This window comes from Marinobacter qingdaonensis (assembly GCF_034555935.1).
Lineage (GTDB): Bacteria > Pseudomonadota > Gammaproteobacteria > Pseudomonadales > Oleiphilaceae > Marinobacter > Marinobacter qingdaonensis.
The window spans coordinates 398813-456483 of the sequence record NZ_JAYDCJ010000003.1 but is presented as its reverse complement, the minus strand read 5'-3'; the positions used below and the strand labels follow the sequence as shown (position 1 = coordinate 456483).

Here is a 57671-nt window from a genome sequence, read left to right as displayed (position 1 = left end):
CGACGAGAGCTGGTTGCCGGCGGCGGAGGTCATTGCCGCCCTGGACCGCTTCCAGGTCGATCACGCCTACCCCAGCTGGCCGGTGAATCGCTGGATGGGTGCCATGGTGCGCTGCTTCCGACCGCAGATCGAAGCCCTGTTGCTGCACCGGGATCGGGTGGTGGCGCAGAGTGGTAGGCCGCTGGCGGAGGTGCTGGAGGATCGCAGTCTGGAGGTCACCGGCAGCGTCCCGGTGGACGTGGAAGCCTGGGCCGGGACTCTGGAGCGGGAGCAGCGGCGGCGGGCCCTGACCCGGTTGCCGGCGCCAGAACGGCCGCTGGCGGGTTAGCCCGGGTCGTCCGACGGCGGGCCGCCCCGGCGGCTCTTCAGGGCCTCGGTGACCCGCTGGTTGATGCGGTCGAGCACCGCGTCGTCCACCCGGGCGGACGAGTGGCCCCGCATCAGTTCGGTGCTGGCCCGCAGGTTGCCGATGAACGATCGGCAGTGCCGGCACATCATCAGGTGCATCTTGATCGACAGATTCTTGCCGGCGTTCAGTTCGCCGTCGATGTAGTCGCTGGCGATCCCCGCCAACTCACGGCACATTAGCATTCGCCGGTCTCCTGGAACGTTTCCACCATCAGAAAGATCTTCTGGCGTGCCCGATGCAGCATCACGCGCAGGTTAGAGGCACTGACGTCGAGAATGTTACAGACGTCCTCCGATTTATGCTGGTGCGCCTCGTACAGGATCAGCGCCGAGCGCTGGGCTTCCGGCAGGTGGCCCAAGTGTTTGTCCAGGCAGTCGCTGAGGGCCCCGTTTTCCAGCAGGGCGTCGGCGGACTCATCAAACCGCAGTTTCGGCGGCGTGGCCCAGCGCCCGGCGGCGTTGAACCGGCTGTCCAGTTCCGGGTCCAGCCGCTCGGAGAAGTCGGTGGGGATTTCCCGGTGGCTCCCCCGCAGCTTGTTCTTGCAGCGGTTGGCCACGATGCGGTGCAACCAGGTCTTCAGGCCGGACCGGCCTTCGAACCGGCCGATGGCATCAATCACCGTCACCCAGCAGTCCTGCACCACCTCTTCGGCGGTGCTGGTGTCGACATAGAAGCGTGCGACCGCCAACATGCCGGCGGTGTAGGTGGACACCGCCTGGGTGTAGGCGGCCTGGTCGCCACGCTTCAGGGCGTCGACCAGGGTGTGTTCGTCTGCGACCGGTTGCGGAATCACGGGTGCCTGCCCTGTCAGTGAATGAGTGTCAGCCGTTGGTCAGCAAGAACGGCCCGGGGTTCCCCAGACCTTGGTCGAGGGCCAATGTGTCTTCAAGCTTAGATCAGGATGCGGGATTTTGAGGGGATTGTTATCAATTTGTGACCTCTCGCGGGGCCAAGTCACGTACTCTGTCAGTATTCCGATTCGGGTCGTTGAGGAACTTTTTTCCGGGATAACTGTAACAACCGCTCACCCGACGGGTCGGTGACCTATCCAAGACAGAACAAGGACTGATTCGATGAACCTGAAAAAGTGGCTGACGATCCTGGCAATCCTGGTGGTGGTGATCGCCTTCTGGAGCAGCGGCGCCCAGGAGTACCTGACCCTGGAAGCGCTCAAGACCCACCAGCAGGGGCTAAATGCCTGGATCATGGACAACGTCTGGCTGGCGGTCGGTGGCTACATGCTGATCTACATTGCCGTGACCGCCTTGTCGCTGCCCGGCGCCGCCATCATGACCCTGGCCGGGGGCGCCTTCTTTGGCAACGTCTACGGCCTGGCGGCGGTGTCCATCGCGTCCACCATCGGCGCCTCCATCGCCTTCCTGGTGGCCCGCTTCCTGGCCCGGGACACCCTGCAGAAGAAGTACGCCAGCACCGTGGCCCGCATGGACCGGGGCATTGAGAAGGACGGTGCCTTTTACCTGGCGACCCTGCGCCTGGTGCCGGTGTTCCCGTTCTTCCTGATCAACATCGCCATGGGCCTGACCGGCATGAAGCTGCGTACCTACGCGCTGGTGAGCTGGGCCGCCATGCTGCCGGGCACCTTCGTGTATGTGAACGCCGGCACCCAACTGGCCCAGATCCAGTCCACCGGTGACATCGTCTCCGCCGACCTGTTGCTGTCGTTCGCCCTGCTCGGCCTGTTCCCACTCATTGCCAAGTTCGTGGTTGGGTTCATTCGCCGACGCCGGGTCTATGCCGGCTGGCAGAAGCCGGAGTCGTTTGACTACAACCTGCTGGTCATCGGTGGCGGCTCGGCCGGTCTGGTGTCGGCCTACATTGCTGCGGCGGTCAAGGCCAAGGTGGCGCTGATCGAGCGGGACAAGATGGGCGGCGACTGCCTGAACACCGGCTGTGTGCCGTCCAAGGCCCTGATCCGCAGCGCCAAGGCCGCCGACACCCTGCGTCACGCCAATCGCTATGGCCTGGAGTCGGTGCCGGTGAAAGGCTCGTTCAAGACCATCATGGACCGGGTCCAGCGCGTCGTCGCCCAGGTGGAGCCCCACGATTCGCCGGAACGCTATCGAAAATTGGGGGTCGACTGCATCGCTGGCGAAGCCCGGTTCGTATCCCCCTGGGAACTGGAAGTGACCCACAGCGACGGCCGCACCGAGCGCCTGACTGCCCGTAGCATCGTGGTGGCCACCGGTGGCAAACCGGCGATGCCGCCGATCCCGGGGCTGGCCGACATGGCGCCGCTGAATTCCGACAACCTCTGGTCCCTGGAGACCCAGCCCGAACGTTTGCTGGTGTTGGGTGGCGGGCCGATCGGCTCGGAACTGGCGCACGCCTTTGCCCGTCTGGGCAGCAAGGTGACCCAGGTCGAGATGGCGGACCGGCTGCTGATGAAGGAGGACCCGGACGTGTCCGAGCTGATCCTGCGTCAGTTCGAGCAGGACGGCATCGACGTCCGGCTCGGGCATGCGGCCAAGGAGTTCGCCATCGAAGACGGCGAGAAGGTGGTCTACTGCGAGCATCAGGGCGAGCGGGTGCGAATCCCGTTTGATCAGGTGCTGGTGGCGGTTGGGCGCGCGGCCAACACCCGCAACCTGGGCCTGGACCAGATCGGGGTCGAGACCCTGCCCAACGGCACCGTGCCGGTGGAGGAGGACATGAGCCTGCGCTACCCCAACGTGTTTGCCTGCGGGGATGTGGCCGGACCTTACCAGTTCACCCACGCGGCCGCACACCAGGCCTGGTACGCCGCGGTCAACGGGCTGTTTGGCCAGTTCAAGCGCTTCAAGGTCGATTACCGGGTCATGCCCTGGGTCACCTTCACCTCGCCGGAAGTGGCCCGGGTCGGGCTGAGTGAGACCGAGGCGAACGAGCAGGGCGTGGCCTATGAGGTCACCCGCTACGGTCTGGACGACCTGGACCGGGCCATCGCCGAAAGCGCCGATCACGGCTTTATCAAGGTGCTGACCCCGCCCGGCAAGGACAAGATCCTGGGCGCGGTGGTGGTCGGCACCCACGCGGGCGAGATCCTCGCGGAATTTACCCTGGCCATGAAGCATGGCCTGGGTCTGAACAAGATTCTCGGCACCATCCATCCCTACCCGACCTGGAACGAGTCGGCCAAGTACGCCGCCGGGGAATGGAAGCGGGCGCACGCGCCCCAGGGTGTGCTGAATCTGCTGGAAAAACTGCACGGCTGGCGCCGTGGCAAAAACACCAAGGAAACCAGGAGCGTCTATGCCCCTCACTGAAGCACGGCCGGCCCGGAAGCGCATTCCGGCGGTTGAGATCATCGAGCCGCGAGCGCGGGACAGCTGGACCCACACCCGCAATGGCGACCCGCGCGGCTACATCGACGCCGACCGCCTGAAAGAGCTGTGGATCCACACCGGCACCGCCTGCAACTTGGCCTGCCCGTTCTGCCTGGAAGGCTCGCACCCGGGCGACGGCCGCATCCCGGGCATGAAGCTCAGTGACGTCAAGCCGTTCATCCACGAGGCCCTGGACATGGGCGTGGAGCAGTTCTCGTTCACCGGCGGCGAGCCGTTCGTGATCCGGGACTTCGTCAATATCCTCAATTACGCCAGCCAGCACCGGCCCTGTTTCGTGCTGACCAACGCCACCGAGCCCCTGCTCAAGCGCCGGCACCAGGTGCTGCCGTTGCTGGACAACCCCTACCCGATCCATTTCCGGGTCAGTCTGGATTTCCCGGACCGGGCCCGGCACGACAAGGACCGGGGCGACGGCAGTTTCGAACAGGCCTTGGAAGGCATCTGCTGGCTGCTGGCCCAGGGCTTCAAGGTGTCGATCGCGCGCCAGACCGATCCAGACGAAATTCCGGCCCAGGTGGAGGAGGCCTTCCGCGCCATTTTCCGGGACTGGGACATTCCCGAGAACCTGGCTTTCACCGCGTTTCCGGACCTGGGCACACCCGGCTCGGAAGACGGCAGCCCGGAGATCACCGAGACCTGCATGGACAAGTATCCGACCAAGGAAAGCCGGGCGCACTTCATGTGCACCTACACCCGGATGCTGGTGAAGAAGGGCGATCAGGTGCGGGTCTATGCCTGCACCCTGGTGGACGATGACCCGCAGTACGACCTGGGCGGCACCCTGGCCGAGAGCATGGATGAGCGGATCATGTTGCGGCATCACCGGTGTTTTTCCTGCTACCGGTTTGGGGCGAGTTGTTCGGCTCCTGGCTGATTGAGAGTTGGGCCGTCTGGGAGTGGCGGCCTGCGCGGCGGGGCCTGCTCTCCTTGGGAAAAGAACTCGCTGCGCTCGGACACCTTTTCCTGGCGGAGAACAGGCCCCGCCCCACAGACCGCGCCGAGTTTGGTGCGGTCATCCAAATAAAAGAGTGGAATTGAGAGATGACGACATTTGAGGGTGCCCTGTTTTGGGGGTTTTTGGTGGTGTACGGCATTGTCATGTACGTGCTGTCACCGAAGAGCAAGAACGCCAATTCGTTCTACAAAGGCGCCGATGACCAGGGCAATCCGGTCAGTCAGTGGTCGCTGACCGCCAGTATTTTCATCAGCTGGATTTTCGCCAAGTCGGTGACCAACGCCGCCAACTTGGGGGCGGCTTACGGCGTGACCGGGGGGCTGGCGTACGCCAGTTACTGGCTGTCGATTCCGGTGGCCGGGTACATCATTTACCTGATCCGGACCCAGACCGGGGCCAGGTCGCTGCAGGATTTCCTGACGTCGCGCTTCGGCCGGCTGGCGGCGCTGGCGTTTGCCGCCGCGATCCTGATCCGGCTGTACAACGAGGTCTGGAGCAACACCGCGGTGGTGGGCGGTTACTTCGGCCTGCCCGGGCAGTGGGAATACTACGTTTCCGCCATGCTGTTTACCCTGTTTACCCTGGCCTACAGCCTCAAGGGTGGGCTGCGGTCGTCGATCTTTACTGACGTGATCCAGGCGGTGGTGTTCGTGTTCTTCGTCGGTGCGGTGCTGTTCCTGATCGTGCCCGCCAACGACACCAGTGCCCTGCTCAGCAACGGCGAGTTCCGGCTGGAGGCCGGTTTTGACCTGCTGCTGGTGGCGCTGCTGCAGCTGTTCAGCTACCCGTTCCACGATCCGGTGCTGACCGATCGGGGCTTTGTGAACAAGGAAAAGACCATGCTCAAGAGCTTCGTGGTCGCCGGTCTGCTCGGTTTTGTCGCGGTCTTTATCTTCAGTCTGGTCGGCGTGCACGCCCGGATCAACGGCATCGAGGCCATGGGCAATGCGCCCGCGGCAGTCGGACAGTCCCTGGGGCTGGCGGCATTGTTCTTCATGAGTGTGGTGATGATGACCTCGGCCGGCTCGACCCTGGATTCCACCTTCACCTCCCTGGCCAAATCCCTGGCGGTGGATCTACCGCGGCTGGCGCGCCGGACCAGGGATCGGATGCCGAGTATACGGGTTGGCGCGGTGGTGATGGTGATCTTTGCCTTCGCCGGTAACCTGCCGATGTTCGCCGGCACCGACATCCTCAAGGCCACCACCATTTCCGGCACCATGGTCATGGGCCTGGCGCCGGTGTTCCTGTTCTACGGCTTCACCCGCTGGTCGCCCTGGAGTTTCCACCTCAGCTTCTGGACTGGGCTGGCCCTGGGCGTGTTGCTGGCGGCGGGCCTGATTCCGGCCAGTTGGGCCATCGGTGAGGGCAAGTACGCCATGCTGCTGGGGGTCAACGCCTACGGCATTCTGATCTGCTCCGCCGGATTCTTCCTGCCCCTGCTGCTGCGTCGCCTGGCCGGGTGGTCGCTGGCGGCGGGCGAGGCCTGAGGCAACTATGACCGAAGGCCGCAGTTGTCCCCTGGCGTACCGGTATCGGCCCCAGGATCTGTGCGCGCAGCCAGAGGCGGTGGCCGAGGAGGTGGTCTACGTCATCGGTGGCCTCTATGGCAATCCGCTGGCGCTGACCGAAATCGAACGCATGGCCGCGGCGGAGCAGGCGGCCGGACGTCGGGTCCGGCTGGTGTTCAACGGCGATTTCAACTGGTTCAACGCCAGCGATGAGCTGTTCCGCGACATCAATCAGCGGGTGCTCCGGCACACCGTCAGTCTGGGTAACGTCGAATACGAGCTGGCCAACCCGAGCCCGGGCGCCGGCTGCGGCTGCGCCTACCCGGAGTTTGTCGACCAGGCCGTGGTGGCCCGCTCGAACCGGATCATGACCCGGCTCCAGGCGCTGGCATCGGGGCATCCGGATTTGCAGGCGCGTCTCGCCGCTCAGCCCCGGTATCGGTGCTTTATCTTTGGAGGACTAAAGATTCTCGTGGTGCACGGCGACCCGCAATCCCTGGCGGGCTGGGGCCTGGCGTACGAGGCCTTCGAGGCCGGCAACGACGCCGAGCTGGCAGGCTGGTTCGCCGCCACCGGGGCCGACGTCATCGCCAGCACCCACACCTGTCTGCCGGTGCTCTGGTCCGGTGCGGTCGCCGGCCGCGAACGCATCGTGGTCAACAACGGCTCGGCCGGGATGGGGAACCTGGTCGCGGATGGCCGGGGCCTGATTACCCGTATCGCCGGTACGGCTCCCGCCAGCGGCGCGATTGCCGGCCATCACCTGGCCGGCGTGGAGGTGTCGCTGGTGCCGGTGGCGTTCGACCTTGAGGCCTGGCTGGGCCAGTTCGACACGCTCTGGCCGGCTGGATCGCCCGCCGCCGAGTCCTACCGGCAGCGGATCCGGGAGGGCACCCAGCTGGCGGCCGGAGGCCTTCGTTTCGAGGCCGCTGCCTAACCATTTTGTCACTGGCGAATCCGGGGATCCGGTCTATCCTGAAAGGGTGAGTCACAGCCCTGCGGCCGGTGCCAGGTGGCGTCGACTTGAAATATATTTTGTGGTCTATATAATTCTGCACTAACTTTTTGAGGCGAATTGATCACGTTATGACATCTGAAGGATCGAATACCACCGCCATCAGCCTCCGGACCCCGGTCAAGGATGATGGCTACAGGCTCCACCAGCTGGTGGCCGAATGCCCCCCGCTGGATCCCAACTCGATTTACTGCAATCTCTTGCAGTGCAGCCACTTTGCCGAAACCGGCGTGGCCGCGGAGAAGGAAGGCGATCTGGTCGGCTTTATCTCCGGATACATCCCTCCCCAACAGCCCGAAACCGTGTTTGTCTGGCAGGTGGCCGTTCACGAGAAAGGTCGTGGACAGGGTCTGGCCAAGCGGATGCTGAAGGAAATCGTGAGCCGTAACGCGTGCAAGGACGTAACGCATATGGAAACGACGATCACCGCAGACAACGAGGCTTCCTGGGCGCTGTTCCGTTCTTTCGCCCGTGATTTGGGAGCCGAGCTCACTTACCACGAGCACTTCGAGAAAGAGACCCATTTCGGTGGGCAGCACGATTCCGAGTTCCTGCTGCGCATCGGGCCTTTCACGAAGCCCGTCTGAGAGCCCCGGTCAACGCCGGCCCCCGCCGGCGCAGACTGACTGTGAGACTGTGTATTGGATTAGCCGGCAGACCACTGAGGTAGGTCTGCCACCAGGCTTCAACCAGCGCACGGCGGGCTTATCGCGACCGACCCCGAACCCCCGATAGGTCCCCGCGCATCTACCTCGAACCTGACATGCTAAGAGGCAAGACAATGGAAATTTTCAAGTCAACCGAATCCGAAGTACGGGTCTATAGCCGTGCGTTCCCCGTCGTTTTCAACCGTGCCAAGAACGCCCACCTGTACACCGAAGACGGCAAGGAATACCTGGATTTTCTCGCCGGTGCTGGTTCCCTGAACTACGGCCACAACAACGACACCCTGAAGAAAGCGCTGATCGAGTACATCGAAGCCGATGGCGTCAGCCAGGGCCTGGACATGTTCACCACGGCCAAGCACGACTTTATGGAAGCCTACAAGACCCACATCCTGGATCCCCGTGGCCTGGACTACAAGATGCAGTTCACCGGCCCGACCGGCACCAACTGTGTCGAGGCGGCGCTGAAGCTGGCGCGTAAGGTCAAGGGTCGCAACGGCATCATCTCCTTCACCAACGGTTTCCACGGCGTCACCATGGGTGCGGTGGCCACCACCGGTAACAAGCACCACCGTGGTGGTGTTGGCACGCCCCTGGGCAACGTCGACTTCATGTTCTACGACGGCTACCTGGGCGACGACGTCGACACCCTGGCGATCATGGACAAGCTGCTGTCCGACGGCTCCTCCGGCTTCGAACTGCCGGCGGCGGTCATCGTCGAGGCGGTCCAGGGCGAAGGTGGCCTGAACGCCTGTCGCGCCGAGTGGCTCAAAGGCCTGTCCGAGCTGTGTCAGAAGCACGACATCCTGCTCATCCTGGACGACATCCAGGCCGGTAACGGCCGCACCGGTGAGTTCTTCAGCTTCGAGTTTGCCGGCATCAAGCCGGACATCGTCACCGTGTCCAAGTCCCTGAGTGGCTACGGCCTGCCGATGGCGCTGGTGCTGTTCAAACCGGAACTGGACGTCTGGGATCCGGGCGAGCACAACGGCACCTTCCGCGGTAACAACATGGCGTTCATCACCGCCCGCACCGCGGTGGAAACCTACTGGCAGGACGACGCCTTCGCCAACGAGGTGAAAGCCAAGACCAAGGTCCTGGGCGACGCCCTGCAGGCCATTTGCGACAAGTATCCCGGTCAGTTCAAAATGAAAGGCCGGGGTCTGATGCGCGGCATCGAGGCGAAAAACGCCGATCTGACCGGTCCGATCACCAAGCGCGCGTTCGAGCGTGGCCTGATCATCGAGACCAGTGGTCCGAACGACGAAGTCATCAAGTGCCTGATGCCTCTGACCACCAGTGAGGACGATCTGAAGAAAGGCGCCGCACTGCTGGCCGAGAGTGTCGACGAGATTATGCAGGAAGGTGTCAGCGAGGCGTCCTGAGACGCCTCACCACTGCGAACATTCATGCTGCAGGATAGCGAAGGCGAACCTATGACTAGTCAACTACATACCGTCGAGAAGATCGGCGGTACCTCAATGAGCAACTATGAGGCCGTCCGCGATAACATCATCATTGGTAATCGCAGCAAGGACGACCTGTACCAGCGTATCTTCGTGGTGTCCGCCTACGGCGGTGTCACCAACGAACTGCTCGAGCACAAGAAGACTGGCGAGCCCGGGGTCTACGCCCTGTTTGCCGATGCCGAGTCGGACTGGGCCTGGGGCGACGATCTGACCAAGCTGGTGAAGTTTCTCACCGACATCAACGGTGAACTGTTCGAGGACCCCATGCTCAAGCAGCAGGCGGACCAGTTCATCACCGATCGCATTGAGGGTGTCCGGGGCTGCCTGATCGACCTGCAGCGTCTGTGTTCCTACGGCCAGTTCCAGCTCGAGGAGCACCTGCTGACGGTGCGGGAAATGCTGGCGGGCATCGGTGAGGCCCACAGCGCCTTCAACACCGCGCTCAAGCTGCAGCAGGAAGGCATCAACGCCCGCTTCGTGGATCTGACCGGCTGGCGCGACGCCGAGCTGCTGCCGCTGGACGAGAAGCTGCAACAGGCCTTCGACGCCGTCGACCTGAGCCGGGAACTGCCGATCGTGACCGGTTATGCCCAGTGCAAGGAAGGCCTGATGCGCACCTTCGACCGGGGTTACAGCGAGATGACCTTCAGTCGGGTGGCGGTGATCACCGAGGCCCGCGAGGCAATCATCCACAAGGAATACCACCTGAGCTCCGCCGACCCCAACATCGTGGGCGAGGACAAGGTGGTGCCCCTGGGCCGGACCAACTACGACGTCGCCGACCAGCTGGCCAACCTGGGTATGGAAGCGATCCACCCACGGGCCGGCAAGGGCCTGCGCCAGAACGAAATCCCCCTGCGGGTGATGAACACCTTCGAGCCCGAGCACACGGGCACGCTGATCACCGGTGACTACATCAGTGAGACGGCGCAGGTGGAGATCATCGCCGGCGCCAAGGGCGTGTTTGCCATCGAAGTGTTCGACCAGGACATGCAGGGCGAGCCGGGTTCCGATCGCAAGATCCTGGACGTGCTGAGCCGCTACAAGGTCCGGTTCATGGCCAAGGACACCAACGCCAACACCATCACCCACTACGTCGACAGCACGCTCAAGCACGTCAAGCGGGTGGTCCGGGCGCTGAAGGAGGAGTTCCCGAACGCCGAAATCAGCACCCGCAAGGTGTCCCTGGTGTCGGCGATTGGCAGTGACATGAAGGTGCCGGGCATCCTGGCGCGCTCGGTCAAGTCGCTGGCCGACAACGAGATCAGCGTACTGGCCATCCACCAGTGCATGCGCCAGGTGGATATCCAGTTTGTGATTGATGAGGATCACTACGAGAAGGCCATTGCCGCCCTCCACGGTGTCCTGATCGAGCCCCACAACCACGAGTACGCGATCGTCGCCGCCTCGATCGAATGACCGGTTATCCACAGGCGGGGCGGCCTGCTCCGCCTGTGGATACTGCCGTTTGCACCCGCTTCCCGCCGTTCCTGGCAACCTGCCCCACCGACCAATCCAGCCGCCGTCCGGTCACGTATTTTCTGTAAATTTCCAACCGGTACCACAGCCATGCGTAAAACCGACAGGCTGGGACCGTCTCCGACCACGCCCAACAATGGCGAAAGGGATTCCCTGGTTGGGTTGTACTTCAGGGATGCGTCCCGGTATGAACTCTTAACCGACGAGGCGGAACGCCGCCTGTCCCGTAAACTGACGCGCTGCTACCGCATCATCAGTGGCGAACTGGCGCTGCCGGAAGCGACACCGCAGACCTTCCGGGAAGTGGTGGGCAGTCTCGGCGACGCCTGCGCCTTTTCGACACGGTGCCGGCGCGCCTTTCATCTGGCCACGGCCTGCCGGCGCAAACTGATCCAGAGCAATCTGCGCCTGGCCGTGCACATCGCCCGCCGTTACTCCCAGCACGGGATTCCCATGTCGGACCTGATCCAGGACGCCAACGTCGGTCTGATCAAGGCGGCGGAGCGGTTTGATCCGAGCCGGGGCTTCCGGTTTTCCACCTACGCCTACTGGTGGATCAGCGAGGAGGTGAAGCGCTGCCTGCAGCGGGGCAACCGCCTGGTGCACACCCCGGAGAACGTCGTGGACGAGATCCGGCAGCTGCAAAAAGTGTCCCTGAGCATGCATCAGAGCCTGGGCCGGACACCGTCCCAGTCCGAGCTGGCGCGGGAAATGGAGGCGACGCCGTCGAGGATCGGCGAGCTGCGGGCGCTGGCGCTGCGGGAGGTGTCCACCGACGTGCCTCTGGTGGACGACGGCTCGGTCACCCTGGGCGACAGCCTGGAGAGCGCCGAGCAGAGCTCGCCCGAGCACCCCATGTCCGAGCGCGACCGCAGTCGCACCCTGAAGGCCATGCTTGGGGCGCTGACCGAGCGCGAGCAGGCCATCCTGTCCCGGCGCTACGGCCTGGGCCTGCCCGAACCGCACACCCTGCAGGTGATTTCCGACGATCTGGGCATCAGCCGGGAACGGGTGCGGCAGATCGAGAAAACTGCCATCAAGAAGCTGCAGAGTCGGTTCGACTCGCTGGAGGCGGTGTTCGGCGCCTGAGGCTCAGGCGCCGTGCAGCAGGAAGTACCAGGCCGCGACGGTGAACTGGCACAGCAGCACCACCGTGGTCAGCAGCAGCCGCAGCCGCAGGTACCAGGCCGGCCAGTAAATGCGCATCCAACGGACGTCGACCACGTACAGGGCCAGATAGGCGAGGGTGTACAGCAGGATCTGACCCGGTGTCGGCAGGAACAGGCCAAGGCCGGCGGCCAGGAAAAACACCTGGCTCAGCACCATGGTGACAATGGGCGACTGGGGGTAGCTGCAGTCGTCCAGCTGCATGGCGATGGGCCAGTACACGCCGGCCATGAACGCCAGGATGCCGGCGCTGTAGAGGTAGAACCAGGACACCACCGAAACGCTGAGCTGGGGCACCATGAACAGCGCGGTCACGGCCATCAGGAAAGGGATCAGTCCCGCGATCCCCACGAACACGGTCAGTCTGGCCACGGCAATCATGACTTTTCCCTCTGTACCCGGATGCGCATGGGTTCGATGTCGGCCGGTTCCATGCCGACCATTTCGTGGTAAGCGGACGGGTGGACCACCAGGGTCTCCCGGATCCGGAAGCTGGCCAGGGTGTCCTGAATCTGCCAGGCGCTGCGGTACAGGCTGGTCTCGCCGTTGCGGCTCGATAATAACCGGACTTCGCCGTCCATGGTGAGGCGGGCCATGTAATGCTGCCCTTCCAGGGAAATGATTTCCAGCAGGTCGATGACCGGACCCGTGCTGGCTCTCAATTCGTCCAGGGTGATTCGCACAGTGTTGCTCCGGTGGTAACAATATAGCCAGTGTTACGCTGCCGGTGCGGGATGGGATCAGTTTGCCTCGGATCGACAGGCCTGATGCTGTGGACACTGCACCAGATGATCGTTGACCATGCCGGTGGCCTGCATGAAGGCGTAGACAATGGTGGGACCGACAAAGGTGAAGCCGGCGCGCTTCAGCGCCCGGGACATGGCCTCGGACTCGGGCGTGGTCACCGGCACGTCCTCGAACCGGTGCCAGCGGTTCTGGATCGGCCGGTCGCCGACGAAGGACCAGAGAAAAGCGCTGAAATCCGTACCCTGGTCCTTCAGGGCCAGAAAGCCCCGGGCGTTCTTGATGATCGACTGGACCTTGAGCCGGTTGCGGATGATGCCCGGGTCGGCCAGCAGTTCGGCCACCTTGGCGTCGTCGTAGTGCACGATCCGTTCGGGGTCGAAGCCATCATAGGCCTGCCGGTAAGTGTCCTGCTTGCGCAAAATGGTGAGCCAGCTCAGGCCGGCCTGCTGGCCGTCCAGGCACAGCTTCTCGAACAGCGCCAGGGGGTCGTACTCGGGTCGGCCCCAGACGGTGTCGTGGTAATGCACGTACAGCGGATCGGTGCCGCACCAGGGGCAGCGCTGGGGCTCGGTCATGGCTGCAGCCGCTGGATCAGCCAGCCGTCGCCGTCCCTCACATACTCGAAGCGGTCGTGCAGGCGGCTGGGCCGGCCCTGCCAGAACTCGATCCGCTCGGGCACCACCCGGTAGCCGCCCCAGAAGCTGGGCAGCGGCACTTCCCCGGCGCTGAACTTCTGTTTCAACTCGGCCACCTTTTGCTCCAGCAGGCCGCGTGAGGTAATCACCTGACTCTGCTCGGACACCCAGGCGCCGATCTGGCTGCCCCGGGGCCGGGACGCGAAGTAGCGCAGGGATTCGGCCTTGCTGACCTTCTCCACCGCGCCCTGGATCCGGACCTGACGGTTGAGTCCGATCCAGGGGAACAGCAGCGCCGCCCGGGGGTTCTCGTCCATTTCCCGGGCCTTGCGGCTGCCGTAGTTGGTGTAGAACACGAAGCCCTGCTCGTCGAAATACTTCAGCAGCACCGTGCGCAGGTCGGGCATGCCGTCGGCGCCGGTGGTGGCCAGGGACATGGCGTTGGGCTCGAGGATGCCGGCGCTGCGGGCGTCGTCGAACCAGTGCTTGAACTGGCGGACCGGGTTGTCGTCCAGCGCGTCGCGATCCAGGCCTTCGCTTTCGAAGTCCCGGCGCATGTCACCGATGTCCATAGGCGTTCCTCTCAAACCAACCGTCTGAAATCATTACGAGAGCGCAGCATATCGGGTTCAGCGGAAGCTGACAAAACTGGCCCGGGCCGACTATCCTTGTGAACAGGCGGGGCCCGGCCGGCCCCGGAACTTCCCTGCACAAGGAGACCTTTGTGGCCCAGAGCCGACACCCAAGCCGACTGGCGCGATTCCTGTTGTTCAGCCTTCTTCTGTTCGTCGTTCTCTACGGCGTCGCCGGCTTTCTGGTGCTGCCCTGGTGGCTGGAGCGCAACCTGCCGGAGCAACTGGCGGAGCGCATGGGCTGGCAGGCGGAGGTCGAGGGGGTATCGGTCAATCCCTTCATCCTGGCGGTCGAGGCGGAGGGGCTGTCGGCCCAGGACGGCGACGGTGAGCCGGTGCTGCGTTTCGATCGCCTGATGGTGGATCTGAACGCGCTGCAACTGGTTCGCGGCATCATCGGCTTCGAAGCCATCCGGCTGGAGGAGCCGTTCGTCCGGCTCGATCTGCTGGAATCGGACGGCCTGAATCTGATGCGGGACTGGCAGGCCCACAACCCCGACTCTGGGCAAGCGGCCCAGTCCGACCCGACGTCGGCGCCGCCGCGATTCTATTTTGGCCAGATCGACGTGCAGGGCGGCGAGCTGCTGCTGCGGGATTTCCGCGCCGAGCAGCCGGCGGAATTCCGCGTCACACCGCTGGATTTGAACCTGAACGACCTGGCCACCTGGTCCCGGGACGAGGACGCCAGTGACTACAGCCTGCAGGCCGCCATCGGTGATGAAAGCATCGAATGGCAGGGTCAGCTCAGCATCGCGCCCCTGTACTCCCGGGGCACGATCAGCGTTACCGGGGTTGGCTTTGAGACCCTGGAGCATTTCCTGTCCCCCTACCTGCCCTACGACCTGCGCGCCGGCCAGGTCAGCCTGAGTTCGGAGTACGAGCTGCAGGCCGGGGATTTCCTGCTGCTGGCCACCCGCAACGGCAGCCTGACGTTTGACGGCCTGGCCCTTGCCGTCGACGAAGACAGTGAGGCGGCGCAGCTCAACTCCGGCACCCTGGCGGTGGAACAGATTGAGTTCGACCTGGGCGCCCGGGAGCTGGTGCTCGGGCCAGTGACCCTGGAGGGGCTGGAGCTGTCGGTGGCCCGCAATGAATCCGGGGTCATCGACTGGCTGGCGCCCCTGAGCGCGGACAGCGCCGAGACCCCGGCCGAAGATCGGGACGCCGGGAGCGCGCGACCGCTGCGCTGGTCGGTGGCCGGCATTGAGCTGACCGGGGGCCGGCTGCGCTGGCAGGACCGGCAGCCGGAGCAGGCCGCCGATCTGGCCCTGGAACAACTGAGCCTCTCGGTCGGGGAACTCAGTCACTATTTGGAAGAGCCGGTCAATTACCGGCTGCAGGCGACGCTGGCCAGTGGCGGCCAGCTGGCCCTGGACGGCCAGTTGACCCCCTTGCCGTTCACCCTGGAGGCGGCGGTGTCGGGCAGTGAGGTGGCGCTGGCCGCCTTTGAACCCTACCTGAAGGAGGTGGCCAACCTGAACCTGGTCGCCGGCACCCTGGCGCTGGACGGCAATCTCGACCTGGACAGCCAGACTACGCCGCTGACCGGTACCTTCAGCGGCACCGCGGAATTGGCCGGGCTGGGGCTGCGCTTGCCCGGTATGAGCGATCGCCTGGTGGCCTGGCAAACCCTGCGGCTGGCGCCCATCGAATACAACGTCCATCCGGCCCGGCTGGAAATCGGCACGGTGACCCTGACCCAGCCCCAGGTCAACGTGGTTCGCAACGCCGATGGCGTCCACAACCTGGCCCGGGTGGTGCCGTCGACCTCCGCCGGCGGCGCCGCCGATGCCCAGCCCGCCGACGCTGACGACGGCACTGATCCCGGGTTTATTTTCCGGATCGAGCAGCTACTGCTGGAGCAGGGCGCGCTGGCGTACACCGATCGCACCACCGAGCCGGTGTTCACCACCACCTTCGACCGCCTGTCCGGTACCGTCACCGGCATCAGCAACATTCAGCCCCAGCAGGGCCAGGTCAATATCAGTGGCCGGGTCGGCGAGGTGGCGTCGGTGAAATTTTCCGGCACCCTGGGAGCTTTGGGCACCGACGACAACAGCCAGCTCAAGCTGGAGCTGAACGACTTGTCCCTACCTGAGCTGGCGCCTTACTTTGGCCGTTACATCGGCTACAGCGTCGATAGCGGCAAGCTTGACCTGGACATGGACTATGAAATTGCCGGAACCCGGCTGGACGCCCAGAACCTGGTGGTCATGGACCGACTTCAGCTGGGACCGAAGGTGTCCAGCGATCAGGCCATCGACGTCCCGGTGGCGCTGGGGCTGGCCCTGCTCCGGGATCGGGATGGGGTGATTGAGGTGGAGTTGCCCATCAGCGGCGACCTGTCGGATCCCGAGTTCAGCGTCAGCCGGCTGGTGATGCGGGCCTTTGGCAATCTACTGGTGAAGGCCGCGTCCTCGCCGTTCAGCATGATGGGCTCGATTGCCGATCTGGCCGGGCTCAGCACCGAGGAATTGGGGCAGGTCAGTTTCAAACCCGGCAGCACCCAGTTGGCGGACGGAGAGGCCGACAAGCTGGCGGCCCTGGCCGACGGTCTGCTGGATCGTCCAGACCTGCTGCTGAGTGTGCGCGGCGGGGTTGCGCCGGAGGCCGACGGTCTCGCCCTGCTGCGACAGGAGCTGACGGCCGGCGGCACGCGCGCCCTGCCGGATGCCGAATGGCAGCAGGCCCGGCAGGCTTACCTGAACGGTGAACGAAGCCTGTCGCCGGAGGCGCTGAACAACCTGGCGTCGGCCCGGGGGGTCACCGTGCGCCGGGTGCTGCAGGAAACCCATGAGGTGCCCGCGAAGCAGCTGTTCCTGCTGGATCCGTCCCGCGCCGCCGAGGTCAACGAGCGCGGCGAGGTCACGGTCCAGTTCAATCTGAACGTGCGTTAGGGCAGGTCGAAACCGGTCAGGAAGCCGGGCGGCAATTGCAGCCCGCGTTTTTCCACCATCATCCGGTAGGAGCCGTCGTGCACCAGGGGCGCCAGCAACTCCAGCATGTCGCCCGCGCTGGCCGGGCCGTCCCGGCGGGCAATGATGCGGAGCTGGTAACGCTGGTCGAGCTTGTCGGAAATCAGCAGCTGACGCCAGTCTTCCGGGTGCTCCGACAGGTGTCGCTGCAGGTAGGAGCGGCTGATGATCGCCACCTCCGCCACCGACGGCCGGTCGGCCTTGATCAGTTCCAGGTTGCGGCTGTGGCTGTCGGAGAATTCGATGTCGAAATGGGCCTGCAGGGTCTGACTGTCGGTTTCCAGGTCGGCAAAACCGTAGTGGTAGCCGGACATGGCCACCAGGCGCCGGCTGCCAATGTCGTCGAAAAAGGACAGGTCGCGACCGGGCTTTTTCAGGGCGACATAGAATTCCTCATCGGTGAGGATGGGGCGGCTCATGGTCACGTCACGGCCGGACCAGCCCCAGTCGGCACTCTCGAACAGGATGACGTCGTACAGGCCGGCCTCGAAATCCAGGTATCGGCGCCTGGGTGAGGTGTAGAAGATGTTGATCTCAAGGTCGTCGTGGACCGCCTCCAGGGCGGTGACCAAGTCGCCGAGCAGGCCCAGGGGCTGGTTGTCGGCATCGACCTCCGCCACCGGGGGAAAATAATAGGCGCCCACGGTGATCACGGTGCTGCCCTGGGCTGGGCTCAGTCCGGCCAACGCCACGGCGGCGGTGGTCCAGAGCAGAAGACGGCGGAGTGGTTGGCTTGCTGACACGACAATCCCTGGTCTGTAGCGAGTGAACACGGATTCAGCTTATCATCGGCCGGGCTCGGGCTGAACCGTCGGATTATAAATTAGTGCAAAACAGGAATACGCGTCATGAATCACGCTGCCAGCCACTTTTTCGCCTACGTCTCCCGCCTGCGCTGGATCAAGCGCTGGGGCCTGATGCGCAACGCCATCGAAGAGAGCGTGGCGACCCACTCCTGGGAGGTGGCGACCATCGCCCACGCCCTGGCGCTGATTCGTAACCGCCATTTCGGAGGCCAGGTCAACGCCGACCGGATTGCCGCGGCCGCGCTCTACCACGACGCCACCGAGGTCATCACCGGCGACATGCCGACGCCGGTGAAATACCACTCGAAGGTGATGCGGGAGGCCTTCGGCGATGTCGAGCACAAGGCCGAGGGCGAGCTGCTGAGCCTGCTGCCCGAGGACCTGCGGGACGATTTTGCCCCCTACGTGCGGGAATCGCACCTGCCGGCGGAGGACAAGGAGCTGATCAAGGCCGCCGATCGCCTGTCGGCCTGGCTCAAGTGCCAGGCCGAGATCCGCGCCGGCAACGCCGAGTTCGAACCGGCGGCGAAGCAGATCCGGGCGCGCCTGGACCAGGACGGCCTGCGGGAAGTGGCCTATTTCCTGGATGTGTTCGCGCCCAGCTACGACCAGCCCCTGGACAACTTGCTGGGCTGAGGGGCCGGCCGTCGCCGGGGTCAGACGTCGGCCGAGGCCCCGAACAGGCCGCCCTTCAGGCCATCCTTTTGCAGGGCCTGACGCACGGTGTCTTCCGGACTGCCGGCCAGTTGCCGGAACATGCCCATGGAACCCAGCAGGGCCGAGGACTCGTAGGGCACGAACACCCGCTCGCCTTCCTGGGCCATGGTGGGCAGGGCCTTGATGTAGCTCTGGCCCAGCAGGTAGCCGATGACGGTCTGCTTGTTGGCCTCGGAATCGCCCATGGCGCTGAGCACCAGGCGAATGGATTCCTGCTCGCCCTGGGCCCGCAGGATGGCGGACTCCTTGTCGCCCTGGGCGTTCAGGATGGCGGATTCGCGCTGGCCCTGGGCCATGGCGATGGCCGCCGCCTTCTCGCCTTCGGCTTCGGTGACCGTGGCCCGGCGCTTGCGCTCGGCGGCCATCTGCAGGCGCATGGCCTCCTCGACTTCTTCCGGCATGCTGATGTCCTGGACCTCGACCCGGGTGAGTTTCACCCCCCACTTCGACGCCGGCTCTTCCATCTCGGCCTGGATGGCGTTGTTGACCTCGCTGCGGGACTCGAACAGCTTGTCCAGTTCCATCTTGCCCACCACCGAACGCAGGGTGGTCTTGGCCAGTACCTCCACCGCCTGGCTCATGTTGGCCACTTCGTACACCGCGCGCCGGGGATCGATGATCTGGTAGTACAGGGCGCCATTGATCTTCACGGTGACGTTATCGGTGGTCACCACCGGCTGGCCCGGGAAATCCATTACCGTCTCGCGCCGGTCGATGCGGGTCTCGTCGCTGGTCACCGGGTGGTAGTCCTCACCCATGCGTACGTAGCGGATCATGGTGATCGGCCGGGGCCGCTCGATGAACGGGATGATGATATTCACCCCGCTTTCCAGCACCCGATTGAAGGAGCCCAGTCGCTCAATGACCATGACCTCCGACTGACGCACGATGACCAGGCCCTTGGCGATGATGAAGACGCCGATAACCAGGAAAATCAGGCTGATGACCAGCCCCGGTGTGATGAACTGCTCCATGTTTACTGCTCCGTTTGAGTGAGGATTTCGACCACGGCGGTGGTGCCGTCAAACTGCTGGAACGCGACCTCGGTGCCCGCGGGCAGATCCGTCTGGCCGGTGCTCCGGACCCGTAGCAGGAAGAAGTCGCCGTTGATTTTGATGCCGCAGGCGCCGTCGAAGTCGCGGATCTCGGTCTGGTAGTGCCGACCCTGCTCCACGCCGGTGCCGGTGGTGCCGTAGGCCACGCCTTTGGGAGAAAACCGGGGCCGGATCCAGCGGATTGCGATCGGCACCAGCAGCCCGGAAAACAGGCCCATGCCCACCAGCTGCCATTCAAAGGGCACGCCCAGGAAGGCCAGCAACGCGGTCAGCGCCGAGGCAACCCCCAGGGCCAGTAACAGCAAGACCCCGGAGGTCAGTTCCGCCAGACTCAGCACCAGGGCCAGGATCAGCCAGAAGTGGGTGAGACTCCATTCCATACGCGCATCCACCGTTAAATGAAGGAAGTGGGCCGACGATGCCGGCCACCGCGCTCGATTGTACCCAAAACCATCGGTGGCGTCCCAAGGTGGCCGGAGCGCCTGTGGCAAGTGACGACTGCTGCCATACCCAGCCCCGGGGCAACTGGTAGAGTAACTGCTCTACTGGGCAGTGCCCGGGTCGTTGTGAGCCGGCGCCCGCCGATGCCGGTGGGCGATGGTTGCGAACACTCAACAACAAGAGGTGGTTTGATCATGAAGGATCTGAACAACAAGGTGGCGGTGATCACCGGTGCCGGTTCCGGCATTGGCCGGGCCCTGGCCCTGGCGCTGGCGCAACAGGGCTGCCGCCTGGCGATTTCCGACGTCAACGACACCGGGCTGGCGGAAACCGTGGCGGCGCTCAAGGACGCCGACGTCAAGAGCTACCGGCTGGACGTGGCCGATCGCGACGCCATCTACGCCCACGCCGAGGCCGTGGTGAAAGATTTCGGCCAGGTCAATCTGGTGATCAACAACGCCGGGGTCGCCCTGTCGGCGTCGGTGCGGGAGATGACCGACGAGGATTTCAAGTGGGTCATGGACATCGACTTCTGGGGTGTGGCACATGGTTCCCGGGCGTTCCTGCCCCACCTGATCGCCTCCGGTGACGGCCACCTGGTCAACATTTCCAGCGTGTTTGGCCTGATCGGCGTACCCAAGCAAAGCGCCTACAACGCCGCCAAGTTCGCGGTTCGGGGCTTCACCGAGGCCCTGCGCCAGGAAATGAACCTGGAACAACAGCCGGTGGCCGTCAGCTGCGTGCACCCGGGCGGCATCCGCACCAACATCGCCAACTCGGCGCGCATGGGCAAGTCCGAGAACGGGGCCGCCCAGCGCAAGGGCTTCGACAAGCTGGCCATGACCACACCGGAGAAGGCCGCGGCCACCATCGTCCGGGGCATTCGCCGGGACGAGTCGCGGATTCTGGTTGGCCCCGACGCCTGGGGCATCGACGCCATCAACCGCCTGCTGGGGGCCGCCTACCAGCCGCTGGTGGAGCGTTTCTCGCGCAAGAACCTGTACGTCTAACGCGCCCTGGGGCGGCCTCGGGCGTTGATGGACGCAGCCCCCGAGGCAAAGTTTACAGGCCGGGAAAAGGTCCTATACTTGCTGTTCATTCAGGGAAAGAATCAGCATGCAGACGCCTCAATCCATGGACCTGGGGGCGGCTCTTGACCAGAGTTGCTCGGGTCTCAGGGACAGCCATCGCCGGTCGTTGATGCGGCTCCTGTTCATGGTAACGGGGGCGGCGTTGCTGGTGTTCGCCTGCCTGCAGATCCTGAACGGCTTCGGTTGGGTCGGGCTCGGGGAAATCGGCGCCAGCACCCTGCTCTTCCTCGGCGCCTGGCGGCTGCGGACCACCCCGCACCTGCAGCTGTGGATCTACACCTACCTGCTCGCCCTGTTCTCGTTTTTCCTGGCCATCATGCTGCTGCCCGACGCCTCGGTGACCGCCTTCGTCTGGATCCTGATGATTCCGGTCCTGGCCTACCTGCTGCTGGGACGGCGGGCCGGCCTGCTGCTCAGCCTGCCGTTCATGCTGGCCGGGGCCGGAATCTACTGGCATTACCTGGGGGAGGCCGGCAGCCCGGCTGTGCTGATCGACCTGCTGAACCTGGTGCTGTGTGCCGCCCTGACCCTCACCTTTGTCCACGTCTACGAAATGCGCCGGGAGGAAGCGGAGCGGCGCCTGGTCGACATGGCCCAGACCGATGCCCTCACCGGCCTGGCCAATCGCAGCACCTTCCAGGCCACGCTGCACCGGACCATCGCCGAAAACGACCGCAGTGGCGCGGTATTTGCCCTGGTCATCATGGACATCGATCACTTCAAGATCATCAACGACAACCTGGGTCACGACGCCGGCGATCTGGTGCTGCGGAGCATCGGCCAGCAGTTGCGGGAACGGTTGCGCTCGACCGACTTTGTCGGCCGCCTGGGGGGCGAGGAGTTCGGGCTGATTCTGCGGGACGTAACACCGGCCACGGCGTTCGAGCTGGTGGACCAGCTGCGTCAGAGCATCGCCCGCCGGGAACTGGATTATGGCGAGGCCCGCATCCGGGTCACTGCCTCGTTTGGCATTGCCCACTGGCCCGAGCACGGCCGGGACGCCGAGACCCTGTTCTGCATGGCCGATCAGGGCCTGTACCGCGGCAAGCGGGCGGGACGCAACTGCGTGTTCGGGGCCGACACCGGCAAGTCGATCCGGCCCCTGCTCCCGGACCGGGCGGTCTAGACCGGCCCGGATCCGTCCGCACGGGGATTACTGCAGAGATTACTGGAGGGTGCGGCGATTGCCGTTCTGGTACTGCGGCGCAATGTGCTGCTCGATCTTGGCCTTGAAGTTGGCGATCAGCTCGCTGTTGTCCTTGTCCCAGGGATGGAAACCCGGCTTGAAGTACTCCAGCCAGGACGGGATCAGGCTGGAGAAGGCGCCATTCACCCCCCACATCCGCCACAGCCCCTTGGCGGCGCCGGTCAGGGAGAAATTGCTGCGGTCGTTCAGCATCATCCGGCCGGTAAACCAGGTGGTCATCACGCCGAGCATGGCGGTGCTCACTACCAGGTAGGCGGTACGCTCGACGTAGGTGCCGCCGACCTGCTCGAACACGTCGTAGGCCACTGCCTTGTGTTCGGTTTCCTCGATGGCGTGCCAGACCCACAGCGGCTGCATGCTCTCGTCCATGTCGTCACGGATGTCGTTCCGCTCCAGCAACAGATCGGCCATCATCGCGGTGATGTGCTCAAGCGCGCAAGTGACCGCCAGCTGGTGGCGCTTGGGCAGCAGACGGACCGCGTCCAGCAGCACCTTGAGATCCCGCTCCATGGCTTCCACCGGCATGCCCTGGTCACGGACGTGCTGGTTCATGGCGATGTGTTCCAGCGAATGCATGGCCTCCTGGCCAATGAAGCCGCGCACTTCCTCTTTCAGCTTCGGGTCCTGGATCTGGCCCCGGAAAGCCCGCACCGCATCCACGAAAAACTGCTCGCCCTCGGGGAACAGCACGGACAGGGCGTTCATGGTGTGACTCAACAGGTAGTTGTTGTCGAGCCAGTAGCGCGGCACCCGGCCATCGAATTCAAAGCCCATGCGCTGGGGTTTGATGGACACGTGGTCGGGCGTGTTGGACGCCTTGTCGGTGACCGGCGGACGGGTCTCGCGGGTTTTGGTTCTCAGCATCGGTGTTCTCCTCAGGTTGACGGATGTCATGGCTTCCAGTGTGTGAGAGGCAAGGGGCAGACGGAATGCGCGAACGGGACGGCCATCGTTCAGGTTGGGCCAGGGACCCGGAAATTGACTCGGGTGACGCGGCCTCCCCTGTTATCCGCCCCACTGCGATGCCGGCCTGGTTTTGCTAGAGTCCGATGACAACCCCGTAAAGGATCCCCTATGACAACAACCGGAACGGACAAAGAGCGGCGGATGCTGGGGCTGTTCCTGGTGCCCGGTGTGTACATGCGGGTACTGGCGGAAACCGTGCGTCAGCTTGGCCACAACGACCGCCAGCTCTACGAGGGCCTGGAATTTTCCGCCGAGGACCTGAAAGCCAACGACAGCCGGGTATTCGTCACCGACGCCATCCTCATGGCCCAGCGCGCCCTGGAACTGGCCGGGCCTGATGGCCTGAGCTTTGCCCTGGCCCGGGAGTTGCGCCTGACCATCCACGGCACCCTGGGGTTCGCCGCCCTCACCAGCCCCACCTTCGAAGGGGCCCTGGACTCGGTGCACCGGTACCTGCAGCTTCGAGCGCCGTTTCTGAGCATGAAACAGTCCCTGGCCGGTGAGCAGGTGATTGTGCAACTGTGCACCGAATTCGATGTGCCCGAGCTCTACCCGTTCCTGGCCGAAACCGTCAGCGCCACCCTGATCCTGCTGACCGAGCAGCTGCTGGACCGCAACGACGCTGAAAGCCGGGGTTTTGCCCTGTCCGATGGCAAGCTGCCGGGCGTGACCGTGCGCCTGAGTGCCCCGGAACCGGCCTACTACCGGGCCTTCGAGAACCAGTTGCCGGTCAAGTTCCAGTACAACCAGCCCGAGGTCATGCTGGTGTTCCCCAAGGGCCTGCTCGACGTACGCATGCGCCTGGCCGACGCCGAGGCCTCGCAGATGGCCCGGGACCAGTGCGAGTTCGAACTGCAGAAAGCCCTCAAGGAGCAGGGCGACATCACCCTGGCGATCCGTAACATGCTGCGCATGATGCCGGGCCCGCTGCCGTCCCTGGAGGCCATGGCGGACCGGTTCTGTGTGTCGTCACGAACCCTCAAGCGGCGGCTGGCGGACCGGGACACCAGTTACCGGGAGATCGTCGAGTCGGTGCTGAAAGACCGCGCCATCCAGTTGCTGCGGTACACCAATCAGTCGGTCAGCGAGATCGCCTACGAGCTGGGCTACGCCGACCTGTCCAATTTCAGCCGGGCGTTTCGCAAGTGGACCGGCAAGTCGGCCAGCGAGTTTCGGGAGGATGGGCCGGATCCGGCGCCGGAACTGGGGCCCTGAATTTGGGAGCGTGGTCGCGGGGTGGGTTTCTATTTTTTTCTGGAAAAAGAACTCGCTGCGCTCGGGCACCTTTTTTCAGAAAAAAATAGAAACCCACCCCACGCCCTGCTGGCTTCTTGATGGGCCGTCCGCGTGAAGAATTTTTCTTTTGTATTCAGTGCCTATGCCCTTATTGTCATACGGACGGGAGGTGGTTTTATTTTCCCGCCTGGAAAAGCTGTCTGAGCGCAGCGAGTTCTTTTCCAAAGGAAAATAAAACCATCTCACGGCCGGCCACCCATCCCCTCAGGCTAGGCAACCAACCACACTAAGCCCATAAGGAAAAAACATGGAAACCAGAACCGACACCCACAGCAAACTCTTCGGCTATCTGCTCTGGATCTTTGGCTTCCTGGGCTCCCACCGGTTCTACTACGGCAAACCCATCACCGGCACCATCTGGTTCTTCACCCTGGGGCTGTTGTTCATCGGCTGGATCATCGACCTGTTCCTGATCCCGGCCATGGATCGGGAGGCCGACATTCGGTTCCGGGACGGCGAGGTCAGCTACAACATCGGCTGGCTGCTGCTGACCTTCACCGGGGTCTTCGGTCTGCACCGCATGTACCAGGGCAAGTGGATCACAGGCATTCTCTACCTGCTGACCGGCGGCCTGTTCCTGTTGGGCGTGCTGTACGACTTCTGGACCCTGAACAGCCAGATCTCCGAGCGCAATCAGGAGCGGCTGTTCAGCTAAGCCCGGGTTCTCCGCTCAGGTCTGGTTGACGGCTTCCCGCGTAGCACCTAATTCAAGTTAGGGGTATACGGGAGTTTGCAATGCAACCGTCGGGAGGACCTGGGTTGGCACGACTGATAGCGGCAGGGCTGGGAACGGCAAGACCAAGACAAACCGCCTTCGGCGCCGTTCACTGCGCCTGGGCGGTTTTTGCGTTAATTCTGGCGTTGCCCGCCGCGGGTCAGCAGGCGCCGGCGGTGCAGTTGGAGACAGTGACCGAGCAGGCCATCGTCCGGGAGGTGTCGCTGAATGGCACGGTCACGCCCCTGCGGGTGTCCCGGATTTCGCCGGCGGTGGCGGGCTTGCTGGAGACCCTGCGGGTGGATGCCGGCGACCGGGTCAGCGCTGGCGATGTCCTGGTGGAACTGGACGACGAACAGGCGTCGTTTGAACTGGAGGCGGCCACGGCCGAGGCCCGGCAGGCCCAGACCCGGCTGGCGGAAGCCCAGCGCCGGCTGACCGAGGCGCAGTCCGTGGGCGCCGGGCGCAACATCGCCGCCACCGAGGTGCGCAGCCGGGAAAGTGAGGTGGCCTCGGCCAGGGCCGCCGTGGCCCAGCTGGAGGCGCTGCGTAACCGGATGGAAGTGCAGTTGCGCCGCCACACCGTGCGGGCCCCCTATGCCGGCGTCATCACAGCACGCACCGGCAACCTGGGCGAATGGGTGACCCCGGGTGATGAACTGGTACGGCTGGTGGACACCAGCAACCTGCGCCTGGATTTCCAGGTGCCGCAAACCTACCTCGAACGCCTGGGTGAGGACGCCGACCTGCTGGTGTTGGGCAATGGCGAACCGGTTCCAGCCGCCATCGCCGCCCGGGTCCCGGTCACCGACCCCCAGGCCCGCACCTTTCTGCTGCGAGCGCAGCCGCCGGAGTCGGCCCGGTTCTGGCCGGGCATGGCGGTGCAGGCGCTGCTGCGGGTCAACACCGACGACACCGGCCTGACCGTGTCTCGGGATGCCATCAACCGCTATCCGGAAGGCCGGGTGACCGTGTGGCTCGCCCGCCCGGATGAGGCGGGCGGCTTCACGGTGAGCGAGCGCCGGGTCCGGCTGGGCGCGGCGTTTGCCGGTCGGGTCCAGATCACCGAGGGCCTGGACGGCGGTGAACGGGTGGTGGTGCGCGGCAACGAAGCGCTCACCGAAGGCATCAGCGTGCGCCTGGCCGAGCGGGAGGCGCGCTGATGTTCGCCGGCATCATTCGCCAGGGCACCCTGGTAGCGGTGATTGCCCTGATCGTCGCCATCCTGGGCCTGGCCGCGGCCCTGCGCATTCCGGTGCAGATGATCCCGGACCTGGAGGTGCGCACGGTCACGGTCGAGACCCACTGGCCAGGGGCCACGCCCCAGGACATTGAGAAAGAGATCCTGATCGAGCAGGAGCGCTACCTGCGCAACGTGCCCAATCTCAGCCGCATGATGGCCACCGCCGACAGCGGCACCGCCGAGATCGAACTGGAATTTCCGTTCGGCATCGATATCACTGAAACCCTGATCCAGATCAACAACGCCCTGAGCCAGGTGCCGGACTACCCGCGCAACGTGGATGAGCCGCGCATCGTGGCCGCCTCGTTCTCGTCCAACTCGTTCATGTACCTGCGGGTGTCCACCCTGGCCGGCAACCCGCGGCAGCTGGACATCGAGCTGATGCGCGACTTCATCGAGGACCGGGTGCGCCCGCGCATGGAGAGCGTGGCCGGGGTGTCCGAGGTGGAAGTCGGCGGCGGCGCCGACCGGCAGATGCAGATCCTGGTGAATGAAGCCGCCCTGGCCCAGCGTGGCCTGAGCCTGGTGGAGTTGCGCGCCGCCATCACCGAGCGCAACCGGGACATTTCCGGTGGCGAGATCGAGGCCGGCAAGCGCCGCTACCTGCTGCGCACCGTTGGCCGCTTTGACGATCTGGAGGCTCTGGAACAACTGGTGGTGCAGCGCCAGGGTGACAGTGTAGTGCGGCTGGGGGATGTCGCCGAAGTCAGGACCGGTCACTCCCGCATCCGCGAGCTGGCACTGATCAACGGCCAGCGGGTGATCGGTCTGCAGGTGCGCCGGGAAAGCGGCTCGAACGTGATCGACATCAAGCACGCGATGATGGACGAGGTGGCGGCCATCAACGAGGAGGTGCTGAAACCAGCCGGCATGGTGCTGGAGCTCACCGCCGACGATGCCCGTTATGTCGAGGCCTCGGTCGCCAACGTCTGGACCAATTTGGGCATCGGCGCAGTGTTCGCCACCCTGGTGATGTACCTGTTCCTGCGCTCAGGCCGGGCCACCCTGGCCGGGGTCTCGGGCATCCCCCTGTGCGCCATCGCCGCCTTCATCGGCTTGATGCTCAGCGGGCGCACCATCAACGTGATTTCCCTGGCCGGCATCGCCTTCGCCATCGGCATGACCGTGGACAACAGCATCGTGGTGCTGGAAAACATCGAACGCCACCGGCGCCTGGGCCTGGACCGGTTCGAGTCGGCGCTGCGGGGCGTAAAGGAGGTCTGGCCGGCGGTGCTGGCCTCCACCGCCACCACTATCCTGGTGTTCCTGCCCATCCTGTTCATCCAGGAGGAAGCCGGGCAGCTCTACTCCGACGTCGCTATTGCCATCTCCGCCGCCATTCTGGCGTCTATGCTGGTGGCCATCACCGTGATCCCGACCCTGTGCGCGCGCCTGGATTTCGGCCGCGGCGAGGTCGCCACCGACGCCTACGGCAACACCCTGAGCGGCGGCTGGGCCACGGGTGCGATGGCGGCGGTGCGCTGGCTGGTGGCCGGCCCGGTCCGGCGTGCGCTGGTGATTGCGGTCACGGTGCTGGTCAGCGCCTGGGTGATCCTGACGCTGACGCCGCCGGCCGAGTACCTGCCCGAGGGCGAAGAGCCCAAGACCTTCGCCGCCATGAGCGCGCCGCCCGGTTACAACCTGGAGGAGATGGCCGCCATCGGCCAGCAGGTGGAAGACCATTTCCTGCCCCACGTGAACGCCGACGGCCAGGCCTACGCCGCCGGCGATACCCCGGTGCCGCCGATGGCCTACCTGAACATGCAGGTCACCCCAACGCGCATCCGGATCATCGCCGAGACCCTGGAACCTACCCACATCGAGGCGCTGATGGACGAGATTACCCGGGTCTACGAGCAGTTCCCGGGCATGCGCGCCTTCGCCGCCAAGGGCTCGATCATCTCCAGCAACGACGGCGGCACCCGCAGCATCAACCTGGACATCTCCGGACCGGACCTGGCCGAGGTTTACCGCGCCGCAAACGCCGCCTACCGCCGGGCCGAGACCATCTTCGACAACCCGCGCATCCAGAGCCAGCCGTCCACCCTGACGCTGGCGCAACCGCTGATCCAGGTGCGACCGGACTGGGACCGGGCCGCGGAACTGGAGCTGGACACCGAGGCCATCGGCTTCACCGTCGCAGCCCTGACCGAAGGCAGCTACGTGGACGACTTTTTCCTCGATGACGACAAGATCGATATCTATCTCTATGGCCAGCAGGGCCGGGGTTCACCGCTGGCACGCCTGCCCGACGTGATGGTGCACACCCCCGGCGGCGCGACCCTGCCCCTGGCCAGCGTCGCCAGCATCGAAGAAACCGTGGACACCAGCACCGTGCGCCGGGTCGACGGCCGCCGCACCGTCACCCTGAACGTTATTCCGCCGGGTAACGTGCCCCTGGAAGCCGGTGTGGAGCGGGTGCGCACCGAATTGCTGCAGGTAATGCGCGAGCAGGGCACGCTGCCGGCGCAGGTGAACGTCGACATCTCCGGCGCCAGCGATCAGCTCAACGCTACCCGCGAGGCCCTGGGCGGCAATTTCCTGATCGCCATCGCCATCGTCTACCTGGTGCTGGTCGCCATCTTCGCGCACTGGGGTTTCCCGCTGTTGATCCTGACCGCCATTCCCCTGGGCGTGGCCGGCGGCATCGTCGGCCTGGCGCTGATGAATCTGGTGGGCGGCTGGCTACCTTTGCTGGGCCTGCAGCCCCTGCGCCAGCCGTTCGACATGATCACCATGCTGGGTTTCCTGATCCTGATGGGCACGGTGGTCAACAACCCGATCCTGGTGGTCGACCAGGCCCGCCAGAACCTGCGCCATCGCGGTGGCTCGGTGGTGGAAGCGGTCACCGACGCCGTCCGAACGCGCCTGAGGCCCATCGCCATGACCACACTGACCACCCTCTGTGGCCTGTCACCGCTGGTGTTCCTGCCCGGTGAGGGCACTGAACTCTACCGCGGCGTCGGGGCCATCGTGTTATTCGGACTGGTGGGCGCGGCCATCGTCACAGTCACCTTCCTGCCGGCGCTGACCATTGTGGTGTTGGGTTTGCGGGAGCGGTGGCGGGGTAACCGGGGGGCCGTTCAGGGATAGGCGTTATAGTGCGGAGCGGTCGCCGCTTCGGGGGTGGGGTTTTATTTTTCTTTGGGAAAAGAACTCGCTGCGCTCGGGCAGCTTTTCTCGGCAGAAAAATAAAACCCCACCCCCAAATCGACTTGTTCGACCCTGGGAGCGTCGCCTTTTAAGCGACGGCGGATTCTGATTGGCTGATCGGGACTTCCAGGCGGATGGTTTCGCCGTCCAGCAGCACTGGGTAGGTTTTTACCGCCACGGTGTCGTCCTCCAGGCACTGGCCGGTAACCAGGCTGAAGTGCTGCTTGTACAGCGGCGACGCCACCACCGGTTCACCCTTCAGGTCGCCGGTAATACCCCGGGCCAACACGTTGGCCCCACTGAACGGGTCGGTGTGGCTGATGGCGAACAGGGCCGGCAGCCGATGCGGCAGGTAAAACACTGCCACCGGGCCGGCGGCGGTCCAGACCGCAACTCCGGATTCCGGCACCAAATCGGCCACCGTACAAACGCCTTCCCAACAAGTCCGAGCTTTCATCTTCACTCTCCTACAATCTTTGGTTTTTCCATCACCGGAGCCCGGTGAGCGAGGGGGTATGGGGGTGCTTTTCCGCCGGGAGAAAGCTGTCCGAGCGCAGCGAGTTCTTTTTCCCAGAGGAAAAGTACCCCCATGGCGCCGCGCTCCAACACCCAACTCCTGGGCTAGGCGGACTCCAACACCGGCCGCCGCTGATCCCGCTCAGTCGTCCACTCCTGAACCGGGTCCTTCTTCTCCGGCGCATTCACAAACTCCCGGAAGCGCTTGCGCTTGTCCGGATCCTCCACCGCGGTCTTCCACTCGCACTGGTAGGTATCGACAATGCCGGCCATGTGTTCTTCCAGCTCGGCACAGATGCCCAGGCTGTCCTCCAGCACCACCTGCTTCAGGTAGTCCAGGCCGCCCTCCAAGTTCTCCATCCAGACACTGGTGCGCTGCAGCCGATCGGCGGTGCGCACATAGAGCATGATCACCCGGTCGATGGTGCGGATCAGTTCCTCGTCGGACAGGTCGGTGGCGAACAGGTCGGCGTGACGTGGGCGCATGCCGCCGTTGCCGCACACGTACAGGTTCCAGCCGTTCTCGGTGGCGATCACGCCAAAGTCCTTGCTCTGGGCCTCGGCGCACTCCCGGGTGCAGCCGGACACCGCCATCTTCACTTTGTGCGGGGCACGCAGGCCCTTGTAGCGGTTCTCCAGCAGGATCGCCATGCCCACGCTGTCCTGCACGCCGTAGCGGCACCAGGTGCTGCCGACGCAGGACTTCACAGTGCGCAGCGACTTGCCGTAGGCGTGGCCGGTTTCGAAGCCGGCGGCGATCAGTTTTTCCCAGATCTCCGGCAGTTCGCTCAGGGTGGCGCCAAACAGGTCCACCCGCTGGCCGCCGGTGATCTTGGTGTACAGGTCGTACTGCTTGGCCACCTCACCGAGCACGATCAGCTTGTCCGGGGTGATCTCGCCGCCGGGGATGCGCGGCACGATGGAGTAGGTGCCGTTCTTCTGCATGTTGGCCATGAAGGTGTCGTTGGTGTCCTGCAGCGGCACGTGGTCGGTGGCCAGGATGTGCTCGTTCCAGCAGCTGGCCAGGATCGAGCCCACCGCCGGTTTGCAGATGTCGCAGCCGTGACCCTTGCCGTGCTGCTTGATCAGGGTGGCGAAGGTGCGGATGCCGTTGACCTTGACCAGGTGGAACAGCTCCTGGCGGCTGTACGGGAAGTGCTCGCACAGGTCCTTGCTGACCTCGACGCCGCGTTTCTCCAGCTCGTTGTCGACCACGGTTTTCAGCAGCGCGGTGCAGCCGCCGCAGCCGGTGCTGGCCTTGGTCTCGGCTTTGACGCTGCCGAGGTCGCTGCAGCCGGCGTCGATGGCGCCGCAGATGTCGCCCTTGGTGACGTTGTGGCAGGAGCAGATTGAGGCGGTCTCCGGCAACGCGTCCGGACCCAGGGCCGGGGCGCCGCCCTGGCTCTCCGGCAGGATCAGGGTTTCCGGGTTGGCGGGCAGGGTGATGCCGTTCAGGGCGTACTGCAGCAGGGTGTCGTAATGGCTGTTGTCGCCCACCAGGATGGCACCGAGCAGGGTCTTGCCGTCCTCGCTGACCACCATGCGCCGGTAATGGCCGGCCTGCTCGTCGTTGAAGCGGATGTTGCGGGCGCCCGGGGTCTGGCCGTGGGCGTCGCCGATGGAGCCGACGTCGACGCCGAGCAGTTTCAGCTTGGTGCTCATGTCGGCACCGGCGAAGGCGGCGTCCTGGTCGCCGTTCAGCACCGCGGCCAGGGTCCGGGCCATGGTGTAGCCCGGGGCCACCAGGCCGAAGATGCGCTGGTCCCACAGGGCGCATTCGCCGATGGCGTGGATGTGCGGGTCCGAGGTGGTGCACTGGTCGTTGACCACGATGCCGCCGCGCTCGCCGACCTCGAGGCCGCTGCTGCGGGCCAGGGCGTCCTGGGGCCGGATGCCGGCGGAGAACACGATCAGGTCGGTCTCCAGGTGGCTGTCGTCGCTGAAGTTCATGCGCAGGCGCGCGTCCTCGCCGGCGACGATGGCGGTGGTGGCCTTCTCGGTGTGCACCTGGACACCCAGTTCCTCGATCTTATGGCGCAACAGGGCGCCGCCGTCGCTGTCCAGCTGCACCGGCATCAGGCGCGGGGCGAATTCCACCACGTGCGCCTGCAGGCCCAGGTTCTTCAGGGCGTTGGCGGCTTCCAGGCCGAGCAGGCCACCGCCGACCACGACCCCGGATTTACCGCCCTGGGCACTGGCGCGAATGGCGTCGAGGTCGTCCAGGGTGCGGTAGACGAAGCAGTGCGGGTGCTCCCGGCCCTCAATCGGCGGCACGAACGGGAAGGAACCGGTGGCCAGCACCAGTTGGTCGTAGCCGTACTCGCCCTTGTCGGTGGTCACGGTTTGGCGGTCCCGGTCCAGACCGGTGACGGCCTCGTGCAGGTGCAGGTCGATGCCCTGTTCGGCGTACCAGTCGGCGGTGCCCATGGCCAGGTCGGCGTGGGTGGAGCCGGTGAAGTACTCGGACAGGTGCACCCGGTCGTAGGCCAGCTGCTTCTCCTCGCCGAACACCAGGATCTGGTACTCGGCACGGGCGTCGGTGGCGACGAACTGCTCGAGGAAGTGATGGCCAACCATGCCATTGCCAATCACGATCAGGGTTTTCTTGCTCATGGTGTCGTCCTCTCTCCTGGGACGCGGCTCAGGCCGCGGCCTCGCAAAATGGTTTTCCAAAGGGCAGTTGGGCCCGGAACGGGGTGATGTCGGTGCCCTCGGCAATCAGTTGCTGGTACCAGGGGCCGTCGCCGGTGTGGCCGAGCAGGATGGCGCCCACCAGGCGGTTGTCGCGCACCAGCAGGTGGCTGTAGCGGCCGGTTTCCAGGTCGCGGGAGATCAGCGATTCGGTGCCGCTGGCCGGTCCGGGCAGGCCGCAGGAAAACACCGGCAGGTCGCTGATCTTGAGTCGGGTGGCCAGCACCGGGTGTTGGAAACCGGCGGTCCGGGCCGGCGTGGCCAGGACCTGGGCCAGGATTTGCGCCTGCAGGTAGCCGGGTTCCACCAGGCCGAAGGTCTGGTCGTCGAGTTCGCAGCATTCGCCCAGGGCGTAGATGTCCGGGTCGCTGGTTTGCAGCCGGGCATCGACCCGGATGCCCCGGCCGCAGTCGAGGCCGGCGGCCTCGGCCAGTTCGCGGTTGGGAACAATGCCGGTGGCAATCACCACCAGGTCGGCGCTGATCAGGGTCTGGTCGCTGAGCTGGACCGCCCGCACCGCGTCCCGGCCCAGCAGTTGCAACGGCGAGGTACCGGTCAGGATGTTGAGGCCCTTGTCCGTCAGGGCCTCGGCCAGCAGCTGGCCGGCGCCGGTATCGAGCTGGCGATTCAGCAGGTGTCCGCTGCGGTGCAGCACGGTCACCGACACCCCCCGGCGCTGCAGGCCGACCGCCGCTTCCAGGCCGAGAAAACCGCCGCCGATCACCACCGCCCTGGGCCGGCTCTGGCTTTGGCCGATCAGATGGTGGGTGTCGTCCAGATCGCGGAAATAGCGCACCCCGGCCAGATCCTCGCCGGGAATGCCCAGCCGCCCGGGTCGGGAGCCGGTGGCCAGCACCAGGGTATCGAAGTGCTGGCGCCGGCCGGTGGCGGTGATCACGGTCCGGTCCTGACGGTCGATGGCCTGCACCGGCTCTCCGTGGTGCACGGTGATGCCGTGGCGATCGAACCAGTCGTCGGGCTTCAGGGTCAGGCTGTCTTCCTCGGCGTCGCCACTGAGCAGGGCCGACAGCTGGATCCGGTTGTAGGCGGGTCGGGCCTCGCCGTTGAACACCACGATCCGCTGGAAGGGCACACGGGCCTGGTCCACCAGCTCCTCCAGGAACCGCTGGGCCACCATGCCGTGGCCACAGACCACCAGGGTGCGCTCGCTGTTCTGGGCCATCGCCTCACTCCCACCTTTTCTACGCAACAAAAAAAGCCGGAGCATCTGGTCCCAAGGGGAGTCGATGGTCCGGCGCCAATGCCAACAACAATGATCTGATGGTCCGGCCGAATCCTTGGCCGGGACATTCATCCTTGCTAAGGACTTAGCGATCTTCGTGCCAGTTTTACTAGTGCTTATAAATCAGTGGGATGCAGATTTCCGGCCCGGCGTCGTCGGGTTTGCCCCGGGCTTTTTGCCCCGTGCTGGGGCGGATTGCACGACTTTGAGGCCTCGGCTGGCCTGGTAATTGCTCAAGTTTTGGTGACTGAGAGAGAACGGCCAGACGCCGGGAGTGGTTTTATGAACACCAAACGCCAACAACACACGCCTGCCGCGCCCACCGCAGCGGACTACCTGATCGCCTCGCGCCAGTGCGAGTTGATGAACCTGCAGTACTTTCTGCAGATGGGCAAGGTGGTCCAGAGCATCAGCAACCTGGTGCATGGCCTGCAACGCGAGCGCGGCGCCTCGAACCTGTACCTGGGGTCCGGCGGCCAGAAATACGCAGACGAGCGCGGGGCCATGGTCGGGGAATCGGACCGCCTGGTCTCGGAGTTCGAGCAGGCGCTGGCGGAAGTGCACGAGGCCCTGACCGCCCATCCGGTCAGCAGTCACCTGCTCAACCACATCGCCAGTGCCCTGCACGGCCTGGAGCAACTGCCGGCCCTGCGTGCCCGTGTCGATGCCCAGGCCCTGTCCGTGGCGGAGGCGACCGAAGCGTACAGCAGCCTGATCCATGCCTTTATCACCGTGGTCTTCGAGGCCGCCGACACCGCCGTGGATCCGTCCATCGCCGGCCTGCTGGTGGCCATGGTGCACCTGATGAACGGCAAGGAATTCTGCGGCCAGGAACGGGCCGTGGGCTCGGCCGGATTCTCCAGCGGTGCCTTCGACAGCGCACTGTCAAAGCGCATGATGCACCTTGTTGAGGCACAGGAACGGTGCTTTGAGGTGTTTGTCAGTTTTGCCGACGAGGACAGCCGCAAACTCTGGCACAGCCTGCGCGCCCACGACCGGGAGGCGGAAATCGAACGCCTGCGCCAGCACGGTTGTTCGGTGGGGCGCTACAAGACCCTGGATCCGGAGCTGGCGGACCGCTGGTTTGCCCTGATGTCCGAGCGCATGGACGAACTGAAGAAGGTGGAAGACGCGGTCGAAGGCAGCTTCCACACCCGCTGTGTGGAACGGTTTGCCGAGGCCCGCAATTCCCTGGCGCACCAGGAAACCCTGATTGCCACCCTGGACCGCCAGGAGCCGCCGGCGCAACCGATGCTGGTGCTGTGCGATTCCGGCGAGGACGCCCGGGCGGGGGAGAGCTGGGACAGCGCCGGCGTCGGCCAGCAGTTTGGCCGGTCGATCTTTGACCTGGTGCAGGAACAGACCCGTCGCCTGCAGCAGATGACGGACGAATTGCAGAGTGCCAAGGAGGCGCTGGAAGATCGGAAAACCCAGGAGAAGGCGGTCCTACTGCTGATGGATCATCGCAAGATCAGCAACGACGAGGCCCACCGGGTACTGAGGAAACTGGCCATGGACCAGGGCAAGAAGCTGACCGAGGTCGCCCGGGCCCTGGTGTCCATGGCCGATGTGCTGAAGTGACGGCCGGGCCCGCTCAGGCCCGGGCCGCCTTCGCGGGTTCGGCGTCGGTGTCGGACTCGGCCTGGCGGGCGGTCCGGCGCGGCGCAATGTTCTCCAGCTTGCGCTGCTTCTCGTACAGGAATTTCAGAACCTCCTGCCGGTAGTGCACGTAGGCCGGGTCGTCCGCCAGGGTCACCCGGTTCCGGGGCCGTGGCAGTTCGATGCGCAGATCCTCGCCCACGGTCGCGGCCGGGCCATTGGTCATCATGATGATGCGGTCGGACAGCAGCACCGCCTCGTCCACGTCGTGGGTGATCATGATCACCGTGTTGTTCAGCTCCTGCTGAATGTCCATCAGCGAGTCCTGCAGGTGGGCCCGGGTCAGGGCGTCCAGGGCGCCGAACGGCTCATCCATCAGCAGCACGCTTGGTTTCATGGCCAGCGCCCGGGCAATGCCCACCCGCTGGGCCATGCCGCCGGAGATCTCCCCGGGGCGCTTGCTGGCGGCGTGCGCCATGTTCACCAGTTCCAGATTGTGGTGGATCCAGTCCCGGCGTTCGGTTTTCGACATGGTCTTGCGGAACACCTGCTGCACCGCCAGTTCCACGTTCTCGTACACGGTCAGCCAGGGCATCAGGGCGTGGTGCTGGAACACCACGGCCCGCTCCGGTCCGGGCGAATTCACCTCGTGGCCGTCCAGTACGCAGCCGCCCTTGGTGGCCTGCAGCAGGCCGGCGACGATGTTCAGCACCGTGGACTTGCCACAGCCGGAGTGGCCGATCAGCGAGACGAACTCGCCCTTCTTGATCTTCAGGTTGACATTATCGAGGGCGACGAACGCACCTTTGGGGGTATCAAAGGCCATTTCCACGCCGGTCAGTTCGAGATGGGATCTAGTCATGGGACTCTCCTTGGCACGCTTGCGTGCACTTTCCATTATTCGTTCCAGGCGACTTTTTTCTGGATCAGCAGCATCAGCCGATCCAGCAGGAAGCCGATAAAGCCGATGGCCAGGACCGCGACCATGATGCGGCTGAGGGACTGACTGCTGCCGTTCTGGAACTCGTCCCAGACGAACTTGCCCAGGCCCGGGCTCTGGGCCAGCATCTCGGCGGCGATCAGTACCATCCAGGCGATGCCCAGGGACACCCGCAGGCCGGTAAAGATCATCGGCACCGACGACGGCAGCACCACCTTGCGCACGTGGGTCCAGAACGACAGCTGCAGCACCCGGGACACGTTCAGCAGGTCCGGGTTGACCGCGGCCACGCCGACGCTGGTGTTGATCAGGGTGGGCCAGAGGCTGCACAGGGTGACGGTGATCATCGAGGTCAGGAACGACTTCTCGAACATCGGATCGTCGCTGACGTAGGTGGCGGACACCACCATGGTCACCAGCGGCAGCCAGGCCAGGGGCGACACCGGCTTGAAGATCTGGATCAGCGGATTGACCGCGGCCTGGAAGTGCCGGTTGAGGCCGAACACGATGCCCAGGGGCACGGCGATGGCCGTGGCCAGCAGGAAGCCGGCCAGCACGGTAACCAGGCTGGTGCCAATCTGGTCCAGGAAGGTGGGCGCGCCCGAGTACGGGCGAATCTTCACCTCGGCGTCCGGGTTCTTGGCCAGGATGCGGTCGTTGCGCTCCTCCTGCATGGTGATGAACTTGTCCGCTCTTTCTCTCTGAGCGGTATGCTCCTGCCAGAGCTGGCCGCCCTGTTCCCAGACCTGGACCGGGCCGGGGAAACTGCCCAGGGAGGTGTTGACCTGGGGCGCGGCCAGGTGCCAGAAGCCCAGGAACAGCAGGATGCCGAGCATGGGCAGCAGCAGTTGCTTGCCCTGCCGGGCCAGTTCAGCGGCGCTGAACCGCTCCGCCAGGGCGTTCAGCCAGCGGGGCGACTCGGAGCCGGAGTTGGTGGTGGTGAGGCTAGTCATGTCGTTCTCCTCGGTACGGCGACCGGTTACGGGGTGTCGTCGCCTTTCAGGCCGATCTCAAAGCTGTCGATGTAGGCGTTGGGCTGGCGCGGCGTGAAGGCGACGCCGTCGATCAGCTCGCCCTGGTACGGCCGGGCAAAGTTGTCCTGACTGAAGTCGGGAAAGTCCTCGGCCTGCATCAGGCCGTCGTCGATCAGGGACTGGGCCGCCTGGGCGTAGATGTCACCGCGGTAGACCCGGGCTGCCGTTTCCATGTACCAGTCGTCCGGTTTGGCATCCGGGATCTGGCCCCAACGGCGCATCTGCGACAGGTACCAGATGGCGTCGGACGGGTACGGATAGGTGGCGTGGTGACGGAAGAACACGTTGAAGTCCGGTACCTCGCGAACGTCGCCCTTCTCGTACTCGAAGGTGCCGGTCATGGAGTTGGCGATGACTTCGGCGTCGGCGCCGACGTAGCTGGGCCGGGCCAGGATCTCCACCGCTTCGGCGCGGTTGGCGTTGTTGTTCTCATCCAGCCAGTGGGCGGCGCGAATCAGGGCCCGCAGCAGGTGCAGGTGGGTGTTGGGGTTTTCCTCGGCCCAGGATTGGGTTACGCCGAACACTTTCTCCGGGTTGTTGGGCCAGATCTCGTAGTCGGTGATCACCGGCACACCGATGCCCTTGAACACCGCCTGCTGGTTCCACGGCTCACCCACGCAATAGCCCTGGATGGTGCCGGCTTCCATGGTGGCCGGCATCTGCGGCGGGGGCGTCACGGAGAGGTGCACGTCCGCTTCAAGAGTGCCGCTGGTGTCGCCACGCTGGGGCGCGTAGAAGCCCGGGTTCAGGCCACCGGCGGCCAGCCAGTAGCGCAGCTCGTAGTTGTGGGTGGACACCGGGAACACCATGCCCATGCGGAACCGTTCGCCCTCGGCGCGGGAGGCTTCCACCACCGGTTTCAGGGCACTGGCACTGATCGGGTGCACGGGCTTGCCGTCTTCCTGGGGGATGTGCTGGCTCATGGTCTCCCAGACCTGGTTGGAGACGGTGATGCCGTTGCCGTTCAGGTCCATGCTGAAGGCGGTGATGATGTCGGCCTGGGTACCGTAGCCGATGGTCGCGCCCAGGGGCTGACCGGCCAGCATGTGGGCGCCGTCCAGTTCACCGGTGATGACCCGGTCGAGCAGGACCTTCCAGTTGGCCTGGGCTTCCAGCTCGACAAACAGACCTTCGTCCATAAAGAAGCCCTGCTCCCAGGCAACGGCCAGCGGCGCCATGTCGGTCAGTTTGATGAAGCCCAGCTTCAGGTCCGGCTTTTCCGGCTCGCCGATGGCGGCCTGGGCCAGGGGTGCGCTGGCGATCAGGGAAACCGCGGCGGCCAGGCCGGCCAGGTGCCGGAGTGACCCGGAGACGGTGGTCAGGGATGTCGTCATGGTGCTTACCTCGCAATGTGCTTCCGGGCAAAAAAAAGCGCCTGCCCTCCGTGTCCCGGAAGGCAGGCGCCGATGCCTGCTGGAGCTCTGATGATCTAAAATGTTCATGAGGTGCTTCTGCACAGCCTGTGCCAGTCACGAAAAAAACTGTGAAAACAGGCCGCTAAACCAATCGGTGCAAATCCAGGCGGGTCGGGGTCCGGCAGGGTTCGAATCGTTTTAGTGCGTGCTGCGCCATTTATGCACCATTGTGAGCCGCGCCCCGGGCGGTTCCGGATCGCGCCCTGATCGGCAACCGGCCGCCAGGCCCCGGCACGGGCCGGTGCCGGGGCCTGGGGCACCGCTGGCCCTGATATTGCAGGTTCCTTTTAAGAGTGCATTGAAGAGTGCTTTGAAGGGCGCTCTCCAGTGCGCTCTCAGGTTCCCTTGCCCCTACCTGGCAAGCACCACCAGACACAGAGACACACCAACGAGATCAGGCAAAGAAGCCCGCTGCCCGCCCCGGACACCCCGGTTGCGGCCAGCGGGCTTTTTCGTTGTCAGCAGAGAGGAATGGACGTGGACAGCAGAACCCAGCCGCCTACCAGTGTACGGACCACCTGCCCCTACTGCGGAGTGGGCTGTGGCGTCTCGGCCAGCGCCGACGGCGTCAGCCCCGACCCTGCCCATCCGGCGAACCAGGGCCGGTTGTGCGTCAAGGGCTCCGCGCTCCAGGAAACCCTGGTGCCGAGTGGCCGCCTGTTACGCCCCCGGGTCAATGGCCAGGACCAGGACTGGCCCGAGGCCCTGGCGGCTGCGTCCGGCGCCATTCGCCAGGCCATCGCAGAGCACGGCCCCGGTTCGGTGGCCTTCTACCTGTCCGGGCAGTTGTTGACCGAGGATTATTACGTCGCCAATAAGCTGGCCAAGGGCTTCATCGGCACGCCCCACGTCGACACCAATTCCCGGCTGTGCATGTCTTCGGCGGTGGCGGCGCACAAGCGGGCCTTTGGCGAGGATGTGGTGCCCGGCTGCTACGAGGATGTGGAACTGGCCGACCTGCTGGTACTGGCCGGCAGCAACGCCGCCTGGGCCCATCCGGTGCTGTACCAGCGTATGAAAGCGGCCGGCCGGACCGGCCGGCGGGTGGTGGTCATTGATCCGCGGCGGACGGCGACCGCGGAGCTGGCGGATCTGCACCTGAAGCTGAAACCCGGCACGGACAGTGTCCTGTTCAACGGTTTGCTGGTCTGGCTGTCGGACCAGGACGCGGTGGACCGGGCCTACCTGGCCAATCACTGTCAGGGCTTCGAACAGGCCCTAGCGGCCGCGCGTCAGAGCGCACCGGACCTGGCGGCGGTGGCCCGGCACTGTGATCTGCCGGTCGACGAGGTCGCCACCTTCTACCGCTGGTTTGCCGACACCGCGCGCACGGTGACCGGGTTTTCCCAGGGCATCAACCAGTCGGTGGCCGGTACCGACAAGTGCAACGCCATCATCAACTGTCACCTGGCCACCGGCCGGGTCGGTCAGCCCGGGGCCGGGCCCTTTTCCCTGACCGGGCAACCCAATGCCATGGGCGGTCGCGAGGTCGGTGGACTGGCCAACACCCTGGCCGCCCACATGGATTACGACACCCCGGGCGCCCGCGTCCGGCTGGCCGAGTTCTGGGGCGCGGACCGGATCCCGACCGGGCCGGGCCTGAAAGCGGTGGATCTGTTCGACGCCGTGCACCGGGGCGAGATCAAGGTGCTCTGGATCATGGGCACCAATCCGGCCGTCAGCCTGCCCCAGGCCGCCCGGGTGCAGGACGCCCTGGCCCGGTGCCCGACGGTGATCGTGTCCGACTGCGTGGCGGAGACCGACACCACCGTGCACGCCAACATCCTGCTGCCGGCCGCGGGCTGGGGCGAAAAGGATGGCACGGTCACCAATTCCGAACGCTGCATCTCCCGGCAGCGGTCGTTCCTGCCCCTGCCCGGTGAGGTCAAGCCGGACTGGTGGATTCTCAGCGCCGTGGCCCGGGAGCTGGGGTACGGCAAGGCCTTCGGCTACCAGGGGCCGGCCGACATCTTCCGCGAACATGCGGCGCTCTCGGGGGTGGCGGCGCGCGCCAGTGGCGGTCATCAGCGCTTTGACATCAGCGCCCTGAGCGCGCTGTCGAATGCCCGCTACCAGCAGCTGGAACCGGTGCAGTGGCCGGTGTTCCAGGGCCCGACCGGTCGCCTGGACGGTACCCGGCGGCTATTCAGCGACGGTCGTTTTGCCACCGCCGACGGTCGCGGGCGGCTGATTCCGGTGCACACCACCGCGCCCGGTCAGCAGCCCACGGCGGCTCAGCCCCTGGTGGTAAACGCTGGCCGCATCCGCGACCAGTGGCACACCATGACCCGCACCGCGCTGGCGCCCCGGTTGCTCAGTCACCGGCCCGAGCCCTTTATCGAGGTTCATCCCGACGACGCCTGCGCCCTGAACCTGGCGGAGGGTGACCTGGGCCGGCTCACCGGTGCCAGCGGCGAGGCCTTCGTCGGGCGGGTCCGGGTCACCGGGGACCAGCGTCCGGGGGAGGTGTTTGTGCCGATTCATTGGAACGACCGCTATGCGTCCCGGGGCAAGGCCACGGCGCTGATGCAGCCGGTGACCGATCCGGTGTCCGGGCAACCGGAGGGCAAGCACGGGGTGGCGAGCCTGGTCCCGGTGGCCTGTCGCTGGCAGGCCCGGTTGCTGCGGCGGCCGGGGACCGACTGGCAGCCGGACAAGGCCAGCCCCGGTGGCTACTGGAGTCGACAGCCCCTGAGTCACAGCGACAGTTGGTGGTTGGCGGGCCAGCAGCCGGTGGACTGGGCGCGGGAGGCGGATGCCTGGCTCGGCGGTGCCCCCCAGGTGCTGATGGACGACCCGGCCAGCGGCCGGTTCCGCGCCGCCCGCATCCGGGACGGCCGGCTGTTGGCGGTCCTGCTGGTGGAGCCGGTGGCGTCCGAACTGCCGGATCTGGCCTGGCTGGATCAGTGTTTTGGCGCCGAGCGCCTGAGTAAGGAGCAACGCCACTGCTTGCTGGCGGCGCGGGCGGTGGATACCGAGGACGTCGGCGCCCTGGTCTGCAGCTGCTTCCAGGTTGGCGAACACCAGATTGCCAGCGCCATTCGTGCCGGCCACACCAGTGTCGAAGCCCTCGGCCGTAGCCTGAAGTGCGGCAGCAATTGCGGTTCCTGCATTCCGGAGTTGCGCGGCCTGCTGGCCCAGCACGCGGTCAGCGCCGCCGAGGTGGCGTCCTGACCGGCGCTAGCCGGCTTTGCGCAGCAGTTGCAGTGGCACCCGGTAGCGAACACCCCGGGCCAGGCCAGTGCCCTCGATGGTGCAGGTCTTGCGGTTGACCCGCCGGATCCGCCCCTGCACCACCCGTTTGCCGGCCTCGAAGGCCACCACTTCTCCCACCTGCCAGTGCGCCCGGGTTCGGGCCGGATCTTCCAGGGTAAACGTCGCGGCCGACAGTGGCAGCGCCTGCTCGGCCGCCCGGGACGCCAGGTCCCGGCGGACGGACTCGGCCCGGCCGCTGCGGTGCAGGTCATCGAGAATCCGGTAGAAGTGCCGGTTATGGACGGAACCGCGGTAGCGTTTGCCGGCACTCTGTTGCAGCAGGTGCGCGAACTCATGACAGCAGGTGTGGGCCAGCAGGTTGAGCGGACTGAGCTGGCCGTCGAAGTAGCCCCGCTTCAGGATTTCCCGGCTGGACAGCCAGCCCTGGGCGGTTTCCGGCCGTTGCTTGGCTTCGATCATGCGCACACCGTAGGTGATCAGGTGCTGTCGGCGCTCGGGATCGAATCGGTGGTAGGTGGCCTGGCCCGAGCCCACCCGGCAGCGCAGGGCGTTGTCGGGCGGCCGGCCAGTCCATTCGCCGGCGGGGAGCCAGAGCGAATCGAAGGTGGTGTCGCACATCAGTTGGCCCAGTTGCCGGGCCATTGAATGGTTCATCAAGCGGGTACTTACATCGGCCATGTCCGCCTCTGATCATACCCGCTACTGGCGGGCCGGCAAAACCGGCCCATCAGTGAACCCGCGAACCGGTCTGGGCCATCAGGCCTCGAACGGTGAGCGCCAGTCGTCGGCACCGGAGGTCCCGGCCACGGCGTGCTCCCAGGTGACCTTGCGGTAGGACAGAGAGGTGGTGACCAGCTGGGTGTAGTCCGCGCTGGCGGCGTCCTGGCAGTGCGGCATGGTGCACTGGATGTCGATGATGGTGGCATCCTCGAGGATGGTGGAGAAGAAGTGCTCCTGCTTGCCCTCGACGGAGGTGCGGTACCACTTGAGCTCCACCTTCGGCAGCATCTCACCGGAGGCCAGGGCGTTGTACATCAACGGCGTGGCCTTGTTCAGGGCCGAGGTGAACTTGAACGGCTTGTGCACGCGCTGGCCCGACGGCTGACCGGACTGGGGGTCGGTGGGCACGGTCACCACGTGGCTGAATTCCTGCACCAGCACCTCGTCCTCGTGGCCTTCAACGTAGATGTTGCCGACGGAATCGGAAGTAAAGGCGCCGGCGGTGATGTTGCCCTGGGTCTGGCCTTCGATACTGATATAACAAGGGGTTGGCATTGTCTGCTCCATGACGGTTGGATTGAAAGAGTGTCCTTGGCAGTTCCTTGGACACCAATGCCAGTACAAACCCTGTGCCAGTAAAGAAAAGACTATATAAAACAGTGAGTAAGCAGAGTCCTGTCGAATCGCGGCCGGGTTCCGGGCAAGCCGCCGCCCGAGGGTCGGGCAAGCCCCTGCTGGCCGGGCCAGTTCTGGCCCGGGCGGGTTCATGCCAGCACCGGTTCAGCCCAGGGCGAGCGCGGCCAGCAGCGCCAGCAGCAACAGCGCGGAGACGCTCTGCCAGAAGGTCACCGGGTGTCGGGTGATCAGCGGCGGTCGCTGCCGGCGGTGCCAGTCGGCGCCGGGTTGACGCAGGTCGTGCAGGAACTCCGACAGCGCCGGATAGCGGCGGTGGGCGTCCGGGTGCAGGGCCCGGGCCAGAGCCTGATCCACCCACACCGGCACATCCTCCCGGAGCGGGCGGGCCGGCTGATAGGTCAGCCGGCGCAGCTGACCACGACTGCGGATTTTCGGGACCTCGGCCTGATAGGGCAGCCGCCCGGTCAGCAACTGGTAGGTGATGACCGCCAGGGAAAACTGGTCCGAGCGCCAGCTCGCCGGCTCGCCCAGGAACAGCTCTGGCGCCGCGTACAGGGCGGCGCCCCGGGGCGTCAGGTCGGCGTCGTCGGTGCTGAGTTCCTGCAGGCCGGCGACCCGGGTGGCGCCAAAATCAATCAGGGTCACCCGGCCGTCCGCGTCCACCAGCACGTTTTCCGGTTTCAGGTCCTGATGCACCATTTCCAACCGATGGAACGCCCGCAGCCCGCGCCCGATCTGCTCGACCAGCCCGCGCACGGTTTCCAGGGCCGGGGATGGGTGGTCCAGCAGCCATTGTTTCAGGGTGCGACCCTCGATGAACTCGGTCACCAGGTAGACCCGGCTCCGGGGCCGTTCTGGCGCGAACGGCCGGACCACATGGGAATTGTGGATGCGCCGGGCGATCCAGTCCTCGGCGGCAAACTGCTCCAGGTAGCCGGGGTTGTCGCGCAGGTCCGTGGACGGCACCTTCAGCACCACCCGGGTCTGGCTGGCCTCATCCACCGCCTGGAACACGTGGCTGCGGGCGCTGGCGTGCAGCTGACGGACGATCCGGTAACCATCCAGCACCTGCCCCGGGGTCAGGTCGCCGGCGAACGGCAGATGGCTCAGTTCCCGGTGCAGTTCCGCCGACTCGTTGGCCTCCGGCAACTGGTCGATGCGGAGGATCTGTACCGTGAGGTTGTCGGTGCTGCCCGCCGCCAGGGCCGCCTGACCGATGGCCTCGGCGGCCGCGGACAGGTCCGTGCCGTGGTGCCGGAGCAGGTCGGTGATCGCGGTCTCGGGCAGGTGCTCGTAGATGCCATCGGTGACCAGGACGAACAGGTCACCCACGGCCAGTGAGGTCTGGCGGTAGGCGAGGTCGAGCCGGTCTTCCATGCCCATGGCCCGGGTCAGGCAGCTCTCGGTGCGCGACAGCCAGAGCCGGTGGTCGGTGCTCAGCTGTTCCAGGCGTCGGCCCTGGACCCGGTAGATTCGGGAATCGCCCACATTGAACAGGTGCGCGGTCCGGGACTTCAACACCATCACGCTCAGGGTGCAGACATAGCCCCGGTCGCGGTCGTAGCGGTACTGGCTCTGGCGGGTCTGGGCATGGAGCCAGGCATTGGTGGCGCGCAGCACCCGCTGCGCCGATTGCTTGACCGACCAGGTGTCGGGGGTGGAGAAGTAGTCGTTCAGGAAACCGGTCACCGCGGCTTCGCTGGCGACCTGGCTGACGTTGCTGGAACTGATGCCGTCGGCCAGGGCAATGGCGATGCCCTTGGTCGAGCGCTGATGCCGCTCCGGCACCAGCAGACCGTGAAAATCCTGGTTCTCGGCCTTGCGACCGCGATCGGAGTACTGCCCGACCGAGATTTCCAGTGCCGTCGCCATCAGTCAGCCCCCGCCCGGCGGGTGCGCCGGTGGGGGCAATCCGGCCGGTGCGGCGGCCGGAATGCAACCGGGTTCAGGCACGGTTGGCCAGCGCCGAGTCGTCGAAGGCGGCCGGGGCCGGACGCTTCGGGGCGGTGCGCACATGGGTGGTGTACAGGGTCAGGCCAGTGAAGGCCAGGCCGCCAACCAGGTTGCCCAGTACGGTCGGGATCTCATTCCACCACAGGTAGTCCATGACCGAGAACTCACCGCCCATGATGATGGCGGACGGGAACAGGAACATGTTCACGATGGAGTGCTCGAAGCCCATGAAGAAGAACAGCATGATCGGCATCCACATGGCCAGAACCTTGCCGGCAACGTTGGTGGAGATCATCGCGCCGACCACGCCCATGGAGACCATCCAGTTGCACAGCATGCCGCGGATGAAGATGGTGGCCCAGCCGGCGGCGCCGTATTCGGCGTAGCCAAGGGTACGATCTTCGCCCACGGAGGCAATTTTGGCGCCGACCGCGCCGGGATCGGTGTTGAAGCCGTAGGTGAACACGAACGCCATCATGAAGGCGACCGTCAGGGCGCCGCCAAGGTTGCCCAGGAAAACCCAGCCCCAGTTACGCAGGATGGCTTTCGGTGTCACCCCCGGGCGCTTGTCCAGCAGCGCCAGCGGCGTCAGCATGAACACGCCGGTGAGCAGGTCGAAGCCCATCAGGTAGAGCATGCAGAAGCCGATGGGGAAGAGCACGGCGCCAATCAGGAACACCCCGGTCTGGACCGCGACGGTGATGGCAAAGGCGGCGGCCAGTGCCAGGATGGCGCCGGCCATGAAGGCCCGGATCAGGGTGTCCCGCGTTGACATGTAGATCTTGGATTCACCGGCGTCCACCATCTTGGTGGCGAACTCGGCAGGCAAAATATAAGACATAGCTCGGTCCTCTGGCCCACAAAAAAGACGGCGCAGCCCACCGCCCGGGCTGCTTGACCTGCAGCGGTGAACAGACGCCGTCGTCTGAAAGATTTCTGTCGCTGTGAACGAAACCGACATTGGTTCCGTTAACGGGACCGGTGCGAAGTCCGTGCCAGAGTTTGGGCTTGGCTAGCTAATCTCAGTTTTTTCAGTAGCTTGGGTGGGGCTGGTTCGGGCAGGGCAGGCATCCGGCGGCGCCGGTCGCAGCAACCTTGGCGCACCTGAGCGGTGCGTTTTGGTCCGGCCGTGCTGCAGACTGGCCCAGTTACGGCGCCTGGGATTAACGCAACTGGAAGCGCACCGGCAGGGCGTAGCTGAAACTGCGGCCGGTCATGTCGGCGGGCACTTTTGGCAGGGGCTCCGCCTGTTTGAGCATGGCCAGCGCGGCGTCGTCGAGCAGGGCGTGACCGGAGGCATTCGCCAGCTGGTAGCTCAGCAGTTGGCCCTGGCGGTTGAAACTGAACACCAGCACCGGCGTGCCTTCCTGGCCCAGCCGCCGGGCCCGGCGGGGATACTCGTAGAATCGACCGAGGTGCCGGCTGAGCCGGCTCAGGTAGTTGTCGACGGCCTCCGAGCGCCCGGCATTGAGCTCGATCTGTCGATCCTGGGGCAGTTGATCCGAGGCCTGGTCGGCGCTGTCGGCAGCGGCGGCCGCCGGCTCGGACGTCGGCTCGGCTGGGGTCGGCTTTGGATCGGACTGTGGTTCAGGCTCGGGCTCTGGTTTTGGCTCAGGCTCAGGTTCCGGTTCCGGTTCGGGCTCGGGTTTTGGTTCAGGCTCTGGTTCTGGTTCTGGCTTCGGTTCAGGTGCAGGCTCTGGCTCTGGCTCTGGCTCAGGTACGGGTGCCGGGGTGGACTCTGTTTCCGGCTCGGGCTGACCGGCCAGGCTGATACGCAACGCGGGGGCGGTGTTGACCGCGGCTTCGCCGAGCGGCACCAGCCTGGCGGGTGGCTCCGGACTGAACAACCAGACCGCGGCAGCGGTCAGGCTGACGGCGAGCGCCAGCAATAGGGCCTTGGTGCGGGGCGATGGTCGGGTCACGATTCCGGCTCCGTGAGCAGCAGGATTTCGGTGAAGCCGGCCTGCTCCAGTGCCCGGAACAGTTCCTCGAGCTGGGCCATGCTCAGGCTGCTGGCGGCGGCAATGCGGAGTGCCCCGGCGTCCTCCGGCGCCGGCAGTCGCGCCGCAAGCTGGTCCGCAGCGACGGCCTGTCCGGCCACCAGCCAGTCGCCGTTGGCGCGCACCATGAGGTCGGCATCCGGTTGCTGGGGCTGGCCCTCGGCGCGGGTGCCGGGCAGCTCCGGCAGTGGCTCTTGCGCCAACTGGCCGGCGACGATGAAGAACATCAGCAGCAGGAAGACCAGATTGATCAGCGGCAGCAGGGCGTCTTCTACCCGCTCCATGAGACCTTTGCCGGCGTGGGCCGGTGGCGGTACCAGATCGGTCATGGCGTGGTTCCGGAGTCCCGTTTCCAGTGGCTCTGGATGGCGGCGGCATCAAGCTGGCCCAGGGTCTGGGTGAAATGCCCGAGGCCGGTTTCGGGGCGGGTGCCGACATTGACTTCGGTGATGCCGGCCCGCACCAGTTCGGCAACCAGGGCCTCAGACGCCAGGGTCCGGTTCTGCCAGCGGATGCGGCCGTCGTTCAGCACGGTCAGCTCGGGCAGGGGCTGGCCGTCGGCGGCCTGTCGGTCCGGGGTGGCATTGGCCAGCTCCAGGTGGCCCACGGGTAGCAGGCGACTGGTCAGCATGAAGAACACCAGCAGGATGAACACTACATCAATCAGTGGTGTCATCCGGATGGGCATGGGACGGCTGGGGCGGGGCTCAACCAGTTGCATGGGCGAACCGGGGCCGTCCCTGGTGACGAATCTCGCTGGGGTCCGGTTTGGCCGGGGCCGGCTCGGCCGATGGTGCATCGGCCCTGGCGCCGGTGTGGTCCTGGTTCAGCACCGTGACCAGGGTGGCATTGACGGTCTTGTGGATCCGACGCAGGCGGAATTCGACCCAGGCGGCCAGGGCGGCGAACGGGATGGCAATCACCAGGCCGGCCGCGGTGGTGGTCAGGGCCTCGTAGATGCCGCCACTGAGCTGGGACGCGTTGGCCCGGCCCTCGGTGGCGGCCATGGCGCTGAACGCCTCCATCATGCCCATGACCGTGCCCAGCAGACCCAGCAGCGGCGCCAGGGCCGCAATCACCTCGATGATCTTGAGGGGCGCCTCGAACGGTTCGAGTGCCTGCTGGGCATCCCGCGCCACGGTGGTGCGGATCTGCTGCAGGTCCCGGCCCTGCTGGCGTGCCTCGATGGTGTCGAGCACCAGGTGCAGCAGCGGGTTCATCCGGGCGTAGCGGCCGGCCTGACGACGCAGGTCATAGGGGCGCACCCGGTCGGGGGCCTGCTGCCAGTCGGCAACCAGGGCTTTGATCCGGCCGCTGAGTCGGGGGGCGTACAGGGTGCCGGTGAGGATCAGATAGACAAAGGTAATGGCGCCGATCGCGGCAAGAGCAATGAGCACGATCATGACCGGACCGCCCATTTCCAGCAGTCGGGCCAGCAGGGGATTCAGCGATTCGGAGGACGCGAGCGCGGCAGTATCGGACATCAGAGACGACCCCGGTTTCTAGAATAGTGATGTAAATGATAAATATTCTCACTGCGATTGCAAGGTGTAATCTGACAAATGGGGCGTCTCTGGTAAACTGCGGTTATTCAAAGCCATGACGCCCGGACCGGATCATCGCCCGATCGGTAAGCCCTGGAGACCGACCATCCTTTCGACCCACCCCCCTTTCCCAGCTGGACGCCGGTGATGATTAGACGCTGGTTCGGAAGCCTCGTGAACCGCGCGGTCGTTTTGGTCGTGGTGGTGATCCTGTTGTCGGCGCTGGTGGTGTCCCTGGCTGGCGCCTGGCTGAGCCGGGGCGAACTGGAGCAGCAGGCCACCAAGCAGGTCGAGACCATGGCGCGGCTGGTGGCGAGCGAGTTGGACGACAAGCTGGCGCTGCGCCTGGAGACCCTCAGCCACGTGGCCGAGAGCTTCACCATGGATGAGGCCGTGCTGGGGGCCCGGGCCCGGATCCTGATCCGGCAGCAAACCGCGCTGCAACATCTGTTCGACGGCCTGTACCTGATCGATGCCGAGGGGCGGGTACTGTCGGAATACCCGGAAGCATTCCAGCAAGTCGGTGTGAACGTCAGCCATCGGGATTATTTCCAGGACGCCTCCCGGTTCCTCACGCCGGTGATCAGTCAGCCCTTTGTCTCCAGTTACCAGGACCAACCCGCGGTGATGGTGGCGGCGCCGGTGTTCGATCATCGGCAGAAATTCATCGGCATCATCGGTGGCGCCCTGCGGCTGGGGGGCGAGACCTTCATGCAGGAGTTCGCCAACACCCGGATTGGCGAGACCGGCTACCTGGGCGTGGCGACCCGCAGCGGCGTGACCCTGGCCCACGGCCGAACCGGCGCTGTGATGGTGCCGGTGCGGGTCGAGAATCCGGTGCTGACGGCGGCCATGGAGGGGTTCGAAGGCACCCGGCAAACCCAGAATGGCAATGGCGACAAGACCATCATGTCGGTGCAGCAGATGGACCAGGTGCCCTGGTTCGTGGCCGCGGTCTGGCCGGCCCGGGAAGCCTATGCGCCGATTACCCGCATGGCCGACGGGTTTGTCTGGACCCTGCTGGCGGTCATTGCCGTGATCGCGCCGGTTGCGCTGTTGACCTTCCGGCGCCTGATGGCCCCGCTCACGACCCTGGGCCAGCAGATCAACGAACGCCACCTGGGCATCCGCACGGCGCCGGTGCAGGTCGCCGGTGGGCGCGAGATTGGTCAGGTGGCGGAGATCTTCAACACGGTGATGGACGAGCGCGACGAGGTGCTCGGCTCGCTGGCCGATCGCGAGGCCTTCTTCCGGTCCCTGACCCAGAGCGCGCCCATTGGCATCGTGCAGTCGGATGTGCTCGGGCGCATCGAGTTCGTCAATCCCGCCTTTGAGTGCCTGATCGGCCGACCGGGCTCGGAACTGCAGCATACCCACCTGATGAGCGGGGTGTACGAGGCGGACCAGGCCGAGGTCATCCGGGGCTGGAGGCAGGCGCTGAAGAACCACGAGGTGTTCCGGGGCCGGTTCCGGATTCCCAGCCAGGGCGAACGCGAGCTGATCTGGGCCGACGTCATGACCGCGGTCATCGACACCCCGGACAAGACCCTGGGCAGCATCACCGTGGTGCGCGACATTTCCCACCAGCTGGAGGTGGAGGAGGCGCTGCGGGAGGAGCAGCAGCGGGCCGAGAGCATCCTCGGGGTGCTGCAGGAAGGGGTCCTGATGGTTGACGTCGAGGGTCGCATCCGCTACGCCAACCAGGCCGCCTGCCAGTTCCTCGGCACCGGCGGAGACTGTGTCCAGCAGAACTTCTTTAACCTGGTTACCATCCGGGACGGCGACACCCCTCTGGGGCATCAGGCCTTCCTGACCGGTGCCAACGTCGACAGCCTGTACGCGACCCTGGACAACCGAAGCGGCGAGCGGTTCGACATTGACCTGACCATGCTCCATGTCCGCCAGGGCCGGCACAACGAGCGGATGGTGTTTGTGATCCGCGACGACAGCGAACGCCGGCGCGAGGAAGAGCGCCTGTCCTGGGAAGCCACCCACGACAGCCTGACCCAGCTGCTCAATCGCCGGGCGTTCAGCGCCTCCCTGGTGAAATGCCTGGCCGCGGTGCCCCAGCAGTCGGTGTCGTCGGTGCTGATGCTGATCGACCTGGACCATTTCAAGCCGGTCAATGACGAGGGCGGTCACCTGCTCGGCGACGACCTGCTCAAACGCCTGGCCGCGCTGTTCGCCGACACCGTGCGCAAGGCCGACACGGTGGCGCGCCTGGGCGGCGATGAATTCGGCATCATCCTGCCCGGCTGCGGCCTGGAGCGGGCGCAAACCCTGGCCGAAGCCATCCGGGCCGGGGTCCAGGCGCTGCGCATCCAGCAGGATGGCCGCGACTTTGGCGTGACCGCCAGCATCGGCCTGACCGAACTCAGCCCCAACGACAGTGGCCCACGCGAGGTCATGGCCCGGGCGGACGAAGGGTCCTACATCGCCAAATCCCGAGGCCGCAACGCCGTGGTGGTGGTGCCGGTGCCCGAAGACGAGCAGCCGCCCTCGGCCTGACTCTCAGCCCCACCAGCCAGAGCCCACCCCCGCCTGCCACACCAGCCGCAACGCCAGCGCGGTCAGCACCACGTTGAAAATGCGGTGGAACCACCGGTTACTGAGGGATCTGAGCGCGTGCAGGCCGAGCCAGGTGCCGGCGAAGCCGCAGGCGATCATGGCCAGGATAAACGGCAGCCAGTCGGGAAACACAAAGCCCGCGACGGTGAACACCAGGGCCTTGGGGGCATGCTGCAGGGTCATGGCGGCGGCAAAGGTGGCGACCGTGGTGAAGCGGTCGCGGTGGATCTGCTTGATGAACGCCGCCACCAGCGGCCCGGTGGCGCCCACGAACAGGCTGACGAAGCTGGTCAGCCCGGACGCCAGGAAAATGCCCGCCGGCCCGAACGAGGCCTTGGGCAGGGACGGACCCCAGCACAGGAACAGCACGAACAGGGCAATGGTCAGCTGCCAGACGGTGGCCGGCAGGTCCACCAGCAGCCAGGCGCCGAGCAGGGCACCGGCCACCACGCCGGGCGCGAAGGCCGCGATCACCGACCAGTCGATCTGGCGGCGGGTCAACACCGCCCGGCCGCCGTTGGAGCCGAGCTGAATCATGCCGTGCACCGGAATGATCGCCGCCGGCGGCAGCCAGCTGGCCATCAACACCAGCAGCAGGACCCCGCCGCCCGCCCCCAGGCTGGCGGTGATCATGGAGGTCAGGGCCGAGCAGGCGAGCAGAAACAGGGCAACGGACAGGCTGAGGCTGTCCGGAATCAGGGTCAGTTCCATGCACAGAATTCCGTGGTGTTGAGCCGGGGCGAGCGGCACAGGGCTTCGGTCGCCAGTTGGACGTCAGCGACATAGTACAGCGAGGCCAGCCCCAGTCGATCCCGACCCAGGTTGTGGAACACCATGCCGAAGGCGATGTCGCCGGCGGTAAAGCGTTCGTGGTGGCGGGCAAAGTAGCTCGCGGGTCGGGCCAGCTCGTCGTCGGCCAGCAGCGCCTCCACCCGACCGGCGCCGCCGTGATAGGCCTGGACCAGCAGCAGGGTGAACAGGCGCTGCTGTTTGTTGGCGGGCAGGTGGCCGAAGCGGGCCTCGAACGCCGGCCGCAGGTTGCGGGCGTTCTGATGCATCAGCCGCAGGGCGCAGTCGATCTGGGCCAGCCGGTGCCAGTAGTTGCGGGGCTTGATCCGGCAGTCCGCCAGCGCCGAGGGCGACAGCTGGAGGATGCCCCGGGCGTTGGCCCCGGAGTGGGCGCGGACCCGGCCACCGCTTTCGATCAGCAGCTGGCCGGCCAGATACCGGGGCAGGGCCTGGGGCAGCGCCAGCCGGCCCTGGTCCTGACGGGTTTGATGCACGTATAGCAGGGCCTGGTGCAGGGACCCTGGCTGCTCGCTTGAGGCAAACGACAGGTCATCCCAGGCGCCCCACAACCGGTCTGCCGGCAGGGTGCCCAGGTAGCGGGCCACCGCCTCGGGCAGGTTGACGTGGGGTTGATCGCAGGCGAGGGCGAAGGGATAACCGGTCTGGCCGGCCTTGCCCGGCAGCCAGGTGTCGACCCGGCCGTCCGCATGCAGCCGCTGGCGGGTCCGGTTCAGCAGTGCCTGGGTGTCCTCGCGGCTGTCGCCGTCGGAGATCCAGGCCAGGAACTGGCCGCGCATGTCGAACAGGATGTGACGGTCGGTCTCGGCGCAGTAGCCGGATTCGCGCAGGACCCAGCCGCGAATGGTGAGGATGTTGCTGTACACCCCCTGGCTGACCCAGTAAGGCGAGGCCCGTACCACCTGGGTCCAGTTGTCCCCGGTGTCGGTCTCCTGGCCCTGGGCCCCAAGGCTGGGCAGGAGGCTGCCGGCCAGGATGAAAACCCCGGCAAGCTGTCGTAAGCTCTTCACTCTCCACGTCATAGGCGTTACATCCGTGACCGTCCGGCTATCACAATAACAAACGGAACCGAACATGAAACAATCTGAATACCTGCGCTACGACGCCACCGCACTCGCCGACCTGGTCCGCCGGGGCGAGGTCACGGCCCGGGAAATCTGCGAATCGGCCATCGAACGGGCTACCCGGGTCAACGGCACCCTCAACGCCGTTTGCTACCCGCAGTTTTCCGAGGCCCTGGAACAGCGTTTTCCCGAACAGGCGGCCTTCGCCGGCGTTCCCCTGTTGCTGAAGGACCTGGCCCAGGAACAGGCGGGGCATCCGTGCACCTACGGTAGCCGCAGCCTGACCCAGAACGTCGCGGCCCAGGATTCGGAGTTTGTCCGCCGGGCCCGCGACGGCGGCTTGGTGTTTCTGGGGCGCACCGCCACGCCGGAGTTCGGGCTCAAGGCGGTGACCGAATCCGTGCTCTGGGGCCCGTCGCGCAACCCCTGGGATACCGAGCTCACGCCCGGCGGCTCCAGCGGTGGCTCCGGGGCTGCGGTGGCGGCCGGCATCGTGCCCATGGCCGGTGCCAACGACGGTGGCGGCTCGATCCGGATTCCCGCCGCCTACAACGGCCTGTTCGGGCTCAAACCCTCCCGGGGCCGGATTTCCAGTGGCCCGCTGGTGGGCGAGGCCTGGACCGGCGCCTCCTCCGATCACGTGGTGAGCCGCACCGTGCGGGACAGCGCCGCCATGCTGGACCTGCTCAGTGGCCCGGCCCCGGGGGATCCCTTTGCCATTCCCTCACCGCCGGGGCCGTTTGCCGATCTGATGCAGCAGTCACCGGGGCGCCTGAAGATCGGGGTGTTCACCGCCTCGCCCTATGGCACCGAGGTGGCGCCGGACTGCGTCGCCGCGGTTGAGGCCACCGCCCGGGTGTTGGAAAACCTGGGGCATGAGGTCGAGTATGCCCAGCCGGATTACGACGGCATGGCGCTCGCCCGCTGCTACCTTGGCTTGTATTTTGGCGAGGTGTCGGCGTTGATGGCGCGGGCCCGGGAGGAGTTTGGCGCCGGTGACGACGACTTCGAGCTCGAAACCCGGCTGCTGGGCATGCTGGGCAACAGCATGCCGCTGTCGGACTACGTCCGGCGCCGGCAGCAATGGAACCAGTTTGCCCGGGCCCTGGGGGTGTTTTTCGACCGCTACGACCTGTACCTGTGCCCGACCACCGGCCAATTGCCGGCGCGCATTGGCGAGCTGGACACGCCGGCGACCCTGAAACTGGCCGCCAAACTGATGCTGGCCCTGAAGGCCGGCAAGCTGGTGCACCGCACCGGCCAGGTCGATCAGATGGCGTTGGAGAGCCTGGCGCGCACCCCCTTCACCCAACTGGCCAACCTGACCGGTACCCCGGCGATGTCCGTGCCCCTGCACTGGACCGCGGCCGGCTTGCCGGTGGGCGTGCAGTTTGGTGGGCGCCATGGCGACGAGGTGCGTCTGCTGCAGCTGGCGGCCCAGCTGGAGGAAGCCAGTCCCTGGTTCGGCCAGTACGAGCGCCTGGACGACGCCTTCGACGGCTAGGGGTTGTGATCCGCTCGCCGAAACTCCACGTTTATCTTTGTAGTCGGAACAGGCTATGCTGTCTGTCAGGAGGACCCCGGTTTTCCTGACAGACCCTGATGGCATCGAGGAGGCGAGCGTATTATGAACCAACCGATGGCAATCGACGATCTGGTGTCAGTAGCACAGGCCGAGGCAATGGGGGAGCTCGACGCTCCGATGATGGCCATTGTCCTGTCCAGCGAACAAAGCTACGACTTGCCCATTAACTCCCTGGAAACCGATGCCGACAAGGCCCGCTGGGGACTGATCCTCCGCGCTGCCCGCGAGCATGTGGAGGCCGACGCAGTCGCCGTGCTGTATCCGGCCTGGACCACCATCCGCCAGAAACAGGCGGAAGCCGACGCCGATGCCGATGCTCAATCGGACGACACCGGCGAGACCACCCCCATAGACACCCTGTTTGTCCAGTTGCACACCCGGGACCGTGTGTACTGGCGCGGGTTCGAACAAATCCGTGACCCCAAGCACCAGCGCATCATTGGCTTCCGCCGGATCAAGGCGCTGTCCACCGATTACCGCCGCGAGGAGGTGCCGTCGATGGCGGCCTGGCTCAGCACGCTGTTTGAGCCGCTGCCGGACGAAGGTGAGGAAACCGCGGTGGATCGGGAGCTGGCGGACTTGCTGGAAGAACCGGAAGTGACCGCGGCGCTCTACCCGCGGCAGATGCGGGCCCTGCACTGATCGGAACCGGCGGCTTTACACCGCCGGTATCCGCTGCCAGACCCAGACCAGGCTGATGCCCATCACCGCCACCAGGAGCGCGGGGACCACGGCTTTCTGGTAAAGCGGCGTGGCTCGGGCCCATATCGCCAGGAGCGGGAAGCCGAGCGCGATCAGCGTCAGTTGCCCCAGCTCGACGCCCACGTTAAAGCCGCCCAAGGCGATGGCCAGACTGCTTGTGTCCACGGTGAGATCGGACAGCACGCTGGCAAAGCCGAAGCCGTGCACCAAGCCGAACCCAAAGGCCAGGCGCCAGGTGTGCCGACCCAGAATCGGCCAGACCACGTTCACGGCGGCCACGGCAATCGATGCTGCGATCACCGTTTCGACCCAGGCAATGGGCAGACTCACCAGTTTCAACGCGGCCAGGCTCAAGGTGATCGAGTGCGCAAGGGTAAAGGCGGTGACGATGCCAGCCAGCTCCCAGAGCTGTTGTCGCGCCGGGAGCCACCGGGTGCCCCGGTCGGTGCGCTCGGGCTGACGGAGGGTGGCCGGCAGCATCAGAACCAACAGGAACAGGATGTGGTCCAGTCCGATCAACAGATGAACGACGCCCTCTGTTACGAAGGTTGAGAAGGTCTGCCAGGCGCCGGTTTCGGCGGCCGGTGACAGGTCCAGACGGCGTTTGTCCGGGGCCATCACCGCCAGCCGGGTCGAGCTGTCGCTACTGACCTGGACCAGTCCCCGATGCAGACTGTCCCGGTCGAACAGCAGGGTGTAATCCAGGCGATCGGGAGACGCGCCGTCAGGGCAGACAATCTGGTACTGGGCCGCGGCATAGGCGCCATCGCTGTGCTTGCCAACCCCCCAATCCAGGGCGGTCAGTTCGCAGGTCTGGGCCCCGGAGGAAAACACCACACGATCCTTGATGATTTGCTCGATGGCATAGCGGTGCTGACGCAACTCGCCGCCCGTCACCTGCCGGTCCTTGTTGGTATCGATGGGCAGCAGCAGGGCCAGGTCACGCAGCGCCACATCAATCCGGACCCGGTCGCTGTTGGTGTCCAGATACAGAAAGCTGTCGCTGGCTTTATGGGCCAGGGCTGGACTGGCCAGCAGCATCAGCAGGGCCAGGGTCAGAAAATTAGATCGGCGCGATTCGGTCATTGGGGCATCTCCGGATAACGGCTGTCGGTCTGGCCTTGCTGCCGCAGCCATTGCCGGACCTCCTGAACCACGTCCTGATCCTGGGCCGCCATCGCCGCCCGCAGAACCAGCCGGGTGTCGAGAGGTTCCCGTTGCTCGCGCCAGTTCGCCCATGCATGCTCAAGGGCCGGTTCAGGGCGTTGCTCAATATCCAGCAGGAACCGGGCAAAATCCCGCTGATGCAGCAAGGCGCCGCGCCACTGGGCTTCCTCGAAGCGGGCACGGAGAGCCTGGGTCAGGTGTCTCGCCTGTTCGGGAGCGACCTGTTGCAGGGCAATGGCCCGAAGTACGCCGAGGCCATCCACCTGTTCATAACTTGCGGTCAGGTCCAGGGTAGCCCGGTAATTGCCCCGCTCCAGATGCCAGTCCGCCAGCAGTGCCCGGGTGTAGAGATCCGTGGGTGCGTCCCTGAGCACCGCCTGCCAGTGTTCGGTGGCGGCCTCGCGGCCGAGTTGCGCAGCGATGTCCCCGAGGGTGCCCTGGGCCCAGGCGCGGCTGGTTGGGTCCGCGCCCGGCGCGGCCGCCAGCCGGTTTTGCAACCGCGCATAGGCCTCCGCGCCCTCACCCGTCCGTGCCTGCATCTGGGCCAGGCAGCTCTCCGCGATCAGGCCCGGGTAATC

50 protein-coding genes (2 of these 50 running past the window's edge) are annotated in these 57671 nt (G+C 65.5%); 22 read left to right on the top strand and 28 right to left on the bottom strand.

Features of this window, described 5'->3' with window-relative positions; genetic code table 11:
* A protein-coding gene (locus U5822_RS05320) for a DUF6969 family protein (RefSeq protein WP_322854591.1) crosses the window boundary here: on the top strand, positions 1 to 328 show its end. 413 nt of this gene lie to the left of the window's left edge; only the last 328 of its 741 coding nucleotides appear in the window; its start codon lies off the left edge, out of view; its stop codon occupies positions 326 to 328.
* On the opposite strand, the gene U5822_RS05315 is transcribed toward U5822_RS05320, so the two are convergent.
* Positions 325 to 591 carry a zf-HC2 domain-containing protein gene (locus tag U5822_RS05315; RefSeq protein ID WP_322854590.1) on the bottom strand — a complete coding sequence of 89 codons (267 nt, stop codon included), beginning with the start codon at positions 589 to 591 and terminating at the stop codon, positions 325 to 327. The two genes, U5822_RS05320 and U5822_RS05315, sit on opposite strands and share 4 nt — an antisense overlap.
* The gene (locus U5822_RS05310) at positions 585 to 1202 is read right to left on the bottom strand and encodes an RNA polymerase sigma factor (RefSeq protein WP_322854589.1); all 618 of its coding nucleotides are present in this window, start codon (positions 1200 to 1202) and stop codon (positions 585 to 587) included. Before U5822_RS05310 ends, U5822_RS05315 begins: the two co-directional genes overlap by 7 nt.
* A gap of 280 nt (positions 1203 to 1482) precedes the next feature.
* On the opposite strand from U5822_RS05310, the gene U5822_RS05305 reads away from it, so the two are divergent.
* From U5822_RS05305 to U5822_RS05270, 8 genes are all read left to right on the top strand, one after another.
* Positions 1483 to 3672 (top strand): FAD-dependent oxidoreductase, encoded by a 2190-nt coding sequence (locus tag U5822_RS05305; protein WP_322854588.1) that lies wholly within the window; start codon positions 1483 to 1485, stop codon positions 3670 to 3672.
* Positions 3659 to 4627: a radical SAM protein gene (locus U5822_RS05300; protein ID WP_322854587.1), complete on the top strand. Its 969-nt coding sequence runs from the start codon at positions 3659 to 3661 to the stop codon at positions 4625 to 4627. Before U5822_RS05305 ends, U5822_RS05300 begins: the two co-directional genes overlap by 14 nt.
* Before the next feature lie 167 nt (positions 4628 to 4794).
* Positions 4795 to 6198 (top strand): sodium:solute symporter family transporter, encoded by a 1404-nt coding sequence (locus U5822_RS05295; RefSeq protein WP_322854586.1) that lies wholly within the window; start codon positions 4795 to 4797, stop codon positions 6196 to 6198.
* A 7-nt stretch (positions 6199 to 6205) separates the two neighbouring features.
* Positions 6206 to 7156, top strand: a complete 951-nt coding sequence (locus U5822_RS05290) for a hypothetical protein (protein ID WP_322854585.1) — start codon at positions 6206 to 6208, stop codon at positions 7154 to 7156.
* A gap of 149 nt (positions 7157 to 7305) precedes the next feature.
* Positions 7306 to 7821: a diaminobutyrate acetyltransferase gene (gene ectA, locus U5822_RS05285; protein WP_322854584.1), complete on the top strand. Its 516-nt coding sequence runs from the start codon at positions 7306 to 7308 to the stop codon at positions 7819 to 7821.
* Positions 7822 to 8015: 194 nt separating this feature from the next.
* Positions 8016 to 9284 carry a diaminobutyrate--2-oxoglutarate transaminase gene (gene ectB / locus U5822_RS05280; protein WP_322854583.1) on the top strand — a complete coding sequence of 423 codons (1269 nt, stop codon included), beginning with the start codon at positions 8016 to 8018 and terminating at the stop codon, positions 9282 to 9284.
* Positions 9285 to 9335: 51 nt separating this feature from the next.
* Complete coding sequence (locus U5822_RS05275; protein ID WP_322854582.1) at positions 9336 to 10787, top strand: aspartate kinase; 1452 nt, start codon at positions 9336 to 9338, stop codon at positions 10785 to 10787.
* 150 nt (positions 10788 to 10937) lie between these two features.
* Positions 10938 to 11936 (top strand): sigma-70 family RNA polymerase sigma factor, encoded by a 999-nt coding sequence (locus U5822_RS05270; RefSeq protein ID WP_322854581.1) that lies wholly within the window; start codon positions 10938 to 10940, stop codon positions 11934 to 11936.
* A 3-nt stretch (positions 11937 to 11939) separates the two neighbouring features.
* Here U5822_RS05270 and U5822_RS05265 read toward each other — a convergent pair whose 3' ends face one another.
* The 4 genes from U5822_RS05265 to pdxH are packed head-to-tail and all read right to left on the bottom strand — an operon-like array spanning position 11940 to position 13968.
* Positions 11940 to 12395, bottom strand: a complete 456-nt coding sequence (locus tag U5822_RS05265) for a DUF3429 domain-containing protein (protein ID WP_322854580.1) — start codon at positions 12393 to 12395, stop codon at positions 11940 to 11942.
* Positions 12392 to 12697 (bottom strand): DUF6482 family protein, encoded by a 306-nt coding sequence (locus U5822_RS05260; protein ID WP_322854579.1) that lies wholly within the window; start codon positions 12695 to 12697, stop codon positions 12392 to 12394. Before U5822_RS05260 ends, U5822_RS05265 begins: the two co-directional genes overlap by 4 nt.
* Positions 12698 to 12754: 57 nt before the next feature.
* On the bottom strand, positions 12755 to 13336 hold the full coding sequence (locus U5822_RS05255) for a DNA-3-methyladenine glycosylase I (RefSeq protein WP_322854578.1): 582 nt from the start codon (positions 13334 to 13336) through the stop codon (positions 12755 to 12757).
* Positions 13333 to 13968, bottom strand: coding sequence for a pyridoxamine 5'-phosphate oxidase (pdxH, locus tag U5822_RS05250; RefSeq protein WP_322854577.1), 636 nt, complete (start codon positions 13966 to 13968; stop codon positions 13333 to 13335). Before pdxH ends, U5822_RS05255 begins: the two co-directional genes overlap by 4 nt.
* A gap of 152 nt (positions 13969 to 14120) precedes the next feature.
* Here pdxH and U5822_RS05245 point away from each other — a divergent pair, with 152 nt between their 5' ends.
* A complete protein-coding gene (locus U5822_RS05245) occupies positions 14121 to 16925 on the top strand; it encodes a DUF748 domain-containing protein (RefSeq protein ID WP_322854576.1) in 2805 nt (934 codons plus the stop codon).
* On the opposite strand, the gene U5822_RS05240 is transcribed toward U5822_RS05245, so the two are convergent.
* Entirely contained in the window at positions 16922 to 17746 is an 825-nt protein-coding gene (locus tag U5822_RS05240) for an amino acid ABC transporter substrate-binding protein (RefSeq protein WP_322854575.1), read from the bottom strand. The two genes, U5822_RS05245 and U5822_RS05240, sit on opposite strands and share 4 nt — an antisense overlap.
* A 105-nt stretch (positions 17747 to 17851) precedes the next feature.
* Between U5822_RS05240 and yfbR the strand changes: the two genes are divergently transcribed.
* Complete coding sequence (yfbR, locus tag U5822_RS05235) at positions 17852 to 18445, top strand: 5'-deoxynucleotidase (protein WP_322854574.1); 594 nt, start codon at positions 17852 to 17854, stop codon at positions 18443 to 18445.
* A gap of 20 nt (positions 18446 to 18465) precedes the next feature.
* On the opposite strand, the gene U5822_RS05230 is transcribed toward yfbR, so the two are convergent.
* Positions 18466 to 19500 (bottom strand): SPFH domain-containing protein, encoded by a 1035-nt coding sequence (locus U5822_RS05230; RefSeq protein WP_322854573.1) that lies wholly within the window; start codon positions 19498 to 19500, stop codon positions 18466 to 18468.
* Between the two features lie 2 nt (positions 19501 to 19502).
* On the bottom strand, positions 19503 to 19961 hold the full coding sequence (locus U5822_RS05225) for an NfeD family protein (protein WP_322854572.1): 459 nt from the start codon (positions 19959 to 19961) through the stop codon (positions 19503 to 19505).
* Positions 19962 to 20216: 255 nt separating this feature from the next.
* On the opposite strand from U5822_RS05225, the gene U5822_RS05220 reads away from it, so the two are divergent.
* Together U5822_RS05220 and U5822_RS05215 are read left to right on the top strand one after the other, a co-directional pair.
* A complete protein-coding gene (locus U5822_RS05220) occupies positions 20217 to 21032 on the top strand; it encodes an SDR family NAD(P)-dependent oxidoreductase (protein ID WP_322854571.1) in 816 nt (271 codons plus the stop codon).
* Between the two features lie 106 nt (positions 21033 to 21138).
* Positions 21139 to 22239, top strand: a complete 1101-nt coding sequence (locus U5822_RS05215) for a GGDEF domain-containing protein (RefSeq protein ID WP_322854570.1) — start codon at positions 21139 to 21141, stop codon at positions 22237 to 22239.
* A gap of 39 nt (positions 22240 to 22278) precedes the next feature.
* Here U5822_RS05215 and U5822_RS05210 read toward each other — a convergent pair whose 3' ends face one another.
* The gene (locus U5822_RS05210) at positions 22279 to 23184 is read right to left on the bottom strand and encodes a metal-dependent hydrolase (RefSeq protein WP_322854569.1); all 906 of its coding nucleotides are present in this window, start codon (positions 23182 to 23184) and stop codon (positions 22279 to 22281) included.
* Positions 23185 to 23394: 210 nt separating this feature from the next.
* Here U5822_RS05210 and U5822_RS05205 point away from each other — a divergent pair, with 210 nt between their 5' ends.
* The 4 genes from U5822_RS05205 (at position 23395) to U5822_RS05190 (ending at position 29633) form a co-directional block, all read left to right on the top strand.
* Positions 23395 to 24501 (top strand): helix-turn-helix domain-containing protein, encoded by a 1107-nt coding sequence (locus U5822_RS05205; RefSeq protein ID WP_322854568.1) that lies wholly within the window; start codon positions 23395 to 23397, stop codon positions 24499 to 24501.
* Between the two features lie 328 nt (positions 24502 to 24829).
* Positions 24830 to 25237 (top strand): TM2 domain-containing protein, encoded by a 408-nt coding sequence (locus tag U5822_RS05200; protein ID WP_322854567.1) that lies wholly within the window; start codon positions 24830 to 24832, stop codon positions 25235 to 25237.
* 236 nt (positions 25238 to 25473) lie between these two features.
* The gene (locus U5822_RS05195) at positions 25474 to 26460 is read left to right on the top strand and encodes an efflux RND transporter periplasmic adaptor subunit (protein WP_322854566.1); all 987 of its coding nucleotides are present in this window, start codon (positions 25474 to 25476) and stop codon (positions 26458 to 26460) included.
* Complete coding sequence (locus U5822_RS05190) at positions 26460 to 29633, top strand: efflux RND transporter permease subunit (RefSeq protein WP_322854565.1); 3174 nt, start codon at positions 26460 to 26462, stop codon at positions 29631 to 29633. The genes U5822_RS05195 and U5822_RS05190 overlap by 1 nt, the downstream gene beginning before the upstream one ends.
* A gap of 148 nt (positions 29634 to 29781) precedes the next feature.
* On the opposite strand, the gene nirD is transcribed toward U5822_RS05190, so the two are convergent.
* From nirD to U5822_RS05175, 3 genes are all read right to left on the bottom strand, one after another.
* Positions 29782 to 30150: a nitrite reductase small subunit NirD gene (nirD, locus tag U5822_RS05185; protein ID WP_322854564.1), complete on the bottom strand. Its 369-nt coding sequence runs from the start codon at positions 30148 to 30150 to the stop codon at positions 29782 to 29784.
* 164 nt (positions 30151 to 30314) lie between these two features.
* On the bottom strand, positions 30315 to 32822 hold the full coding sequence (nirB, locus tag U5822_RS05180; protein ID WP_322854563.1) for a nitrite reductase large subunit NirB: 2508 nt from the start codon (positions 32820 to 32822) through the stop codon (positions 30315 to 30317).
* Positions 32823 to 32850: 28 nt separating this feature from the next.
* The gene (locus tag U5822_RS05175; RefSeq protein ID WP_322854562.1) at positions 32851 to 34083 is read right to left on the bottom strand and encodes an NAD(P)/FAD-dependent oxidoreductase; all 1233 of its coding nucleotides are present in this window, start codon (positions 34081 to 34083) and stop codon (positions 32851 to 32853) included.
* A 342-nt stretch (positions 34084 to 34425) separates the two neighbouring features.
* On the opposite strand from U5822_RS05175, the gene U5822_RS05170 reads away from it, so the two are divergent.
* The gene (locus tag U5822_RS05170) at positions 34426 to 35724 is read left to right on the top strand and encodes a nitrate- and nitrite sensing domain-containing protein (RefSeq protein WP_322854561.1); all 1299 of its coding nucleotides are present in this window, start codon (positions 34426 to 34428) and stop codon (positions 35722 to 35724) included.
* Positions 35725 to 35737: 13 nt separating this feature from the next.
* Here the strand turns inward: U5822_RS05170 and U5822_RS05165 are convergent, their stop codons facing one another.
* Genes U5822_RS05165 through U5822_RS05155 form a run of 3 tightly spaced genes read right to left on the bottom strand, consistent with a single transcriptional unit; the run spans position 35738 to position 39050 of the window.
* Positions 35738 to 36604, bottom strand: a complete 867-nt coding sequence (locus U5822_RS05165) for an ABC transporter ATP-binding protein (RefSeq protein WP_322854560.1) — start codon at positions 36602 to 36604, stop codon at positions 35738 to 35740.
* Between the two features lie 35 nt (positions 36605 to 36639).
* The gene (locus U5822_RS05160; RefSeq protein WP_322854559.1) at positions 36640 to 37635 is read right to left on the bottom strand and encodes an ABC transporter permease; all 996 of its coding nucleotides are present in this window, start codon (positions 37633 to 37635) and stop codon (positions 36640 to 36642) included.
* A gap of 26 nt (positions 37636 to 37661) precedes the next feature.
* Positions 37662 to 39050, bottom strand: a complete 1389-nt coding sequence (locus tag U5822_RS05155) for a CmpA/NrtA family ABC transporter substrate-binding protein (protein WP_322854558.1) — start codon at positions 39048 to 39050, stop codon at positions 37662 to 37664.
* Positions 39051 to 39608: 558 nt separating this feature from the next.
* On the opposite strand from U5822_RS05155, the gene U5822_RS05150 reads away from it, so the two are divergent.
* Positions 39609 to 42305, top strand: a complete 2697-nt coding sequence (locus U5822_RS05150) for a nitrate reductase (protein WP_322854557.1) — start codon at positions 39609 to 39611, stop codon at positions 42303 to 42305.
* Positions 42306 to 42311: 6 nt separating this feature from the next.
* Here U5822_RS05150 and U5822_RS05145 read toward each other — a convergent pair whose 3' ends face one another.
* From U5822_RS05145 to U5822_RS05110, 8 genes are all read right to left on the bottom strand, one after another.
* Positions 42312 to 43025, bottom strand: a complete 714-nt coding sequence (locus tag U5822_RS05145) for a hypothetical protein (RefSeq protein ID WP_322854556.1) — start codon at positions 43023 to 43025, stop codon at positions 42312 to 42314.
* Between the two features lie 78 nt (positions 43026 to 43103).
* Entirely contained in the window at positions 43104 to 43622 is a 519-nt protein-coding gene (locus U5822_RS05140) for an Hcp family type VI secretion system effector (RefSeq protein ID WP_322854555.1), read from the bottom strand.
* A gap of 225 nt (positions 43623 to 43847) precedes the next feature.
* Positions 43848 to 45575, bottom strand: coding sequence for a bifunctional protein-serine/threonine kinase/phosphatase (locus U5822_RS05135; protein ID WP_322854554.1), 1728 nt, complete (start codon positions 45573 to 45575; stop codon positions 43848 to 43850).
* Positions 45576 to 45648: 73 nt separating this feature from the next.
* A complete protein-coding gene (locus U5822_RS05130; RefSeq protein ID WP_322854553.1) occupies positions 45649 to 46497 on the bottom strand; it encodes a formate/nitrite transporter family protein in 849 nt (282 codons plus the stop codon).
* A gap of 322 nt (positions 46498 to 46819) precedes the next feature.
* Positions 46820 to 47578, bottom strand: coding sequence for an energy transducer TonB (locus U5822_RS05125; protein WP_322854552.1), 759 nt, complete (start codon positions 47576 to 47578; stop codon positions 46820 to 46822).
* Positions 47575 to 47985: an ExbD/TolR family protein gene (locus U5822_RS05120; RefSeq protein WP_322854551.1), complete on the bottom strand. Its 411-nt coding sequence runs from the start codon at positions 47983 to 47985 to the stop codon at positions 47575 to 47577. The genes U5822_RS05125 and U5822_RS05120 overlap by 4 nt, the downstream gene beginning before the upstream one ends.
* Positions 47982 to 48377 carry an ExbD/TolR family protein gene (locus U5822_RS05115; protein ID WP_322854550.1) on the bottom strand — a complete coding sequence of 132 codons (396 nt, stop codon included), beginning with the start codon at positions 48375 to 48377 and terminating at the stop codon, positions 47982 to 47984. The genes U5822_RS05120 and U5822_RS05115 overlap by 4 nt, the downstream gene beginning before the upstream one ends.
* The gene (locus U5822_RS05110) at positions 48364 to 49140 is read right to left on the bottom strand and encodes a MotA/TolQ/ExbB proton channel family protein (protein WP_322854549.1); all 777 of its coding nucleotides are present in this window, start codon (positions 49138 to 49140) and stop codon (positions 48364 to 48366) included. The genes U5822_RS05115 and U5822_RS05110 overlap by 14 nt, the downstream gene beginning before the upstream one ends.
* Positions 49141 to 49374: 234 nt before the next feature.
* On the opposite strand from U5822_RS05110, the gene U5822_RS05105 reads away from it, so the two are divergent.
* Entirely contained in the window at positions 49375 to 51708 is a 2334-nt protein-coding gene (locus U5822_RS05105) for a diguanylate cyclase domain-containing protein (protein WP_322854548.1), read from the top strand.
* A 3-nt stretch (positions 51709 to 51711) separates the two neighbouring features.
* On the opposite strand, the gene U5822_RS05100 is transcribed toward U5822_RS05105, so the two are convergent.
* Entirely contained in the window at positions 51712 to 52479 is a 768-nt protein-coding gene (locus U5822_RS05100) for a sulfite exporter TauE/SafE family protein (RefSeq protein WP_322854547.1), read from the bottom strand.
* Entirely contained in the window at positions 52470 to 53597 is a 1128-nt protein-coding gene (locus U5822_RS05095) for a hypothetical protein (protein ID WP_322854546.1), read from the bottom strand. Before U5822_RS05095 ends, U5822_RS05100 begins: the two co-directional genes overlap by 10 nt.
* Positions 53598 to 53649: 52 nt before the next feature.
* On the opposite strand from U5822_RS05095, the gene U5822_RS05090 reads away from it, so the two are divergent.
* Positions 53650 to 55143: an amidase gene (locus U5822_RS05090; RefSeq protein ID WP_322854545.1), complete on the top strand. Its 1494-nt coding sequence runs from the start codon at positions 53650 to 53652 to the stop codon at positions 55141 to 55143.
* Positions 55144 to 55266: 123 nt separating this feature from the next.
* Positions 55267 to 55866 carry a hypothetical protein gene (locus tag U5822_RS05085; RefSeq protein WP_322854544.1) on the top strand — a complete coding sequence of 200 codons (600 nt, stop codon included), beginning with the start codon at positions 55267 to 55269 and terminating at the stop codon, positions 55864 to 55866.
* A gap of 15 nt (positions 55867 to 55881) precedes the next feature.
* Here U5822_RS05085 and U5822_RS05080 read toward each other — a convergent pair whose 3' ends face one another.
* Together U5822_RS05080 and U5822_RS05075 are read right to left on the bottom strand one after the other, a co-directional pair.
* Positions 55882 to 57012, bottom strand: a complete 1131-nt coding sequence (locus U5822_RS05080) for a HupE/UreJ family protein (RefSeq protein WP_322854543.1) — start codon at positions 57010 to 57012, stop codon at positions 55882 to 55884.
* Positions 57009 to 57671 carry the 3' portion of a tetratricopeptide repeat protein gene (locus tag U5822_RS05075; protein WP_322854542.1) on the bottom strand. 432 nt of this gene lie beyond the right edge of the window, so the window shows 663 of its 1095 coding nt (coding positions 433-1095); its start codon lies off the right edge, out of view; it ends in the stop codon at positions 57009 to 57011. Before U5822_RS05075 ends, U5822_RS05080 begins: the two co-directional genes overlap by 4 nt.

Coding starts and splice junctions, on each gene's coding strand:
- U5822_RS05315 (WP_322854590.1), bottom strand. CDS start 591: ATGCTAATGTGCCGTGAGTTGGCGGGGATCGCCAGCGACTACATCGAC.
- U5822_RS05305 (WP_322854588.1), top strand. CDS start 1,483: ATGAACCTGAAAAAGTGGCTGACGATCCTGGCAATCCTGGTGGTGGTG.
- U5822_RS05300 (WP_322854587.1), top strand. CDS start 3,659: ATGCCCCTCACTGAAGCACGGCCGGCCCGGAAGCGCATTCCGGCGGTT.
- U5822_RS05295 (WP_322854586.1), top strand. CDS start 4,795: ATGACGACATTTGAGGGTGCCCTGTTTTGGGGGTTTTTGGTGGTGTAC.
- U5822_RS05290 (WP_322854585.1), top strand. CDS start 6,206: ATGACCGAAGGCCGCAGTTGTCCCCTGGCGTACCGGTATCGGCCCCAG.
- ectA (WP_322854584.1), top strand. CDS start 7,306: ATGACATCTGAAGGATCGAATACCACCGCCATCAGCCTCCGGACCCCG.
- ectB (WP_322854583.1), top strand. CDS start 8,016: ATGGAAATTTTCAAGTCAACCGAATCCGAAGTACGGGTCTATAGCCGT.
- U5822_RS05275 (WP_322854582.1), top strand. CDS start 9,336: ATGACTAGTCAACTACATACCGTCGAGAAGATCGGCGGTACCTCAATG.
- U5822_RS05270 (WP_322854581.1), top strand. CDS start 10,938: ATGCGTAAAACCGACAGGCTGGGACCGTCTCCGACCACGCCCAACAAT.
- U5822_RS05265 (WP_322854580.1), bottom strand. CDS start 12,395: ATGATTGCCGTGGCCAGACTGACCGTGTTCGTGGGGATCGCGGGACTG.
- U5822_RS05255 (WP_322854578.1), bottom strand. CDS start 13,336: ATGACCGAGCCCCAGCGCTGCCCCTGGTGCGGCACCGATCCGCTGTAC.
- pdxH (WP_322854577.1), bottom strand. CDS start 13,968: ATGGACATCGGTGACATGCGCCGGGACTTCGAAAGCGAAGGCCTGGAT.
- yfbR (WP_322854574.1), top strand. CDS start 17,852: ATGAATCACGCTGCCAGCCACTTTTTCGCCTACGTCTCCCGCCTGCGC.
- U5822_RS05230 (WP_322854573.1), bottom strand. CDS start 19,500: ATGGAGCAGTTCATCACACCGGGGCTGGTCATCAGCCTGATTTTCCTG.
- U5822_RS05225 (WP_322854572.1), bottom strand. CDS start 19,961: ATGGAATGGAGTCTCACCCACTTCTGGCTGATCCTGGCCCTGGTGCTG.
- U5822_RS05220 (WP_322854571.1), top strand. CDS start 20,217: ATGAAGGATCTGAACAACAAGGTGGCGGTGATCACCGGTGCCGGTTCC.
- U5822_RS05215 (WP_322854570.1), top strand. CDS start 21,139: ATGCAGACGCCTCAATCCATGGACCTGGGGGCGGCTCTTGACCAGAGT.
- U5822_RS05210 (WP_322854569.1), bottom strand. CDS start 23,184: ATGCTGAGAACCAAAACCCGCGAGACCCGTCCGCCGGTCACCGACAAG.
- U5822_RS05205 (WP_322854568.1), top strand. CDS start 23,395: ATGACAACAACCGGAACGGACAAAGAGCGGCGGATGCTGGGGCTGTTC.
- U5822_RS05200 (WP_322854567.1), top strand. CDS start 24,830: ATGGAAACCAGAACCGACACCCACAGCAAACTCTTCGGCTATCTGCTC.
- U5822_RS05190 (WP_322854565.1), top strand. CDS start 26,460: ATGTTCGCCGGCATCATTCGCCAGGGCACCCTGGTAGCGGTGATTGCC.
- nirD (WP_322854564.1), bottom strand. CDS start 30,150: ATGAAAGCTCGGACTTGTTGGGAAGGCGTTTGTACGGTGGCCGATTTG.
- nirB (WP_322854563.1), bottom strand. CDS start 32,822: ATGAGCAAGAAAACCCTGATCGTGATTGGCAATGGCATGGTTGGCCAT.
- U5822_RS05175 (WP_322854562.1), bottom strand. CDS start 34,083: ATGGCCCAGAACAGCGAGCGCACCCTGGTGGTCTGTGGCCACGGCATG.
- U5822_RS05170 (WP_322854561.1), top strand. CDS start 34,426: ATGAACACCAAACGCCAACAACACACGCCTGCCGCGCCCACCGCAGCG.
- U5822_RS05165 (WP_322854560.1), bottom strand. CDS start 36,604: ATGACTAGATCCCATCTCGAACTGACCGGCGTGGAAATGGCCTTTGAT.
- U5822_RS05160 (WP_322854559.1), bottom strand. CDS start 37,635: ATGACTAGCCTCACCACCACCAACTCCGGCTCCGAGTCGCCCCGCTGG.
- U5822_RS05155 (WP_322854558.1), bottom strand. CDS start 39,050: ATGACGACATCCCTGACCACCGTCTCCGGGTCACTCCGGCACCTGGCC.
- U5822_RS05145 (WP_322854556.1), bottom strand. CDS start 43,025: ATGGCCGATGTAAGTACCCGCTTGATGAACCATTCAATGGCCCGGCAA.
- U5822_RS05140 (WP_322854555.1), bottom strand. CDS start 43,622: ATGCCAACCCCTTGTTATATCAGTATCGAAGGCCAGACCCAGGGCAAC.
- U5822_RS05135 (WP_322854554.1), bottom strand. CDS start 45,575: ATGGCGACGGCACTGGAAATCTCGGTCGGGCAGTACTCCGATCGCGGT.
- U5822_RS05130 (WP_322854553.1), bottom strand. CDS start 46,497: ATGTCTTATATTTTGCCTGCCGAGTTCGCCACCAAGATGGTGGACGCC.
- U5822_RS05120 (WP_322854551.1), bottom strand. CDS start 47,985: ATGACCGATCTGGTACCGCCACCGGCCCACGCCGGCAAAGGTCTCATG.
- U5822_RS05115 (WP_322854550.1), bottom strand. CDS start 48,377: ATGCAACTGGTTGAGCCCCGCCCCAGCCGTCCCATGCCCATCCGGATG.
- U5822_RS05110 (WP_322854549.1), bottom strand. CDS start 49,140: ATGTCCGATACTGCCGCGCTCGCGTCCTCCGAATCGCTGAATCCCCTG.
- U5822_RS05100 (WP_322854547.1), bottom strand. CDS start 52,479: ATGGAACTGACCCTGATTCCGGACAGCCTCAGCCTGTCCGTTGCCCTG.
- U5822_RS05095 (WP_322854546.1), bottom strand. CDS start 53,597: ATGACGTGGAGAGTGAAGAGCTTACGACAGCTTGCCGGGGTTTTCATC.
- U5822_RS05090 (WP_322854545.1), top strand. CDS start 53,650: ATGAAACAATCTGAATACCTGCGCTACGACGCCACCGCACTCGCCGAC.
- U5822_RS05085 (WP_322854544.1), top strand. CDS start 55,267: ATGAACCAACCGATGGCAATCGACGATCTGGTGTCAGTAGCACAGGCC.
- U5822_RS05080 (WP_322854543.1), bottom strand. CDS start 57,012: ATGACCGAATCGCGCCGATCTAATTTTCTGACCCTGGCCCTGCTGATG.